This window comes from Micromonospora sp. CPCC 205739, assembly GCF_036906795.1.
Classification (GTDB): domain Bacteria; phylum Actinomycetota; class Actinomycetes; order Mycobacteriales; family Micromonosporaceae; genus Micromonospora.
On the sequence record NZ_JBAKHS010000005.1, the window covers coordinates 222970 to 279626 of the forward strand.

The window sequence follows — 56657 nt, forward strand, 5'->3', positions numbered from 1 at the left end:
AGCGGGTCGTCCCGGGCCACCAGCACCGCTAGGGCCTCGTCGCCGGAGCGGCCGGCCCGCCCGGCCTGCTGCCAGAGCGACGCCCGGGTGCCCGGCCAGCCGCAGATCAGCACGGCGTCCAGGCCGACCAGGTCGACGCCGAGTTCCAGCGCGTTGGTGGAGGCGAGGCCGAGCAGGTCGCCGTGGAGCAGGGCGCGTTCCAGCTCGCGCCGCTCCTCGCGCAGGTAGCCGGCGCGGTAGGCGGCCACCCGGTCGCCGAGCCCGGGGACGGCCTCGTCGAGCGCGCGCCGCGCGTTCGCGGCCACCACCTCGGCGCCCTTGCGGGACCGGACGAAGGCGAGGGTGCGTACCCCCTCGGCGACGGTGTCGGCGAGCAGGTCGGCGGTCTCCCGCAGCGCCGAGCGGCGGACCGGCGCGAGGTCCACGGCCTGCTCGGACGAGGGATCACGCGGCAGCAGCGGCGGTTCCCACAGCGCGAAGGTCACCCCGCCGCGCGGCGAGGTGTCCTCGGTGACGGCCGCCACCGGCAGGCCGGTGAGCCGCCCGGCCGCCGCCGCCGGGTCACCCGACGTCGCCGAGGCCAGCACGAAGACGGGGGTACGGCCGTACTTGGCGCACTGCCGCCGCAGCCGGCGCAGCACGTGCGCGACGTGCGAGCCGAACACGCCCCGGTAGGTGTGGCACTCGTCGATCACCACGTACGCCAGCCGGCGCAGGAACCCGGACCAGTGCGCGTGCCCGGGCAGGATGCCGTGGTGCAGCATGTCCGGGTTGGTCAGCACGAACCGGGAGTGCCGGCGGATCCACTCCCGCTCGGCGCGCGGGGTGTCCCCGTCGTAGGTGGCGGGGCGTACCCCGTCGAGTTCCAGGCCGGCGACGGCGCGGAGCTGGTCGGCGGCGAGCGCCTTGGTCGGAGCCAGGTAGAGCACGGTGGCCCGGGGGTCGGCGAGCAGGGTGGCCAGCGCGGGCAGCTGGTACGCCAGCGACTTGCCGGACGCGGTGCCGGTGGCCACCACCACGTGCCGCCCGGCGTACGCCAGCTCGGCGGCCTGCGCCTGGTGCCGCCACGGCGCGACCACGCCGCGCCGGGCGAACGCCGCCCGCAGGTCCTCCGGGGCCCACTGCGGCCACGGCGCGGGCTCGCCGGGACGGGCCGGGACCCGCTCGACGTGGGTGACCGGGTCGTCGCCCTGGCGGGCGCGCAGCCGGCGCAGCAGGTCGCCCGGCGCCGCCGTCGGCGGTCGCTCGGGGCCCGGACCTGCGGATACGGTGGCTGCGGGATTCACGTCCTGAACTCTCGCACTGGTGTTCGGAGGTGTTCAACTCCGGGCCTGGGTAAGAGGAAGCCTCCGCCGGTGACCAGAGGCCGTCTCGGCGGGGATGGTTAGATGCCCAGGAGAGTTTACGGCTCTCGGAGGAGGACTGATGGAGCTGTCGCTGGCGACCCGCACGGTGGGGGAGCACACGGTGCTCGAGGTCGGCGGTGAGGTGGACGTCTACACCGCCCCCCGACTGCGCGAACGGCTCCTCGAGCTGATCGACGCCGGCAACCGGCGGGTGGTCGTCGACCTCGGCCGGGTGGACTTCCTCGACTCGACCGGCCTGGGTGTGCTGGTCGGCGCCCTGAAGCGGCTCCGTTCGGCCGGTGGCTCGTTCGCCCTGGTCTGCGACAAGGAGCCGCTGCTCAAGATCTTCCGGATCACCGCGCTGGACCAGGTGTTCCCGCTGCACCCCACGGTCGAAGCGGCGATCGCGGCGGACCCCACCGGCGCCGGCGCGTGATGGCGACGGTCCGACTCTCCTTCTCGCCGGCTCCGGTGCACGTGCGCACCGCCCGTCTGGTCGGCGTCGCGGTGGCCCGCCGGGCCGGGGTGCGCGAGAACCTGCTCGACGAGGTGCGCCTGGCGATCGGTGAGGCGTGCACCCGGGCGGTCGCCCTGCACCGGCAGTACGGGCTGCCCGACCCGGTGCTGGTGGAGATGTCCGACTCCGGGGCGTACTCGGTGCGAGTGGTGGACCGGGCGCCGATCGAGGCCGGCATCGGCCTGGCCGCGTTGAACGCCGACGACCTGGCCAACGAGTCGCTGACCGACGAGGCGCTGACCACCGGTGTCGGCTTCGCCCTGCTCGCCGGTTTTGTGGAGGACCTCCAGGTCCGCCCGGTCGACGAGGGCGTCGGGACCGAGGTCCGGATGGTGTGGCCGGTCGGCCGCTGACCTTCGCATTCCGCTGTCGAGGCCGTGACCCTTCGGGGTCGCGGCCTCGACGCGTTGATGGGCCCCTATATCAGATTTTTCCTCATAACACAGTTACGAAGATCATCCGGACACGGTGTCCCCCGGATGTGACCTCTGACACTCGGCAGGGCTACAGTACCGGGGTTGTCAGCAAGTGATCCTTCCCGCAACCAGCGGGTATGTGCGTTCATCGCTGGTCCGGTGGGGTGGGTTGGGGCGCTTGCGCAACCGCATCCAGGCGTCGGGTCAGTACGTCCGCTGGCCGGCGCGACAGTGTTCGGTACAGGAGGACATAGATGTCCGGGACCTTGGCCGCCGAAGGCGGCGCGCTGTCCCTTTCCGGAGGAAACCTGACGTACGTCGTCATCGCCGCGGTCATCGCGCTGGTGGCACTCGTCTTCGCCGCCGCCTTGACCAAGGCCGTGCTGGCAGCCGGTAAGGGCACCACCAACATGCAGGAGATCTCCGGGGCGGTACAGGAGGGCGCCTCCGCGTACCTGCTCCGGCAGTTCAGGACGCTGGCGATCTTCGTCGTCGTCGCCGTCGTGCTCCTCTTCCTGCTGCCGGTGCACGACACCGACGGCAGCGAGCTGGCGGTGAAGATCGGCCGGTCGGCCTTCTTCGTGGTCGGTGCCCTGTTCAGCGCGTTCATCGGTGGCGCCGGAATGTGGCTGGCCACCCGCGCCAACCTGCGGGTCGCCGCGGCGGCCCGCGAGGCCGGCGGACGCGAGGCCGCCATGAAGATCGCCTTCCGCACCGGCGGTGTGGTCGGCTTCCTCACGGTGGGGCTCGGTCTCTTCGGCGCCGCGATGGTCGTCATCGCCTACAAGGGGGACGCGCCGACGGTGCTGGAGGGCTTCGGCTTCGGCGCCGCCCTGCTGGCCATGTTCATGCGGGTCGGCGGCGGCATCTTCACCAAGGCCGCCGACGTCGGCGCCGACCTGGTCGGCAAGGTCGAGCAGGGCATCCCGGAGGACGACCCGCGCAACGCGGCCACCATCGCCGACAACGTGGGCGACAACGTCGGCGACTGCGCCGGCATGGCCGCCGACCTGTTCGAGTCGTACGCGGTCACCCTGGTCGCGGCCCTGATCCTCGGCCGCGCCGCGTTCGGCGAGGACGGCCTGGTCTTCCCGCTGATCATCTCCACCATCGGGGTGCTCGTCGCGATCATCGGCGTCTTCATCACCCGGCTGCGCGTCTCGGACCGCAGCGGCCTGACCGCGATCAACCGGGCCTTCTATCTCTCCGCGGTGCTCTCGGCGGCGCTGGTGGCGGTCGCCGCGTACCTCTACCTCCCGGCGACCTTCGCCGAGCTGGAGGGCGGCCTCACCGACGTCGACGAGAACCCGCGGCTGGTGGCCATCGGCGCGGTGGTGATCGGTATCGTGCTGGCCGCCGCCATCCAGGCGCTGACCGGCTACTTCACCGAGACCAACCGGCGCCCGGTGCAGGACATCGGCAAGAGCTCGCAGACCGGCGCAGCCACCGTCATCCTGGCCGGCATCAGCGTCGGCCTGGAGTCGGCGGTCTACTCGGCGCTGCTGATCGCCGCCGGCGTCTTCGGGGCGTTCCTGCTGGGCGGCAGCTCCATCACGCTGTCCCTCTTCGCGGTCGCGCTGGCCGGCACCGGCCTGCTCACCACCGTCGGCGTGATCGTCGCGATGGACACCTTCGGCCCGATCTCCGACAACGCCCAGGGCGTGGCGGAGATGTCCGGCGACATCGACGAGGACGGCGCCCGGATCCTCACCGAGCTGGACGCGGTCGGCAACACCACCAAGGCGATCACCAAGGGCATCGCGATCGCGACGGCGGTGCTCGCCGCCACCGCGCTGTTCGGCTCGTACACCGACACCCTGCGCAGCGCGTACTCCGACGCCGGGGTCGGGGACGTCGGCACCGAGATCCTCAACTCGCTGAACGTCTCCAACCCGCGCAACCTGGTCGGTCTGATCATCGGCGCGGCGGTGGTGTTCCTCTTCTCCGGCCTGGCCATCAACGCGGTCTCCCGCTCGGCCGGCGCCGTGGTGATGGAGGTGCGCCGGCAGTTCCGCGAGCTGCCCGGGATCATGGACCGCACCCAGCGCCCCGAGTACGGCAAGGTCGTCGACATCTGCACCCGGGACGCGCAGCGCGAGCTGATGACTCCCGGCCTGCTCGCCATCCTCGCGCCGATCGCGGTCGGCTTCGGCCTCGGGCCCGGCGCGCTGGCGGCGTACCTGGCCGGGGCGATCGGGGCGGGCACGCTGATGGCGGTCTTCCTGGCCAACTCCGGTGGCGCCTGGGACAACGCCAAGAAGCTGGTCGAGGACGGCGCGTACGGCGGCAAGGGCTCCGAGGCGCACGCCGCGACCGTCATCGGCGACACCGTCGGCGACCCGTTCAAGGACACCGCCGGCCCGGCGATCAACCCGCTGATCAAGGTGATGAACCTGGTCTCGCTGCTGATCGCGCCGGCCGTGGTGGCGTGGAGCGTCGGCGACGACCGCAACACCCCGCTGCGGCTGACCATCGCGCTGGTGGCGACGCTGATCGTGGTGGCCGCGGTGGTGTTCAGCAAGCGCAAGGGCGTGGCGATGGACTCCTCCGACGGCGGCTCCGGGGCGGGCAGCCCGGAGCGGGCGGAGACGGTCAACGCCTGACCGGTGACACCACGGGTTCCCGGCCGGCCGACCGCCGGCCGGGAACCCGTCCGCCGCAGCCTGGGGGCGGCAAACCTGAGCGGTGGCGCATCGGCGCGGAGGCCGTACGCTGCAACGCATGCGTACGTGCCGGGCGACAGCCGCCGGAAAGCTCACGGTGGTCCTGGCCACGCTCGTGCTCGCCGTCGCCGCCTGCGGTGGCGGGCCCACTCCGCGCGCCTGGGCCGCCTCGGTCTGCGAGGCGCTCACCCCGTGGCGGGCCGAGATCAGCAAGCTGACCAGCAGCACCGACCAGCAGATGACCGCGCAGACCACCCCGGCGCAGGCGAAGGAGAACCTGGTCCGGCTCTTCGCCGGCGCGGCCGACGCCAGCGAGACGGCCCGACGCAGGGTCGCCGACGCCGGTGTGCCGGAGACCGAGCACGGCGAGGAGATCTCCCGGGGGTTCCAGACCACCCTGGAGAAGGTGCGGGACGCGTACGGGCGGGCCCGCGACACCATCGACGGGCTCGGCACCGGCGAGCCCACCACCTTCTACGACGGCGTCAAGGCCACGGTCGAGACGCTCACCAAGGAGTACGACGCGAGCGCGCTGGACACCAGCCGGCTCAACGATCAAGAGCTCAAACAGGCTTTTCACGAGGTTCCGGAGTGTCGCTGACCCCTCCTGACTCACCCCCCGAACCGGTGCGCCAGCTCTCGCTGTTCGGCACCGAGGCGGCGGACCCGTCCGTCGCCGACCTGGCCGGCCTGCTCGCCGGCCCCGGTGACGTGGGCCGGATGGGCCGGACCGCTCGGCTGTCGATCGTGGTCGACGCCGCCTGGCGGGTGCACGTGCTCGTCGCCGAGCTGGCGGCGCGCGGGCTGGCCGCCAGCTGGGAGGCGACCGAGGGCCGGCGCTACGCCGTGCGCACCTCGTACACGCGGACCCTGGCCCCGCTGGCGATGGCCTGGCTGACCGACGTCGGCCGCAAGCGCCCACCCGGGGGCTTCCACCTCAACGGTCGCCGACTGCGGCTCTGGCTGGCCGCCGCCGGCGCCGCCGACCCGGCGGGCTTCCTGCTGCGCCTCGGCGACGGCGACCAGGAGTGGTGGCCGACGGTGCGGACCGCGCTCGCCACGGTCGGGCTGCCGGGGGCCCTGCTCGACCCGGGCGAGGGCGGCCCGGCGTACCGGATCACCGGCCGGCGGCGGGTGACCCGGCTGGCGGAGCTGGTCGGTGACCGCCCCCCGGCCGCGCCCCCGGCCGACTGGCCCGCGCTCCCCGCCTGACCGCCCGCCCCGACCAGGGGCCGGCCGGATTCCCGCGCTGTAAGATCGACTTCGGTCGACCCGTCCGACGCCGCCGCCTCGGCGGGAAGGTCCGGGCCGGGCCGGGCCGGCGGGCGCGCCGCCGAGGTGTCCGATCGGGGACAGCCGGGCGGCGGCTCGTCCGGTAAAACGGCTCGGTGACCCTCGGCCGAGGGTCCGCCATCGTCACAGTGTTCCGCCTCCGGCCATACCCACGGTGTACGGTGGCGCCGTCCGGCCCGTGAAGCCCGCGCGGCGCCGTGGCGCCCGCCGCGCGGAGGCTGTTTGCCGCCCGCGAAACCCGAAACCCCGGCGGCGCGTTACGTTGGACATCCGGACCGCCGGTGGTCCGGTGGGGTGCAACACGGCCCGAATCGGGCATGGAGCAGGAGTGAGGTCGGGGAGAGACGTGCCAAGTAACGCTGGAACCACCCGTCTGGTCATCGTCGAGTCACCGGCGAAGGCCAAGACGATCTCGGGCTACCTCGGCCCGGGATACGTCGTGGAGGCCAGCTTCGGCCACGTCCGGGACCTCCCGCGCAACGCCGCCGACGTGCCGGCCAAGTACAAGGGCGAGGCCTGGGCCCGGCTCGGGGTGGACGTCGACAACGGCTTCCACGCGCTCTACGTGGTCTCCGCCGACCGTAAGCAGCAGATCAGCAAGCTGGTGAAGCTGGCCAAGGAGGTCGACGAGATCTTCCTGGCGACGGACGAGGACCGCGAGGGCGAGGCGATCGCCTGGCACCTGGTGGAGACCCTCAAGCCCAAGGTGCCGGTCAAGCGGATGGTGTTCCACGAGATCACCAAGCCGGCGATCCAGGCGGCGGTGGCCAACCCCCGCGAGATCGACCGCGACCTGGTCGACGCCCAGGAGGCGCGCCGCATCCTCGACCGGCTCTACGGCTACGAGGTCTCCCCGGTGCTGTGGAAGAAGGTCATGCCGAAGCTCTCGGCGGGCCGGGTGCAGTCCGTGGCGACCCGGATCGTGGTCGAGCGGGAGCGCCAGCGGATGGCCTTCCGCACCGCCGAGTACTGGGACATCCTCGCCACCCTGGCGGTGGCGAACGCCGGTGAGGGCCCGCGCAACTTCAACGCCACCCTGGTCGCGCTGAACGGCGACCGGATCGCCACCGGCAAGGACTTCGAGCCGACCACGGGTCGGGTGAAGCCCGGCGCCGGGGTGGTCCACCTCGACGAGGGCGGTGCCCGGGGTCTCGCGGCTCGTCTCGAGGGGCGGCCGTTCACCGTCACCCGGGTCGAGGAGAAGCCCTACCGCCGCCGCCCGTACGCGCCGTTCATCACCTCCACCCTCCAGCAGGAGGCGGCCCGCAAGCTGCGGTTCTCGTCGCAGCAGACGATGCGCACCGCGCAGCGCCTCTACGAGAACGGCTACATCACCTACATGCGTACCGACTCGGTGAACCTGTCGGAGACCGCCATCTCGGCGGCCCGCCGGCAGATCGTCGAGCTGTACGGCGAGCGCAGCGTGCCGCCGGAGCCGCGCCGCTACACCGGCAAGGTGAAGAACGCGCAGGAGGCGCACGAGGCGATCCGCCCGGCGGGGGACAACTTCCGCACCCCGGGCGAGGTGGCCAAGGAGCTGTCGGCCGAGGAGTTCAAGCTCTACGAGCTGATCTGGCGGCGCACCATCGCCTCGCAGATGACCGACGCGGTCGGCTCCAGCGTCTCGGTGCGCATCCGCGCCGTCTCCTCCGCCCAGGAGGAGGCCGACTTCGGCGCGACCGGCAAGACCATCACCGACCCGGGCTTCCTGCGGGCGTACGTGGAGTCGAGCGACGACGAGAACGCCGAGGCCGAGGACGCCGAGCGCCGGCTGCCCACCCTGGTCAAGGACCAGCCGCTGACCGCCGACGAGCTGGCCGCGCAGGGCCACCACACCCAGCCGCCGTCGCGCTACACCGAGGCGTCGCTGGTCAAGGCGCTGGAGGAGCTGGGCATCGGCCGCCCGTCGACGTACGCGTCGATCATGCAGACCATCCAGGACCGCGGGTACGTCTTCAAGCGCGGCCAGGCGATGATCCCGTCGTTCCTGGCGTTCGCGGTGATCGGGCTGATGGAGCGGCACTACCCGCGCCTGATCGACTACGACTTCACCGCCAGCATGGAGAACGAGCTGGACGAGATCGCCGGCGGCGACCACGCCTCGGTCGACTTCCTCACCTCCTTCTACTTCGGCAGCGCCAACGGCACCGGCGACCAGGCCATCGCTCACGCCGGTGGCCTGAAGAAGCTGGTCACCGAGAACATCACCGACATCGACGCGCGTAGCGTCAACTCGATCCCGCTGCACACCGACGACGAGGGCCGCGAGGTCGTCGTCCGGGTGGGCCGGTACGGGCCGTACCTGCAGCGGGCGGTGCCGGGCGAGCAGCCCGCGCCCGCCGCCGAGGGCGAGGAGGGCGGCGGCCAGGGCGACCGTGCCCCGATCCCCGAGGGGCTGGCGCCGGACGAGCTGACCCCGGAGAAGGTGCGCGAGCTGTTCCTGGGCGGCGGGGGCGAGCGCAAGCTCGGCGACGACCCGGCCACCGGCGAGCCGATCCTGCTCAAGTCCGGCCGGTTCGGCCCGTACGTGGCCAGCGGCGAGCGCAAGTCCTCGCTGCTGCGCTCGCAGACGCCGGACTCGCTCACCCTGGACGAGGCGCTCAAGCTGCTGAGCCTGCCCCGGCTGGTCGGGGTGGCCCCGGACGGCGTCGAGGTCTTCGCCAACAACGGCCGCTTCGGCCCGTACGTCAAGCAGGGTGACGAGTTCCGCTCGCTGGACTCGGAAGACAAGATGTTCACCGTCACCCTGGACGAGGCGCTGGCGCTGCTGGCCGCCCCGAAGACCCGCCAGCGTCGCGCCGCCGCGCCGCCGCTGCGGGAGATGGGCGTCGACCCGCTGACCGAGAAGCCGCTGGTGATCAAGGACGGCCGGTTCGGGCCGTACGTGACCGACGGCGAGTTCAACGCGTCGCTGCGTCGGGGTCAGACCCCGGAGGAGCTGACCATTGAGCAGGCCTCCGAGATGCTGGCCGAGAAGCGGGCGAAGGGCCCGGCGCCGAAGAAGAAGGCGGCGGCCAAGAAGGCCCCGGCGAAGAAGGCGGCCCCGGCGAAGAAGACGGCCGCCGCCGCCAAGTCGACCGCGGCCAAGAAGACCACCACCGCCAAGACGACGGCGGCCAAGAAGGCTCCGGCGAAGAAGGCGGCCCCGAAGAAGGCGGCCAGCACCACCGAGTGACGCACCCCGGGCGCCTCGGCGCCCGGGGATCACTCAGCCGAGGACGCGGTCCAGGTGCGGGTTGCTGAAGAGGCGGTCGGGGTCCAGCCGGTCGCGGACCGCCCGGAAGTCGCCGAACCGGGGGTACGCGGGGGCGAGCGACGCCGCGTCCCGGTAGTGCAGCTTGCCCCAGTGCGGCCGGCCGCCGAGCTCGGTCGCCGCCTCCTCGAAGGCCCGGAAGTACGGCTCGTACGGCATGCCGACGTACTGGTGGATCGCCACGTACGCGGACTCCCGGCCGTAGCCGTGCGACAGCCAGATGTCGTCGGCGGCGGTGAACCGCACCTCGACCGGGAAGAGCACCTTGAACGGCAGCCCGTCGACGATCCGCCGGAGGGCGTCGAGGGCGGCGGGCAGGGCGGCGCGCGGCAGGCCGTACTCCATCTCCACGAAGCGGACCCGGCGCGGCGTGCAGAAGACCGTGTCGGAGCGGCCGGTGTAGGTGCGTTCAGTGAGCGCGCGGGCGGAGACCGCGCTGATGGTCGGGGCCAGCGCCGGCGCGGCGCGGCCCAGCCGGCAGGCCCCGGCGAAGACGGTGTTGGCGAGGAGGTCGTCGTCGAGCCAGCCGCGCCACCGGGGCAGCGGCCGGTCGTCGGCGGGCACCCGGTCGTTGGTCTTGACCTGCATCCGAGCGGTGTAGGGGAACCAGTAGAACTCGACGTGGTCGTGCGCGTCGATCAGCGTCGGCAGCTCGGCGAGCACCGAGTCCAGCGGCGCCGGGCGCTCGTGGGCCCGCAGTACGAAGGCGTCGACGCAGCGCAGCGTCACCTCGACCAGCACGCCGAGCGCGCCGAGGGAGACCCGGGCGGCGGCGAAGACGTCCGGCCGCTCGTCGGCGGAGCAGCGCAGCACCTCGCCGGTGCCGGTGACCAGGGTCAGCCCCGCGACGAAGGTGGAGAGGCAGCCGTAGGCGGCTCCGGTGCCGTGGGTGCCGGTGGAGATGGCGCCGGCCACGGTCTGCGCGTCGATGTCACCGAGGTTCGGCAGCGCCAGCCCGTGCGTGGCGAGCAGCGCGTTGAGCGCCCGCAGGGTCATCCCGGCGGGCACGGTGACCAGGCGCTGTTCCCGGTCGACCCGGACGTCGGTGGCCAGGGCGGTCAGTTCCAGCCGCCGTCCGTCGGCCACCGCGATCGGGGTGAACGAGTGGCCGCTGCCGACGACCCGGATGCGTTCGCCCGCCGTGGCGGCGTCCCGGACGGCCTCGGTGACACCGTCGAGCGTGGTGGGGCGCAGGATGGCGGTGGCGATGCTCTGCTGGTTGCCGGCCCAGTTGGACCATGCGGTGGCGGTACCGGCCATCGGCGCGCTCCTCGACATGAATATGAACTGACTTCATATCAGGAACGTTGTCGCTGGTAAATACCGCAATCGAGGTCCGCTCGTTGTACCGGTAGTCACGGACTCGTGACATGCAGATATGTTCTTCCGTCGAAGGGGGGTGGCGCCGAGTGTCCACACCAGCCGCCACGACCGGGCCGCTGCGCCGCGTTCCGGTGCAGGGTCGAAGTGTCGCGCGGGTCCAGCGGATGTTGGACGCCTGTGCCGAACTCGTCGACGAAGTGGGGTACGAGGGGCTGACCACCACGCTGCTCGCCGAGCGTGCCGAGGTGGCGATCGGGTCGGTCTACCAGTTCTTTCCGGACAAGCGGGCGATCGTGCAGGCGCTGACCCTGCGCACGATGGAGTCCTACCTGCAGCGGCTCGACGAGCGGTTCGCCTCGGACGACCTGACCCACTGGTGGGACGGCGTCGACGCGGGCATCGACGAGTACATCACGATGCACCGCACGGTCCCGGGGTTCCGTACCCTGCACTTCGGCGACGTGGTCGACCTGCACCTGCTCGATGAGCAGCGGGACAACAACGGCGTGATCGCCGACCAGTTGGCCCGGGTGCTGACCGAGCGGTTCGGCATGACCGACGAGCCGCGGCTGCGGTTCTGCCTGGAGATCGCCGTCGAGGCCGCGGACGCCCTGATCAAGCTGGCGTTCCGCCGCAAGCCCGAGGGGGACGAGCGGGTCCTCGCCGAGGCCAAGGCGCTGATCCGCGAGTACCTGCACCGGCACGTCGACGCCACCGCGGCCGTCCAACCCGGCTGACGGCCCGCCCGGCCCGCCCGGGCGGCCCCGGTCAGAGGAAGGCGTGCCCCTCGCCCCGGTAGGTGGGGACGGTGCCGACCACCTCGTCGCCGGAGACCAGGTGCAGCTCGTTGACGTGCTCGCAGAGTTCGCCCGCCTTGGCGTGCCGGAACCAGACCCGGTCGCCGACCCGCAACCCGGCGGCCGCCGCACCGGCCACCGGGGTCTGCACCTCACCGGCTCCCTCCGTGCCGACCAGCGTCAGCCCGGCCGGCAGCCAGGGCCGGGGCAGGCGACTGCGCTCGGCCGGGCCGGAGGCGATCCAGCCCCCGCCGAGCACGGTGGCCAGCTGCGGCGTCGGCCGGCGGACCACCGCGCAGGCGAAGAACGCGGCAGGGCTCGGCTGCCAGGCGCGGTAGGTGTCGAAGAGCGTCGGACCGTACAGGCCCGATCCCGCGGTGACCTCGGTGACCGCGGGATCGGCGCTGGTGGCTGCCACGCTGCCGGTGCCGCCGCCGTTGACGAACTCCAGGTCGGCGTGTTCGCGTACCGCCGTCACCGCCGCAGCCCGGCGGGCCAGCAGCTCGCGGTACGACCCGCGCTGCGCCAGCCGGATCGCGGCGCCCAGAGCGGCCCGCCCCGGCGGGGCGTCGCCGAGGCCGGCGATCTGCGCCTCGTACGCCATCAGCCCGACCAGCCGGAAGCCCGGCCGGGCGGCGACGGCGGCGGCGAGCGCGCCGGCGGCCCGGGCGCTGTGCACCGGTGAGCGGCGCACCCCGACGTGCACCCGCCCGCCCAGCGGCCGCCAGGAGGCGTCCAGTTCGAGGCAGACCCGCAGTTCCGGCCGGTTGCCGGGGGCGCGGACCGCGTCGATCAGGTCGAGCTGTTCGGTGCCGTCGACCATCAGGGTGACCGCCGCGGCCAGCGCGGGGTCGGCGGCCAGCTCGGCGAGCGCCGCCCGCTCCGCTGTCGGGTATGCGACCAGGGCGTCGTCGGTCACCCCGGTGCGGACCAGCCAGATCGCCTCGGACAGGGTGAACGCCATCACCCCAGCCCAGCCCGGCCGGCCCAGCACCCGGCTGGTCAGCTCCCGGCAGCGGATCGACTTGCTGGCGGCGCGCAGCGGTTTGCCGCGGGCCCGGTCGACCAGCGCGGCGGCGTTGGCATCGAAGGCCGTGAGGTCGACCACGGCGTAGGGCGGGTCGAGGTGGGCGGTCGCCGATTCGAGGCGCTCGCGCAGGGTGTCGCTGTCGATGGCCACGGGTGCACGCTAACTGTCCGGGATAGTAATGCGAAATACCCTCATGTACCGCCGGGCTGCGGTCGCTGGTCCCGGCGGCCTACGCTCGGCGAGCAGGAGAATGTCGCCGGTGGGGAGGCCCCCCACCGGGACTAGAGTGTTCCACCGAGACTGCCCAGCGTTGGGCCGGCACGTGGAGGTACGGCCATCGAAAGCCAGAAGAACGGCGAGTCGCCCGGCGTGTCGGCGTCCGGGGCGCAGTCCGGAGCCCAGACCGACCGGTCCGGCGCGGCCGCGATCCGTTCGGTGCTGCGCATCCGGCCGTTCCGCCGGCTCTGGATCGTGCTCGGCGCGGCGTCCTTCGGTGACTGGCTCGGCCTGCTCGCCACCTCCGTCTTCGCCGCCGCCCAGGTCTCCGGCAGCACCGCCAAGGGTGCCGCCTTCGGCACGCTGATCGCGGTCCGGCTGCTGCCGGCGCTGGTGCTCGGCCCGGTGGCCGGCGTGCTCGCCGACCGCTTCGACCGGCGCTGGACGATGGTCATCTGCGACCTGCTGCGCTTCGTGCTCTTCGCCTCGATCCCGCTGCTCGCGCTCACCGGGGCCAGCGGTGGCGTGGTGGTCACCTGGGCGGCGATCGCCACCTTCCTGATCGAGACGATCACGCTGCTCTGGATCCCGGCCAAGGAGGCCGCGGTCCCCAACCTGATTCCGCGCGCCCGGCTGGAGACCGCCAACCAGCTCACGCTGATCACCACGTACGGCCTGACCCCGGTGGCCGCCGCGATCGCCCTGGCGGTGCTCGACCGCAGCGTCCGCGCGGTGACCGGCGGCGAGATGCCGGGCTGGGCCGAGCCGGCCCAGCTCGCCCTCTGGTTCAACTCCTTCTCCCGGCTGGCCACCGCGCTGGTGGTCGCCTTCGGCATCAAGGAGATCAGCCAGGCGCAGACCAGTGAGCGGGAGCGCACCGAGCAGAGCATGATGCGCCAGTTCACCGAGGGCTGGAAGTTCATCAAGCAGACCCCGCTGGTACGCGGCCTGGTGCTCGGCATCTTCGGCGCGTTCGCCGGCGGCGGCATCGTGATCGGCACGGCCAAGTTCTTCGCGGCCTCGCTCGGCGCCGGCGACGCCGCCTTCTACATGCTCTTCGGGGCGATCTTCATCGGCCTCTCCATCGGCATCGGGCTCGGCCCGATGGTGGTGCGGGACATGTCCCGCCGCCGCTGGTTCGGCATGAGCATCGTGCTGGCCAGCGCCTCCGTGCTGGTGCTCGCCTTCGCCATCCACCTGTCGATGGCCATGCTCGGCGCGATCCTGGTCGGCGCCGGGGCCGGGATGGCCTTCCTCGCCGGCACCACGCTGCTCGGCGGCGAGGTCGCCGACGAGGTGCGCGGCCGGGTCTTCGCGGTGGTGCAGATCGGCACCCGGCTGGTGCTGATCCTGGCCATCGCGCTGAGCAGCCTCCTGGTCGGCGTCGGCGGTTCCCACAAGCTGACCATCGCCGACCTCGGCGTCTCCGTCTCCTCCACCCGGCTGCTGCTGCTCGCGGCCGGCGCCGCCGGCATCTTCGCCGGGATCAGCGCCTTCGGGCAGATGGACGACAAGAAGGGCGTGCCGGTCCTCGCCGACCTCTGGGGCTCGATCCGGGGGCGTCCGCTGATGCCCGCCGAGCCCTTCGTCTCCACCGGCCTGTTCGTCGTCTTCGAGGGCGGCGAGGGCGCCGGCAAGTCCACCCAGCTCGACCGGCTCGCCGAGCGGCTGCGCGAGCAGGGCCGGGACGTGGTGGTCACCCGCGAGCCGGGCGCCACCGGCGTGGGCGAGCGGATCCGCTCCCTGGTGCTCGACAACGCCGGCGCCGAGGCCCCCTCGCCGCGCGCCGAGGCGCTGCTCTACGCCGCCGACCGGGCGCACCACGTCGCCACCGTGGTCCGTCCGGCGCTGGTCCGGGGTGCCGTGGTGATCAGCGACCGGTACGTCGACTCTTCCCTGGCCTACCAGGGCGCCGGCCGTACGCTGCCGGTCGAGGAGGTCTCCTGGCTCTCCTCGTGGGCCACCGGCGGGCTCAAGCCCGACCTGGTGGTGCTGCTCGACGTCGACCCGCACACCGGCCTGTCCCGGGTGGCCTCCCGCAACCAGGGCACCGACCGGCTGGAGGCCGAGTCGCTCGCCTTCCACGAGCGGGTCCGGTACGCCTTCCTCGACCTCGCCGCCAACGACCCGAAGCGCTACCTCGTGCTGGACGCCTCCCGCCCGGCCGACGAGATCACCGCCCTGGTCGCCCGCCGGGTCGACGAGTTCCTGGTGGACCCGTCCGCCATCGTGCACCCGCGCCCCGCCCAGGGGCCGGACACCTCGGTGCAGCCCGAGTTATCCGACGCGGAGCTGGTGACGATGGAGCATCGGACCTGATGCCGGACGTCTTCGCCGATCTGGTCGGCCAGGACGAGGCGGTCGCGACCCTGCGCCACGCCGCCGCGGCGGCCGCTGCGGTGCTGCGCGCCGCCCACCCGGCCGGTGTCGGAGCGGGTCGGACCGCCGTCGACGCGTTCGCCGAGGAGGCCGAGGGGCAGTCGGCGGTCGACCCGAGCGCGGGGATGACCCACGCCTGGATCTTCACCGGTCCGCCCGGCTCCGGCCGGTCGGTGGCCGCGCGCGCCTTCGCCGCCGCGCTCCAGTGCGCGTACGGCACCGGCTGCGGCGAGTGCCCCGGCTGCCACACCACGATGACCGGCACCCACGCCGACGTGCGCCTGGTGGTGCCTGAGGGGCTCTCCATCGGCGTCGGTGAGATGCGCGCGCTGGTGCTCCGCGCAGCCAGCACTCCGTCCGGCGGGCGCTGGCAGATCGTGATCATCGAGGACGCCGACCGGCTCACCGAGGCCGCCGGCAACGCCCTGCTCAAGGCGATCGAGGAACCGCCGCCGCGGACCGTCTTCCTGCTCTGCGCCCCGTCCACCCACCCGGACGACGTGTCGGTGACCATCCGGTCGCGCTGCCGGGTCGTACCGTTGCGGCAGCCGCCGGCCGCCGCGGTGGCCGAGGTGCTGGTGCGCCGGGACGGCATCGCGCCCGACGTGGCGCAGTGGGCGGCGGCGGCCGCGCAGGGGCACGTCGGGCGGGCCCGGCGGCTGGCCCGCGACCCCGAGGCGCGGCAGCGGCGGGACGCGGTGCTGGCGGTGCCGCGCCGGCTGACCGGCGTCGGCGCCGCGCTCGACGCGGCGTCGGCCCTGATCGAGGCGGCCGAGGCGGAGGCCGAGGCGTCCGTGGCCGAGGCCGACGCAGCCGAGCGGGCCGCGTTGCAGACCGCGCTCGGCGCGGGCGGCACCGGCCGGGGCGCGGCCGGGGCCATGCGCGGGGCCGCCGGGCAGCTCAAGGACCTGGAGAAGCGGCAGAAGTCGCGGGCCACCCGCGCCCAGCGGGACGCGCTGGACCGCGCCCTGGTCGACCTGGCCGGCTTCTACCGGGACGCGCTCACCATGGCGCTGCGCGCCCCGGTGGCCCCGGTACACACCGACACCGCCGCCCTGGCCGAGGCCGGCGCGCAGAAGTGGGACGCCGAGGGCGCGCTGCGGCGGCTGGAGGCCGTACTGGAGTGCCGGGCGGCGATCGAGGCGAACGTCAAGCCCCGGATCGCGGTCGAGGCGATGATGCTCTCCCTCTGGAAGGGATAGTTCCCCCTGTCCACAGGCATCGACAGGTGTCGTGGACGTGCGGTACGGTCCGGTGTGCCGTGGTGACGGTTGCGGCACGCAGAGTGATGACCGGTCGGGGGGAGAACCGATGCCGCGCGAGATCGACGAGGCGTGGATCGAGGAGGCGGTGCGGCGCTACCGCCGCATCGAGTCCCTGCAGGCCGAGTTCGACCAGGCGGTCGACACCGTCGAGGTGACCGTCCGCTCGCCGGACGGGCTGGTCGAGGTGGTGGTGACGGCCGGCGGGCGGATCACCGACGTCCGCTTCCTCGGGCCGCTGCACTCCCGCCACCCGCGCGACGTCGCCGGCTCGGTGCAGGCCGCCGTCGCCGCCGCGGCGGACGCCGCGCAGTGGGCCCGGGAGAAGCTGCACAACGAGACCTTCGCGGCGTACCGGCCGCTGGCGGGGGCCTGATGGACGCGCTGCGCGCCCTCGCCGCCCGGCTGGAGGAGGCGAGCGACACGCTGACCGTGCTCGCCCGCACGGTGACCGCCGCCGACCCGGCCCACGCCGCCTTCGGCGCGGACGCCCCGGGCCGCCCCGGGGAGGTCGGCCGGGCGCTGCACCGGCAGTGGACCGCCGCCACCGGCGACCGGTCCCGGGAGGCCGCCGCCGCCGCCGTCCGGCTCGCCGCCGCGGCCGCCGCCGTACGCAGCGCCGCGGACCGCTACGCGGACGTCGACGACACCGCCGGTCGGCGGCTGTCCGGGGAGCGCTGATGGACGCCCTGGACCGGCTCGCCGAGCCCGGCCTGGACCTGCTGCGCCGGGTCGACCACCTGCTCGCCACCGGCGCCCCCGAGGGGCACCGGCTCTGGCCGCTGCTGCGCCGCATGCAGGTGCTCCCCGGCGACGCGCTGCGCGCCTTCCTCGACCTGCACCCGGCGCCGCTGGCGACCGCCGGGCACGCCGTGCGCCGGCTCGTCCGGGGGTACGACGACGCGTGCGCCGCCCTCAGCGATCCGGGCCTGTGGACGGGGCCGGCCGCGTCCGCGTACGACGAGGCGCGCGCGGCGCTGCTGCGCCACCTCGACGAGGGGCCGGAGAGCCTGGTCGGGCGGATCGAGTCGACCGCCGGGTACGCCGACGCGCTCGCCCACTGGGTGGAGGGCAGCCGGCTGGCGGTGGCCCGGGTGCTCGCCGAGGTGCTCGGCTCCGCCGAGGCGGTACGCGTACTCGCCGCGACCGCGCCGGGCGGGAACTCGGCCACCGGCACCGGCGCGGCGGCCGAGATCGCCACCAGGGTGCTCTCGGTGCTCGGGGTGGCGTACGACGGGGCCGAGACGCTGCTGCGCCAGTGGTCGCCGAGCCTGGCCGAGTCGACCTGGCGGGCGTCGAGCGGCGGCGCGGTCCGCTACGACGGCACCACCCGGGTCGGCCGCTGACGGTGGATGGCCCACGGCGCCGCGCGCGGCGCCCGGCCTGGACCGGGGCCCGGCGGCGGCGCCGTGGCCATTCCCTGCACCCCCCGCAGGTATGCCTCCACTCAACGCTCTGCGCCCAGCGTTTGTCCCGCCGCGGGGCCCGATTCAACCGTCCGGGCGAGGCCCAAGGGAACGAGTCGACGAACGTGGATGACTGCACGGCGTAACCGCACGGCGACGGGTGGCCGGGCCGACGCCGGCCGTCCGTCGTAGGGTGGACCGCATGGGCATGCTCTGCGCGGTCAGCTTCAACCGGTACGGGCGCCTCTACTACCTCGACCCCGGCGAGCTGCGACCGCAGGTCGGCGACCGGGTGCTGGTCCCGACCGACGACGGGCCCGAGGTGGCCGAGTGCGTCTGGGCGGCGCAGTGGGTGGCGGAGGAGACCGACGGCTTCCCGAAGCTGGCCGGCCTGGCCCAGGACGAGGACCTGCGCCGCGACGAGTTGCTGCGCCGGCGCAAGGCCGAGGCGAAGGTGGCCGCCAAGCGGCTGATCCGCGAGCACGGGCTGCCGATGAAGGTGGTCGCCGTCGATCACGTCCTCGGCGAGGGCGACGCCGGGGGAGACCGCAGCACCGTCTACTTCACCGCCCCGCACCGGGTGGACTTCCGCTCACTGGTCCGCGACCTGGGCGCGACCCTGCGCTGCCGGGTCGAGCTGCGTCAGCTCTCTGCCCGGGACTCGGCGCGGGTGCAGGGCGGCATCGGCTCCTGCGGTCGCGACCTGTGCTGCGCGACCTTCCTCAACGACTTCGAGCCGGTGACCATCCGGATGGCGAAGGACCAGGACCTGCCGCTCAACCCACTGCGGATCTCCGGCGCCTGCGGTCGGCTCATGTGTTGCCTGAAGTACGAACATCCGCTGTATCAAAAGTTCCAGGAGTCCGCCCCGCCGATCGGCAGCCGGGTCTCCACCGCCGAGGGCGACGGCAAGGTGGTCGGGCACAGCGTCCCCCGCGACGCCGTCACGGTACGCCTGGACGCCGACGGCTCCCGCTGCTCTTGCTCCCGCGCCTCCGTCTGTGCCCCCCGCCAAGCCCACGACCAGCACTACCCCGCCTAACCCCTCCTCTGCCCCACCCCTCCCCGCCCCTCCGCCCTCTGCTCGTTGATCATGAAGTTAGCGGCGGACTCGATCTCTCCAACTGCCGCCAACTTCATGATCACGCGAGGCGAGGGTCAGGTGAGGGTGACCGGGGGTTCGGCCAGGCGGGGGGTGAGGGGGGCTCTGGGGGTCAGCCAGGAGGCGGTGGGGGACTGGTCGGGGTTCAACTGCCAGTCGCGGGAGACTCGGTCGACGGCGATCGGGTAGAGGGTCAGGGTGCCGTCGGGGTCGATCCGCATTCGGAGGAAGGACTTGGCGTCCTCGATGCCCTGGCCGGCGAAGAGCTCGTTGAGGTTCACTCCGAACGATCCCGCCACCAGCAGGTAAACCGCCACCACCTGGCTCGACACCAGCCCGATGACCGGGGCGTAGACGACCGCCGCGGCGACCGCCGGCAGCGGCCACGGCCAGTCGTAGAAGGGCAGCGCCAGCCAGGCCCAGGTGCCGGCGGCGGCCAGTCCGACGTGCGCCACCCCGTGGGTGATCCCTAGGATCCAGTGCCGGACGTGGCGTTTACCGCCGGCAGTGGGCGGCTTGGCGAAGAAGGCCGCGCCGAGCAGCGTCACCCCCAGCATGATCACCAGCGGGACGCTGAACAGCCGCTGCTCGGGGCTGTCCGTCCGGTTTGCCGCCACCCCGGCCATGGCCAGCATCAGCAGCGTGTGCAGGGCGCCGAGCAGCGTGGTGAAGCCCGGGTTGCGGAACGGCAGCCGGGGGAAGATCCCCCAGCCGTACCGCCGGGAGCGGGCCGCCTCCGGGTAGCGGGCCGCCAGCTCGTACGGGCGGGTGGCGCTGGCCCGGCGGGACAGGGTGTCCTTCGGCGGCACCTCGATCCGCTCCGGCAGCTTGTGCGTCGGGTACAGGTACGCCCCGCCGCCCCCGCAGGTGATCAGTTGCCGCTCCGGACCGGCGTACCGGGCGTAGTGGTGCAGGTCGCCGGAGACGAGCAGGCGTACGCGGGCGCCGGTGGGGGCGATGATCGTCCGCACGAAGTAGTCGATCGAGTCGTACGCGGTGGGATGGTCCACGGACTTCACCCAGGTGGGCGCGGGCACCGCGAGGATGATCCTGCTCTGCGGCCCCAGCCGGCGGGCCACCTCGTCGAAGTAGGCCAGCTGCGGGTCGTCGAGGTACGACCCGGACTGGTCGTCGAGGCCGAGCAGCCACCAGTCGGCGGGCAGCTCCACCGCGAAGTACGAGCGGGACTGCCCGGTGCCCCAGCCCCCGAAGTGCCGGTCCCGGGACCGGACGAACAGGCGCAGGAACGCGGTCAGGCCGTCGTACCAGTCGTGGTTGCCGGGCACCGCGAAGAGCGTCGGCCGCTCGGGCGGCGCCACCGGCAGCGCCGCCTGGTACGGCCCCTTGCACCGGTCCTCGTACGCCTCGTACGCCGCCGACGGGTAGACCTGGTCGCCCCCCATCACCAGGGTCTGCGCCCGGGGCAGCCGGTGGCCGTCCACCTCCAGCTCCGGCTTGGCGAGCAGGTACGCCACCGAGTACGTGGCGTTGAAGCCGTCGCCCAGGTCGGCCACGTAGTCCAGCCAGAGCCCGCCGTCCGGCCCGACCTGCCGCGCGATCTTCGAATCCAGCGCGTTCTGCAGCTCCCGCTTGTCCAGGTACGCCCCGAACAGCATCGCCAGCAGCGTCCGGATGCCGGTACTGATCAGCAGGAACGGCGCCAGCCAGGGCACCGGCTTGCGCGGGGTGAAGCCCAGCTCCACCGGGTCGAGGCTGCGCGGTCGCCGGGCGGCTCGCTCGCCGGGGGCGTACTCGGCGGGAACGTCGGACCCGGACGTGGGGTGATCGTCGGTCACCCGCCGGAGCGTAGCGCCGACGCGCCGCTACCGCTGTCCGGCGAACGACCAATCGTGCCCCGATGTCCGGGTCTCCGGTGGGGGAACCCCCTCGGCCGGTGGGTGGACCGTGCCGTACACTTGACGATCGTTGCCGCCTTAGCTCAGTCGGCTAGAGCGACGCACTCGTAATGCGTAGGTCGACGGTTCGATTCCGTCAGGCGGCTCCACAGAAAGGCCCAGGTCACCGGCTTGATTGCCGATCATGACCTGGGCCTTTTGCTTGCCGCGGCAGAGCCGAGCAGCCAAGCGAGCAGCCAACCTACTCACCGGACCAAAGCGCCCCCTCCAGTCGTGAGGCCGCTTCCCGTGCGATCTCCGGGGCCACGTGTGCGTAAATGTTGAGGGTGACGCTGATCTGGGAGTGGCCGAGGATCTCCATGACCACGCGGGCGGGTACGCCCTGGGCGAGGAGGACGCTGGCCGCCGTGTGCCGCAGGTCGTGGAGACGAACCTGCCGAAGGCCAGCCCGTCGGATGATCTCCCGGAAGGACCGGTAGTCGTTGCGCGGGTGGATGGGCGTGCCGACGGTGGTGGCAAAGACCAGACCTGGATCCGCCCAGTTGTCAGCGTCGAACCGCTCCGCTACCTGGTGCTCCCGATGGCGGCGGAGTACGGCTAGCACTGTGGGTGGCAGCGGGAGAGTTCGACGAGATCGGGCGGTCTTCGTCTCGACGAACACCAGGCCACCCGTCTCGGGATCCCGCTGCAACTGCCCCCGCACGCGCAGCGTCCCAGCGGCCAGGTCGACGTCGTCCCACCGCAGCCCGAGTACCTCGCCTTGACGGAGCCCGAGCGCGATCCCGATGAGCCACCGAGCCTCCAGCCGGAGGCCTTCGACAGCCTTGAGGAAGCGTCGCGCTTCAGCCAGCGAGTAGGGCCGCACCTCAACGTGAGGCAGCGAGGGCGGCTCCACGAGAGCAGCCGGGTTGCCGGCCGCCGGGTTGTCTAGTCACACCACATGCTTGAGAATCCGTCCCAGCACATGCACGACGTCGCCTTGATTGCTCTTGCTCAGCCGGCTGGACTGTTCGGCGACCTGCCTGCTGTAGCGGCCGTCAACCAGCTTTTTCGACGGCGAGCTGGTCGTCTGGGAGCAGCAGCGCACTGCCTCGCCGGGGCCGCATCAAAGCGGGAACGAGGAAGCCCCGGCTTCTCCGGCTGGGGCTTCGTCATGTCGGTGTCACTCGCAAGCGATGCCGTCGCCGTCGCGGTCCAGCTTGCGAGAGTAGCCGGGGTCGCCGCGGTGTAGCGGCGCCGCGCCGGCCGCACGGACGGCAGAACAGTTCGCGTAGTAGACGTCGCCGGAGTTCCCGCCGGAGGAGTCGTCGGCGTAGTCCCAGTTCTCGAACTGGTCGCAGGCGGTGCCGTCGCCGTTGCGGTCCAGGGCCTTGCGGTACCCGGGTTCGCCCTTCTCGATCGCAGAGATGCCGGCGTTCGCGACGGCGTCGCAGTCGGCGTAGTAGACGCTCGGCGACGGCTTCGGCGAGGCGGTGCGCGTGGGGGAGGGCGAGGGGGAAGGGGAGAGCGAGACGAGCTGCTGCGGGGCGGCGCTCGTCGAGGCTGGGGCGCTCGTCGACGTGGCCGAGGCGTTGCCCTTCTCGTCATCGTCTTCGAAGATCGCGCCGCAGGTGATGATGACAGCCAGGACGCCAAGGGCCAGCAGGAGTTGGGCATCCTTGGACTTGAGAAGCTTTTGGGGGCGGGAGATTTTCACCCCCGGCAGTGTGCACTACCCATGCGACAACCGCCCTGCGTGTCCGCACTCTGCGATCAGTAGCCGCGCTGCGCGCGTCCCTGTCACGGACCGATGAGGGCCTCCGCGCCGTGCCTTGAGGATCATGTCAACCATCTGGTGGGACGCGAGTGTCAAGCGTGTCCCGTGACACGACAGGCCGGCCGCCCGCCGGCAGTGTCGGGCTCCACTTGATGCGTGACGGATCGATGTCAGATGTTGCGTGACACCCTAGGCTAGGTCTTGGCGCGCGTCCTCGATCATTGAGGCTATGCGCCACGTCCTGGACGATCCTTCGGGGTTGTCGCCGAGAGCCACCCACTTCCTCCGACATGCCGCGGAGCGAACGTCGTTCGACCTGTCGGGTGGGCCTACGACGGACGAGCTCCGGTCGCTGCTGAGCCGGCTGCCAGGCGTGGACGTCCAGGCAACGCTGACCCTGTTTCGGCGAGCTGCGGCCCGATACGGGGGGCTGCGTTATCGCAGCCTCGCCTGGTCATTCGAAGAGACCGTCACGTTCGTACCAGTCCCGTGGGCAGCAGACGACTACAGCCCCGAGGACCAGGACGCGATGGCCGACCTCATTGAGCACGACGTCGCGCACCCGTACGCGGTCTGGCTACGCGGCGACGGCACCGTGGTCTACTGCTTCACAGGCCCCAACTCGCCGCCGGTGGTGCCGGTCTTCCCTAACGTCGACGCGCTGCTCGAAGCCGAGGCGCTCTACCAGGAATGCGCCACATGGGTCCCGGTGTCATTCGACGATGCGCCAGGCTTGGCGACAGTCGAGGCACACGCGGCACGCCTGACCCTGATACGGGAGGCGTGCGGGTACACCGAGCGCTGGTGGGAGCAAGACGGTTTCCGGCTACACGTCTGGAAAACGTTCGCCGCCGTGTTCCCCGGCTCTGGCGCCAGATGGGCAGTGTGGGCCCGTAACCGTCCCGGCGAGCTGGCCGCCCGATCCTTCCTATCTCAGGCAAGGGCGTAGCTACTCTTCCTGATCTTGTAACCCATCACCTGGAGCCAATGTGTAACCCGTCATCCGGAGTCGGACAGGCCGACTGCCGGCGAGTTGTTCAAAGTTTCTGTACGTCTTCAAGGCGGCCCTTGACGGGCCGCACGCGCCGCCGCCTGGGCGCGCGCCGGCCGCTGCCGCTGTCGCTCTGCGGCCGTCACGCCGAACGCGCGGCGGCTGGCGCGGACAGCGGAAAGCTCAGCGGGCCGCCACAGAACGACAGACCGTAGACCGTGAGGTGGTGGGCCGGCAACCGGCCGGGCCGCGCGGCCACGAAGCCCGCGCGGCGTAGGGGAACGCACGCCGGCCGCGTCGGCGAGCTGGCGGCAGTCGCGGGGTTGCGGTTAGAGCGCCTCCGGCGGGGGCGCTCCGGCTCCAGGATGGCCGGGGCTGCGCCGGCGGGTCGCGGTCTTTGGGTGGTTGCGGAAGGCCATCCCGCCTGCCCTCGACCCGGGCAAAGCCGAGCAGACCACCGCCCGACCCGCCAGCGTCCGAACGTGCGTCAAGGTCCGCTTGACGTGGCGGGCCGGCCGGCGGCCCGCTCCCCAGGAGGGCGGGTCGATGGCAGACGGGATGGCGAGTTCGACGGCGTCTGCTGCGCCGCCTGCTGTCCGGCGGTGGCGGCCGGTGCCTACCGGTCGGCCGTTGCGCGAGCGATCAGGGGAGGTCCGTGGTCGGGCAGGACGACGATGAACTGCCACGGTCCATGCTCGACCCTGGCAAGCCCGACGGATCCGTTGACGCTAAGCGCCGCGATCAGGGCGGGGCTGCCTTCGACGATTCGGTCCAGCTGGGCGTAGTGCTTGGCCAGGCTGGCAGCGGGGCCGTTGATCCACAGCTTGATCTCGGCACCTTGGCGCATAGCGTCGAGCAGGTCCTCGCGCATCGGTCCCGCCGCAGCCGCCAGGAGCCGGTCGTGCAGGCGTTCCTGTCCGCAGGGCCGGGTCGGCGCGGCGGCGGCCTGCTGCCGGCAGGTCGGGCAGGCCGAGGCGTCCTCATGGTCGAAGAGGTGCCGGTACAACTCGATCTGGTCCTCGACGAGGCCGCACAGGGTTTCCTCGTCGCCCCAAGCGTGCTGCACAGCGGGTGTGAGCGGGTGGATCGCAGCGCCGAACTGGGCCGGGACCCGTGCTGTGGCGAACGACCAGCCTTCTTGATCAGCAGACGTCACGGCGCGAGGTTACCGACCTAAGGCTTGAGGCGTTGCACCTCTGCCGCCAGGATCCATGGCCAGACGCGGGCAAAGAGCCTCCCGGCAGTGCCGGGGCCACAAGATGGCGTGAAACGTCGTCAAGCAGCGATCAACGCTGGCAACCCGGAATGCCGTGTGAGCAAGTGTTGAGCGTCGTCTCCGCTGGTGGCGGAGTAGTGGCTCTGAGTTCCGCTTCAACTCACCTGGGTCGAACCGTTGCCGGGCGTCTGTGGCCGTGTCGGGTTCGCCAGGTGGGGAGTGGTTAGCTTCTAAGTCGTGAAGACGACGGGTTGGCTGCGGGCGTTGCTGGATAGGGGTACGAGGAATCGTCCCGAGGCGTCCTCTGACGCCGAGCCCTACGCCCCGGAGTGCATGTCGCTGCTTGAGTTGGCCCGGCTGCTCGCTGGTCGACGGTACAGCGAGCGCGTTGCCAGTGCATATGTTGAGGTGGTGACCTTCGCATCGGCTGACGAGATCGTGGCGATGCTGAAGGTGCTGCTGGAGGAGGACTGGATAGGTCTTCCGGTCTGGGCGCGAAACCTCGCGTTCCGGCTGGCCTGCCTCCAACGGCCGGAGGATGTCGAGCTGTTGCGTGTGGCGGCCAACGACCTACATGCCTTCGGTCCCGACTGGGACACCATCGCTGCGGAACTTCACCGTCGAGCAGACCGATTGGAGGCCGGGCAGGAAGAGAGCCTTCCCTGACTTCCTCTGCTCCTGAGCGGTTGTCCTGGTGCTGTCGACAGCAACGGCGACAGCAACGGAGACAGGCGGGGATGGCTACGGGTGGACAGCCGCGGATTGCCGCCCGAGGTCAGATGCAGACGCGGACCGGCCTGAACGGAGCGCCCAGAACTTGTAAGCGAGGCGTCAGGGGTCCCCCTCGCGCGGCCAGCGAGCAGCCAAACTGGCGGCACCGACGGACGATCTCGCCGGGCCCCATCGCCACGCGATCGTCACGATCTCTGCGACCCCACCATCATCGGCAAGAAGGAGAGGATGAGCGGGTGACCGACACCCCCGAAGTCGAAGAACCCGACATTGAGCCCGCCGGCGACGGCCGTTTCGCCGACCTGATCGACGCCCGGCTACAGGACCCCGCGTTCACAGCCATGCTGCGCAATGTCTTCACCGACGTCGCGGCGATGTCCAACGCCTTCGCCCGCGTCGGCTCGGCTTCCAATGCCTTAGCGAACGCCGCGGTGGCCTCCAACGCCTTCGCCCGCGTCGGCTCGGCGGCCAAGGCGCTCGCCGGTGCCAACCGGTCGGCGATGCTCACGCAACTCCCGAACTACCAGCGGATCCTCGCCAACCTCACCCCGAAAATCGCCTTCCCCGACTTCGCGGAGCTGTTCCGCCAACATCAGCCAACCAACTGGCACGACGCGACCGGCGACGGCATCAAGACCCTGGACCTGATCGAGCTGGCCCGCGCTGGCTGGCCCAGCGCGTGGGTTCCTGGACCGAAGGTGCTGCGGGCCCTCGTGCTCGCCGCGCCAGCGGAGCGCGGGCGGGTGCTGTGCGACCACGAGGACCAGGTCCTCGACGACTGCGACACCGTACTGGCGGAGGTGGTCGGCGGCCCAAACGAGGTACAGGCGGGCCTACTGCGTCAGGCAGTCGCCGCGGCCCGGCAGTGCTACCACGCCCCGGCTCAGGCCCTAGCCGCCTCCGTCATTGACACCGTGATCCGCGAGTCCGTCTCTCCATGGCAGGGGTACAACGAGTGGCTGCGGCGGCACCCGGACGATGATGACTTCACCATCGGACAGATGCGGTACGTGACCACGATGGCGCCGGTGCGGCCAGCACTTGAGCGTTTCTACCCTGAGAAGGGTGACCCGGTGCCCGAGGCGTTCAACCGGCACGCGAGCACGCACGCGGTGGGGGATGTGCAGTACACGCGGACAAACGCGTTGGTTGGCGTGCTGCTGGCCGTGTCGATCGTGCGGGAGCTCCACGCCGAGTATGCCGAGAAGACCGAGGACGGGCCGCCGGAGGTGGAGGGCGCGTAGAAGGGGTGGCATCTACCGGCCGTTGGTTGCGCCTGCGGAAGGCTCAGCTGGCTGAACCGCGTTCGTTGAGGAAGTCGCAGTCGATGGGCACCATGATCACATGGCACAAATCCGGCACAACCGAGCGCGAGTGACGACGGAAGGTGCCGGAAACCGACGGAAGGCGTTTCAGCAGGTCGGAAGCCGTGTCAGGGACCGCGCGGGAGGTCGGGAGGCTAGGGCTCTTACTTCCAGGGGAAATGCACGAACCGGCCCTCAGCCAGCCGAGCGCCGGCCGCAGAGGCAACTTGACATCAGTGGTTGACATCATCGGTGGCGGCCGAGGCCGGACCGGGACGATGTCGCCTCGGGTTCGAACCCCACGGACGTCAGCGGACGCTGCGACTCTTGCCGCAAGCGCCTTGTAAGCGAGGCGTCAGACAGCGAGGCAGCAAGAAGGCAGCATGAGCATCGGTGCGGTCAACCCCGAGCACGAACCGACGGGCGACGCAAGGTTGGCACGACAGTGATCACTCCTTGCCTCTAAGCCTGTAGAGCGATGGAATGAGCACCAGGCTTCGGGCGCTCGGTAGTTGCGGACATGGGCCGTCCCTGCGGCCGGCATCGGCGTGCTCGCAGAGCACCGCGAGCAGGGGCCCGTTCCGAGATGGTGAGGGAGCATCCAGTGACCATGGCCGACCGCGTTGAGGGCCAGCGCCAGCTCAGTGATCTGTTTGAAGAGATCTTGCAACTTCAAGCCAGCTGGTCAAGTGCGAACACTCCTGAGATGCAGCGCCGGGGCGTGCTCGTGCGGCAGGAGGGACCAGCACTGGTCCGAGCGCAGCTCGAAGCCTATTTCAGCGAACCTCCCTTCGATGTAGAGGTAGAGGGCCGAGACGGTACAGGGCTGAAGACGCGTGTGCCCTGGATGCGGGTGTTCTCGAAGTCACGCTCGCCAAGAGCGACGGATGGCTGGTACGTCGTCTTCCTGTTCGCGTTTGACGGTTCGGCCGTCTACCTCTCCCTCAACCAAGGCACGACGGTGCCGCGCCAGTTCACGCAGCGGCCGACCGAGCAGCTCCAGGCCCGTGTTGCGTGGGCGCGTGCAGCCCTTGCCGCCGCCGGCCAATACGACCTGTCGGCGCTGCTTCCGAAGATCGATCTCGCCGACGATGGCCTGGGCCGCGGGTATGAGCGGGGGAATGTCTTCGCGATTCGTTACGACCGCAACAGCCTGCCAAATGGTGCGAGGCTGGGTACCGACCTGGGGCGGATGGTCGAGCTCCTGGGGGTCCTGTACGCGGCATCGGGAGAGCCGACTTGGTCGGACGCAGTTGCGGAGGTAGCTGCGACGAAACCGCGACCTCCGCTTAGCGACGTGCCAGCCTTCATCGCATGGGTCCGGCAGACCTACGGCCCAACGTTGGTCGACTCTCGAGAGACAGCGGAGCAGCGGGCTCGTGCGCTTTTGAACGAGTTCAGCGGCAAGATGAGCGTCGAGCAGGCCGTGGCTCTCGGTGAACTGTTCAACACAGGAGAGTGGGGCGGCGTCCTCCGCCATAACCGGTTCAGCCCGGCCTTCGCTGGGGCCGCCATGCAGCGGCTCGTCGAGCCCTTAGACAAGTTCAACGACTCGACCGATCGCATCTGGCGGCGGCCGGAGGACGAGGCCCTGCAGTACGTAGACGAGATTCTCAGGGACACCCAAGCTTTCCCGGGCGCCGGACGCTCCTACCCGACCATGTTGATGTATCTGCGCGACCCAGCGCGCTACGCGATCTGGCTCCAAATCACGCATCGCGGACTCATCGCACTGCACCGCCTGAGCGAGCCCAACAACAGGGGTGGCGGCTCTGAACGGTATCTCCGGTACTGCGAGGCGGCGCTGAACTTCGCCAAGGAGTTCGACCTGCAGCCTCAGGAGATCGACGCCGTCTTGGCGGAGGCGGCTCGCGCCGCGGTCGAGGAGTCGACCAGCCCGGCTGAGGAGATGGCAGCACTCGTTGCCGACGTCGAGGACGAACCTGCGCCGGCGGACCAGGCAGAAAAGCACGAGTACCCGCTGGCCGACGTCGCAGCCGCAACACACCTACCTCAAGAGCAGCTCGAGGAGTGGGTCGCCCTGCTCCGAGGAAAGAAGCGGCAAGCGCTCTTCTACGGCCCACCGGGCACCGGTAAGACTTTCGTCGCCGAACAACTCGCACGGCACCTCGCAGGAGCCATGGGCGAGGTAGAGACGGTCCAGTTCCACCCCTCCTTCTCATACGAAGACTTCCTTGAGGGGCTACGACCTGACGCCACCGCGAACGGTGGAGGCGTTAGCTACGCACCTCGGCCAGGCGTTTTCAAGCTCTTCTGTGACCGAGCCCGCGACAAGGAGGGCACCTACGTCTTCATCATCGATGAGATCAACCGAGCGGAGTTGGGTGCCGTCCTCGGCGAGCTAATGCTCCTCCTGGAGTACCGCGGCAAGCGATTGGTGCTGCCCTACTCCCAGAAGAAGTTCTATGTCCCGGACAACGTCATCGTGTTGGCGACGATGAACACCGCCGACAGGAGCCTCGCACTCGTCGACTTCGCTCTCCGACGGCGCTTCCACGCCTTCGAGATGCGCCCCAGCAGGCCGGTGCTGGAGAGCCACCTCGCAGTCGCGGGCCCCGGGGGCGAGCAGGCAGACCTCGTTCTGAAGTTCTTTGACATCGTTCAGGACGGAGTGAACAACGACGACTTTTCGCCAGGCCACTCTTACTGGATGGGCGAGGATGGGACCGCACAAGGCCTCGATCGCGTATGGCGCTACGAGCTACTTCCCTACCTGGCGGAGTACTGGTTCGAGCACCGTTCGTACCTCGACGAGCTCGACGCGCGGGTCACAAAGCTCCTGTCCGAGGAGGCATAGCAGGTGGAGGTAACTGAGTATCGCCCAACGCAGCTAACCCTCGACCAGGGCGACCTCGACTACCTGCTCACCCTGGTTCGGTCCGCTTCGGGCGACCGGAACGACGCCCGTGTGTTTCAGGCACTCACCCCCACCCACAAGGCCGGCGTTTATGAAGTCACACCGGGTCCGTACGTCGGACGTCTGGGGCTGCCGTCGGGCCGCTGGATCGACTTCCGGAGCCGGTTCCCATTTGAGGACGTGATTGAACTCATCCGGCGGTCAGCAAGGCATCCGATCCGAGCAGACAAATTGCGGGTCGACGCACACGCTGAGACCTTCCTGACCGAGGCAATCGCCCTCGCCTTCGCCCGCGAACTGGAATCCCTCGTCGGGCAAGGCCTCGCCAAGGGCTACGAGCAGATCCGACACCACCGGCCCCCCTACCCAGGACGCCTTGACGTCGCGTACCACGTTGGGCGTCTCGCCGCTCGACCAGACCGGCTTGTCACCATCGGCCGGCACTTGACCACCAACGTTCCCGTCAACCAGGCCGTCGCGGTCGCACTGGACGTACTCTCTCGGGTTCCCCTGGCCCGAGAAGTCAGCACCCGCCTTGCGCGATTGGCACCCGCTTTCGTCCGTGTTAGACGGGCACCGATACGCGCCGAGGATGTCGGGCGCTTAACGCTCACCAACCTCACGCGCCGCTACCGGCAGGCACTTGCGCTCGCGGAGGCCATCCTGCGGTCCCAATCTCTGGCACCACGCTCGGCCGGCCTCGCCGGCGGCTCCCTGCTGTTCTTCATGCCGAAGGTATGGGAGGCATACGTCAATCAATGGCTTGCCGAACAATGGCCCGAGCACCGGATCGTCGCCCCCCACCGGTTCCGGCTGACGAAGGACGGCCAAACGGCAGAAGCTGATGCCACTGTCTGGGCCGGCAAAGATCTTGTCGCCCTGTACGACGCCAAGTACAAGTGGCCCGGCTCGACTCCCGATCGCAGCGACCTCTATCAGATGATCACCTACTGCGAGCGACTTGGCCTCGAACACAGCACACTTGTCTATCCCGTTGTCACCCCTAGGCGCTCGGTGACTGTAGGCAACAAGACCGTTCACATGATCGGCGTAGCGCCCAGCTTCGCGCCCCTTCCGCCCATAAAGGACGTGGTCGATATGGCTGGAATCTGAGAGCCCAGATTCCGGTGTCCATGGCGAGGAGCGCAAGGGAGTTCGAAGGCGGGCTGCGAGCTGTCATGGCCGCAGGCTTCTCACATGGTCGTGTGCTGGCGAGCAGCCAAGCAAGCAGCCAAACCGGCGAGCCGTAGCGAACGATCGCGGACGCGGACATCAACTTGAGCAGAAGGACCAGGCGGCCGACCAGCGCTGTGGTACCGACTCGTAATGCGTAGGGCGACGGTTCGATTCCGTCAGGCGGCTCGGTACAGAAGCCCAGGTCATCGGCCTGGGCTTCGCCGTTTCCCGAGATCGATTACGCCGCCGCTGGCGGGCCGAGTCCTTAGATAGTCCTTGTCCCGTGCGGCGACCGCTTCGTCCAGGCGGTTGGCGACGGCGTCCAGGTCGTCACCGAACAGCCCCGCATACACGTCAAGGCGTCCGCCGGTCCGTTCCACTCGCGCGAGGACTCCCGGAGCCGAAAACATCTTGCCGCTGATCCCTGGCCTCGCCGCCGTCTCAGCTGGTCTCGGCATCTATCGGGTGAGGGGGAGGAATGGCGAGTCACACCTCATCGCAGCGAACAGCTCGACCTTGCTCCGGGGCATGCTGCCGCTCCCTCAGACAAGGCCCTCGTGAAGGAATCGCGCTCAGCGCCTCGTCTCGTACCTGGTCAGGATCACGCCGCCGGGGAACGTCCGCGTCTCCACCAGGTTCAGGTTCACCCAGCTTTCCAGCGCGGTGAAGAACGGTGTGCCGCCGCCCACGAGGACCGGATGGGTGACGATCTCGTACTCGTCGATCAGCCCGGCCCGCATGACCGCCCCGGCGAGTGTTGCGCCACCGACCCTCATCGGCCCGCCGTCCTCGGCCTTGAGCCGGGTGATCTCGGCGATCGCGTCGCCGGTGACCAGGCGAGTGTTCCAGTCGACCTTGTCGATCGTTGAGGAGAACACCACCTTCGGCGTGTCCCGCCAATTCCGCGCGAACTCGATCTGCGCCGGGGTGGCGCCCGGCTGCTGGTCGCCGGTCGGCCAGTAGGCGCTCATGGTCTCCCACAGTCGGCGCCCATACAGAAACAGGCTGATCACCCGCTCCTGATCGAGCCACCACTGGAACAGCTCATCGCTCGGCCCGCTCCAGCCGAGGTCGTCGCCGGGCGCGGAAATGTAGCCGTCCAGGCTCAGGTTCATGCCGTAGATCAGTTTCCGCATAGCGCCATGCCTTCCGTCAGTCGGTCTCGGAAGACTAGACCAGTCGAGCGGAGGAAACTGATCGGTGCGCAATCTGTTCATACGGAACGGCTCCTGACCCTCGCTCAAGACTTCCAAGCCGCTCGTCCCGTACACCTTGGTTCGTGCCATTAGGGCGGGTAAACCACGGTCACTCGCGGGCATTGGTCGAGGCACTTACACGCGGCGGAGATGCCTTCATGATGGCTTCGCTCGATTTCCCAAGCCGACAGTCTGGGAGCCACGCGTGGGAGCCACCGGGGCGAACGGCGCCGGACGAGGCCGGACCGATCCAGTTGCCGCAAGCGTGGCGACTAGGGCGACGCGGACGTTGCCGAACGGCTGTGGAGTGGTCTTGGGGATCTACGGATCAGGCGGTCGGTCGCGCGACAGGCGGCAGTCCTCATCCAGTCCTCAAGAGGTCGTACCGCGCCCACCGACGCTGTGAGATGCCGAGAGGCTTTTCCGCTGCTAGACCCCCATAGACCCAGGTCGGCGGGACGGGAAGTTTGATCTCGTAATGCGTAGGTCGACGGTTCGATTCCGTCAGGCGGCTCGGTACAGAAGCCCAGGCCAACGACCTGGGCTTCGCCGTTTCCTCAGGTCGATCACGCCGCGTCAGGAATGCGAAGGAGACGGCGAGGGCGTCGGCGAGGCCACTACCTGCAGAACTCGTTGCCGAAGCTCGTCACGCATCGAGCGGTGGGGAGGGGAGAAGGCGGCGTCTTCCAGCGATTTGGGAAAGATGCGCCGGATGCTGTCCCCGTTTTCTGCGCCGTCCTTGGGGGCCTGGTATGTGACGGGCGGACCCAGGTGCAAGGCGATTGGCATCCCCAGCCCGGAGAGCTGGCTGAGGTCGAGACCAGCCGGCCCCTGGGCGACATCGGCCGGCCCCAACCACAGGCAGTCGACCCACGTGTAGATGGTGCGCACGTCTTCCACGGTGTCAGCCCAATCCGGCTCCACCCCGAACACCGACGCCACGCAGACCGGGTGCGGCCCTGGTTCCTCAGTGACTTCGGTCCGAAAGGTCGGGTCGTGTTCAACCACCTCCACGACCCGCGCGGCGAGCTGGTCGCGCAGCGGCTCCGGGGGAAGCTTCCGCGGGCTTGGCGCGGACATCCACTTCACGACGAAGACACCACACGCCGCGACGACCAGCAGCGCCACCGTCAGCACCCACCATCGCCGCATGTGCGCGCCTCCCTGTTCGATTCACGCGATACCAGAGCGACGTGGCCAGCGGTTCCCGCTGAGGGACCACTCCGGCCCTGCCAGCGCGGACGTTCAGATCCGCGCAGTCAGGTGCTGCCCTGATCGGCGAGGGCGACGTCTGTGGGCACGTTCTCGGTTCACAGGCGTGACGGTAGCCGACCGCGCGAGGCCACTGTGCCCCCTGACCGCGCGATCACCACGACACCCGGTCATGCCGGTGCGCAAATGCCGAGCAGACGCCAGACCGCTTCGCGCCCGTAGCCGGAGTAGAGAGCCCGACTGAAGCAGTGGCGATCGGTGCCATGCGCCACCGATGCCAAGTCAGCCGGCCGTTCGGGCGCCGAGCAACAGCAGTGACTTGCCCACCGTCGTGCGCGCGGCAAGTGCCCGGTGGGCATCACTGGCCTGCTCCAGCGGGTAGGTGGCGCCGATCGCCGGCCGCAGCCGTCCCTCCGCGGCCCGTTCCAGTGCAAGGCCCAGCAGTTCGCGCACGGTCTCCTGGTTCGGTGGGCCGTCCAACAGCGGAGCGAGCACCCGTACGCGGCGGCGCGAGGCCGACTCAGGGTCCGGTGCGGCGAAGCCGTCGGCGGTGCCGTAGGTGACGAACCGGCCGCCGTCGGCCACCGCGTCCAAGGCGGCCGTGCCGAGCGGGCCACCCGCCCCGTCGTAGACCAGCGCGGCGCCGCCACCGGTCACCTCCCGCACCCGCCGGATCCAGTCCGACCGCGTGTAATCGACGGTAACCTTCGCGCCCAGCTCGCGGGCCAGTGCCAGTTTGGCGTCGCTGGACGCGGCGGCGACCACCCGGGCGCCGGCGTCGACGGCCAGCTGCACCAGCAGCGATCCGGCTCCACCGGCAGCCGCTGCGACCAGCACCCATTCGCCCTTCTCCGGCGTGCCCAGCCGGTCCAGTCTGAGCGCGGTCACGCCGTCGTGCACCAGCGCGGCCGCTGCCTCGATGCCCAGTCCGTCGGGCACCGGCATGATCTCCTCGACGTCCGCAACGACCCGTTCGGCGTAACCGGTGCTGGACCGTACGACCACACGCCGACCGATCCATGCCGAGTCCACCCCCTCGCCGGTCTCGACCACGGTGCCCGCTCCTCCGCCACCCGGCACGTACGGCAACGTCCGCGGGAAGAAGTCCTGACCCCAGCCGCTGCGCAGCAGGGTGTCGAGGAGGATGACGTCCGCCGCAGCCATGCCGACGACGACCTGGCCGGATCCGGGCACCGGGTCGGGCAGTTCCGCGGGGGACAGCACCTCCGGACCGCCGAACACAGCCACCTGGATTGCGCGCATGTGCAGCACCCCTTCACATGAGACAGCGTCATGGCCAGTGTTCAAGCTGAAGCTTGGTTGAGGTCAAGGTGCACTGAGGCAGGGAGACCTGGCGACTGCCCGACGAGGAGATCTCGATCCCTCCGGTTGGTACGCTGCGCGCCCACAAGAGGTGGGAGAGACGTTGTGGGCAGATTCCTTGACCGGTGCCGTAAGCGCGCTGACCCGGTTGAGGCCGAACCCGCAGATGGGATGCGGCAGGCCGCCGAGCTGTGTTTCTGCTGCGGGCAGCCGACCGATATCCGTGACCGGCAGGCGCGGTTCCGGCTGCCTGATCCTGTCCTCGACACACGCAGGCAGCATCGGGCACGAGGTGCCTGGCTGAGTCATGCGACCCCGGACGCTTCGGTGATGATGCAGGTTCCCGGGGTGGGCGCCTTCGTGCGGGCGCTGCTTCCCGTGAAGCTGACCGGTGGCTTCAGCGCTACGTTCGGGGTCTGGGTCGCCCTCGATCCCGCTGACCTCCAGCGCGCGTCCGCAGTGTGGTGGGGTCCGGAGTATCAGAACCTACGGCTCCAGGGTTGGCTCGCGAACGCCCTCCCGGTCTGGGGCCTGCAGGCTGCCCCGGTCGAGTTGGAGGTGCGTGACCCGGAGCAGACGCCCTATTGCGCACACAGTTCTGATCCCGGTCTGGCCAAGGTACTCGCTGAAATCTGGCCGCATGAGGATGTGCTGCCCAAGCTGCCATGAGCTGCCGCCGCCGGCAGGAAGCTGGCGAGCGCGACCCACGGTACGGCCAACCATCGACCTCGGTGCAGGTTCCGGACCGGTGGCCGGGTGTTGATCACCATCTGGCCATCGGCTAACGTGCGCGCCCGTGAAGCGTATTCGTGTTGGCTCCGCTGTGTTCGCCTGTGCCGCCCTGATGACTCTCACCGCGTGTGCAGGGGAGGACACCACGGCCGGGTCCACGCCGCCTGCCTCCGTGGCGCCCTCCTCGGCAGCCGCCTCCGCCTCCTCGGCGCCGTCCTCGCCCGCTGCGGCGGCCATGAGCGACAAGAAGCTGTGCGAGTCGGCGAAGAAGGCTGGGGACGAGATGAAGGCGGAACTCGTCGCCGCCGTGTCGTCCGGCCAGGAACCGTCGCCGGCCGTGTTCAAGCAGATCCTGACCGATCTGGACAAGAAGGTGACCACGGTGGCCGCCGCCGGGGGCGACAGCAAGGTGGCCACCGCCCTGAAGGACTTCGGCGTGGAGGCATCCAAGGCGGCAGCGTCGGCGAACCCGGCGGAAGCGGCCGACAACCCCGCCTTCGAGAAGGCCGGCGCGGACATCACCACCGCCTGCAAGGTGGCCGGAGTCAGCGTCATCTTCTGACGGCACCGCATCGAGCGCTGAGCCGTAGGCATCGCCGCGGTCACCGGGAGCCACGCAGCCGGCTTCCGGTGACGGCGGCGATTCGATCTTCGCCACGGTGGCGGCCTGCCGACCGCCGGGGAGTTTTCCGAGGTACGGCGCATGCCGACGGAATCATCCGAAGCTTCGCGCTACGACGGTGACCACGACGAAGAACGCGATCAGCACCGCCGAGCCGACTCGAACCGGGCCTGACCGACCGATCAGGCCCACCACCAGCGCCGCGGCCAGGCCCAGCAGCCAATTGGCCGCCTTCGGGATGCCGATCGGGCTCGAAGCCCACCTGGCCGAGGGCCGCCCGGCCGTAGCCCACGAGGGCGGCACCCCCGACCCAGACGAGCAGGACCCAGCCGCACCGGCTGCCGGGACGCTCAGTGAGCCGCGACCCGTGGCGGGTGAGCGTGCCGAGCAGGTAGGTCACCGTCAGCAGCGCCATCGCGCCGACGAGCAGCACGACGTCCAGGCCGACGAAGAGGGCGAGCAGCACCCACGGGCCGCTGTCGGTCCCGCGTAGGAAGAGGGCGGCCGCCACCCCGACCACGACCGCCTGCCCCACCGCCAGGCGGTTCGGATTCGCCAATGGTCGGGCCGGACGCTCGACCACGATCAGAACCCCGAGGCCGTACGCGCGGCCGGCCGATTGCAGTGGCGCCGCAGCGGCCGGGCGGCACCTTCGCCAGCGGTTGGCGTCGACGCACCCGGGTGCGGCAGCCGCTCGGGTCGGCGATCGGGTCGGTACTCGAAGTGCCACCACTCGTTGTCGTACACCCGGTGCAGATGGTGGCGGGCGCCGTGCTGCTCCAACCAGCGCGCCCCCTCGACGGGCCGTACGTCGAGCGCGGTTCCCGCGACATGCCGCGACTCCTGCGGTGGCAGTACCCGCCGTCGCGCCGACTCCGGTGAGCCGGTGCGTCGGATCGCCTCGGCGAAGAGGCGGGCCTGCTCCTCGGCGGACCGGTGTCCCGAGGTGAGTCCGATCAGCTCACGATCGCGCCACAGGGCCTGCGTGCGGGCCGCCTCGAAGGCCGCACGAGTCCCGGGCGTCAGGCCGGCCAGATCCTCGGCGGGGAAACGCATCGCCAGCGCCCACTGGCAGGCCACGTGCCGCGCTCGGCCGCGGGCGACGACGAGCGCCAGGGGCAGCAGCAGCACCGCGAGCAGCAACGTGACGACCTTGTACGCACGGTCCCGGCGCCGAGCGGACCGAGCCGCGGTCATGATGTGCGCCCGCCGGGCGAGATGGACGACGGTCAACCTGATCCCGGTCGTCCTGGCCGGTCGCCGTCGACGCCGATGGCGCTCTGATGTCGCTGTCGAGCGCCCGGAAGGCTCCTCACCATCGATGGAATCCATGAGGGCAGGCTTCCGTAAGTCCTACCTGCACGCCTGGGTACCGCTACTCATCGCACAGCGCAGCTCACAATCTGATCAGCCTGCGGCTTGCTGACCTGAGTCCCGATCAGGCGGGCCACTGCTCGGCGAGCAGTCCGTAGATCAGGGTGTCCGTCCATTCGCCCTTGGTCCAGTGGTCCCGGCGCAGGTGCGCCTCCCTGACCATGCCCACCCGTTCGCACAGCCGCGCCGACGCCTCGTTGCGGGCATCGACGTGAGCGAAGACGCGGTGCATGCCGCAGTGCGCGAACGCCACGTCGATGAACGCGCGCACCGCCTCGGTGGCGAACCCGCGACCCGACACCGACGGGTGGAAGGCCCAGCCCATCTCGCCGCGGGACAGCGTCTCATCAGCCGGCCACAGGATCACGTCCCCGACGACCTCGCCCTCGTGCTCCGCCACGAGCGCCAGACGGGACTCCGGGCCGGTGATGCCCAAGCTGCTCAGCCGCCTGGTGACCACCGTCGTCGCGAACTCGCGCGTCCACGGCTCCCACGGGATGTAGCGGGCGACGAGCGGGTCGCTGTAGTACGCGAGCAGGGCATCCACGTCGTCGGCCCGGTACCGGCGCAGGAGCAGTCGTTCGGTACGGATCGGCAGTGCCAGCTCAGACATGCCGCCCAGTATCAGCTCTGCCGACCGACGGCGCGGGCCCGGGCACGGACGCCCGAGCGGCCGTCGCGCCGGTACAGTCTCCGCCCATGATCGACACCGATGACGTCGCTCCCGGCTGGGCCGCCATCGACGCCGCACTGGACCGGCTGTACCCGGGCGTCGAGCCGAAGCACTACGGCACTCTGATCAAGTGGACGCTGGGCGGGCCCGATCCGTTGGACGGCCTGAGCGTCTACCCGCGCGCCGACCACTGGCACTTCATCAGCTACGGGATGTCGGAGCTGTACTCCAAGGAGTCCGACCACGCCGACGAGTCGGGCTGGGGCTTCGAGTTCACCTTCCGCGTCGCCAGGACGGCCGCCGAGAGCGACCCGCCGATGTGGGCGGCGAACCTCCTGCAGAACCTCGCCCGGTACGTCTTCAACTCCGGCAACTCGTTCGCGCCCGGTCACCACCTCGACCTCAACGGTCCGATCTCCCTGGCCGAGCCCGACACCGGCATTCGGGCGATCGCCTTCACCGACGACCCCGAACTCGGGGTCATCGACACTCCGCACGGCCGGCTCCGGTTCCTGCAGGTCGTCGGGCTCACCCTCGACGAGTACGCGGCGATCGAACGCTGGGACGCCCGGCCGCCTGCTCGCGGCGATGTCGCCGAGCCTGCCCCTGCTCGTCACCGACCTCCGGCGCGGCAACCTGACCGACCAGCCGGGCATCGCCGCCGCGGTGGAGGAGGGCGTACGACGGGACGGCTCTTCCACCGGCTCCCTCTTCGTCGAGGAGGCCGGCTGGCGTACGGAGAAGAGCGGCTGGGCCCGCCGGACGTCGACGACCACGGTGCGGGTCGGCGCGAACGCGGCGGCGCGGATCGGCCGGGTACTGCAGGGGCGCCTGCCATTCGGTCGCGGCCTGCTCGTCGAGGCGCAGGACGGTGGCGTCGGGTTCCGGCCGGGCGAGCGGTTCAGCGTCAGCGAAGCCGGCAACGGGCTCCTGGAGATCGAGGTTCCGCCGGCCGTACTGACGGAACTGATCCAGGTCCTGCGGCCGATGGCCGGGACCTACCGGCTGGCGAGCGCACCGGAACTCCTCGTCGAGATCGTCAGGTCGCAGATCCGCGACCAGGAGGGTGCCGTCGTCGCCGAGATCGGCTGATCCGTTCACGACATCAGCTCGAAAGGGGCCGCACGAGACACCGTGCGGGAGCCGGTGGGCGCCCCTACCCCCGGTACAACGACTTGAGGTACTCAGGGCCGTAGCGGCGCTCCAGGTCGGCGAGGCTCTCCGTGGTGTTCTCGACCTCCTTGATCAGCCGGGCCCGGGTCGGCAGCACGTCCGGCTGCCAGGTCTCCGGCTGCCACAGCTCGGAGCGGAGGAACGCCTTCGAACAGTGGTAGAAGATCTGCTCGACCTGGACCTCGATCGCGAGGATCGGCCGGTGCCCCTTGACCACCATGTCGTCGAAGTACGGTGCGTCCCGCAGCAGCCGCGCGCGGCCGTTGATCCGCAGGGTGTCGGTGCGCCCGGGGATCAGGAAGAGCAGCCCGACGTGCGGGTTGTCCAGGATGTTGCGGTAGCCGTCGGCGCGCCGGTTGCCCGGCCGCTCCGGGATCGCCAGGGTCGTCTCGTCCAGCACCATGGCGAAGCCGGCCGGGTCGCCCTTGGGTGAGACGTCGCAGCTGCCGTCCGCTCCCGCCGTCGCGATCAGGCAGAACGGCGAGGCCGCCAGCCACTGCCGGTCCCGCTCGTGCAGCACGACCCGTTCCTTGGCGACCGCCCGGGGCATCGGTGCCCCCAGCAGGTCGCGCAGCTCCTCGTGCGAGGTGATCTCCACCGTCACGTCCGCCTCCCCCGTGCGTTGACCTCGGTGGCGGTCCGGCGAAGACACCGACCGCCGTCCGTCAGCCTAGGCGGGCGTGGCGAGCGCGAGGTTTGCCCATGGCGGCGGCGGGTACCGCCTCACACAGCGCCCCCGATCCGAGCAGTGGAGGCCCGCCATGGAGAGCCGTCTGAAGGTGCTCGGTCACCCCGTGCACCCGATGCTGGTGATGTTCCCGGTGGCGCTCCTGGTCGTCGGCACCCTCTTCGACATCGTCGACACCGTCGGCGGTCCCGACTTCCTCGGCGAGGCGGCGTACTGGAACATCACCGTCGGTCTGGTCGGCGGCCTGCTGGCCGCGGCGGCCGGGGCGTTCGACCTGCTCGCCATCCCGGCCGGCACCCGCGCCAAGCGGGTGGCGCTCACCCACGCCGCCGCGAACGTGGCGGTCATCCTGCTCTTCGCCGCCGTCTGGGTGGTCCGGCTCAACGCCGAGTCCCGGGCGGCCGGCGGCGCGCTGATCGCCATCGAGGTGGTCGGCGTGGCCATTCTCGGTGTCAGCGCCTGGCTCGGTGGCGAACTGGTGGACCGGCTCGCCGTCGGGGTGGACCGCGAGGCCGGCCTCGACGCCCCCAGCTCACTGCGGCCCCCGGCGGCCACCCAGCGGATCGGAGACGTGCGATGACGGAACGGCCCGGTGGATTCGGTCGCGGATGGCGAGGCCGGCAGCAGGGCTGGGACCCGATGGGGGAGCTCCAGTCGCTGCGGTCGGAGCTGAGCCGCCTGGTCGGCGGCCGGGGCGGCTCGTCGGACGTCGACCTGAGCGAGACCGCCGACGGCTGGGAGGTGGTCGTCCGGCTGCCCGGGGTGGCGCCGGAGGAGGTCGCCGTCGAGCTCGATGACCGGGAGCTGTGCGTGCGCGCCCGTTCCGAGGCGGAGGTCAACGCCGACCACGGCATCCCGGGCGGCTTCGAGACCCGCGGCTTCGAGTACCGGATCGACCTGCCGTCCCGAGTGGACCCGGACGCCATCGACGCGGTGATGGACCACGGCCTGCTGCGGGTCCGCCTGCCCCGGGCCAAGCGGCCCGCGCCGCGCACCATCACCGTCGGCCGCGCCGGCCTGCACGGCGGTCCGGCCGCCGGGGGTACGAGCAGGCTGGCCGATCCGGCGGCGGACCGGGAGATGCACCACCCGGACACCACCGCCGACGAGATCGACCGGCCGTAGCACCCAGGTGGCCACCGCGTCCCTGCTCGGCCCGGTCGGCGAGCGCGTGCCCGACGTGCGGCGCATCGCCGTGCTGCGTGCCAACGCACTCGGCGACTTCATCTTCGCGCTGCCCGCGCTGGAGTCGCTGCGGGCCGCGTACCCGGAGGCGGAGATCGTGCTGCTCGGCGCGCCGTGGCACGCGAAGCTCTGGCGCGACCGGCCCGGCCCGGTGGACCGGGTCCTGGTGATCCCGCCGGCTCCCGGCATCCGCGACCCCGGCCCCGACGAGCCGCCCGCGTCCATGGACGACTTCCTGGAGCGGACCGCCAAGGAGGGCATCGACCTGGCGTTGCAGATCCACGGCGGCGGTGGGAACTCCAACCCGCTGATCAACCGGCTCGGGGCCCGGGTCACCGCCGGGCTGCGGGCCGAGGACGCGCCGCCGCTGGACCGGTGGATGCGGTACGTCTACTACCAGCACGAGGTGATCCGCTACCTGGAGGTGGTCGCCCTGGTCGGCGCCCCGGCCACCACCGTCATCCCGACGCTGGCGGTCACCGACGCCGACCGGGCCGAGGCGCGGGCGGTGCTCGGGGAGCCGGAGCGGCCGCGGGTGGCGCTGCACCCCGGGGCCACGGACAGCCGCCGGCGCTGGCCCGCCGCCCGCTTCGGTGAGGTCGCCCGGTCGCTGCACCACGACGGGTACGAGGTGCTGGTCACCGGCACCCCCGCCGAGCGGGAGCTGGTCGACGAGGTGGTGGTGGCGGCCGGTGTGCCGGTACGCCCGCAGGTCGGCACGCTCAGCCTCGGCGGCCTGGCCGCCGCGTACGCCGAGTGTGCGCTGGTGGTCTCCAACGACACCGGCCCGCTGCACCTGGCCGGCGCGGTCGGCACCTCGACGGTGGGCATCTACTGGCTGGGCAACCTGATCAACGGGGCGACGCCGCTGCGCGCCCGGCACCGGCCGATCGCCTCCTGGACCACGCACTGCCCGGTCTGCGGGGTGGACTGCACCCCGGGGATCTACCCGCACCGGCCCGGCGACGGCGACTGCCCGCACCGGGACTCGTTCGTCACCGACGTGCCGGTGGTGGAGGTGCTGGAGGCCGCCGCCGAACTGCTCCACCCGGAGCCGGGCGCGCCGCGCTGACCGCCCGCGCTCAGGCCGGCTGCGGGGTGTCGGACTCGGCGAGGACGACCTCCCAGGCCTCCACCTCGCGTTCGGTGACCGTGGTCGGCGACTCCAGGTGGTACGCCCCGCTGGGCAGCACGCCGGCGCCGCCGTGGCGCGCCATCACGGCGAGTTGCGCGGCGACGTCCTCGCCCTGGTGCTTCTCGGGCAGCCGCCGCCAGAAATCGAAGCCCCCGGAGTCGACCAGCGCCGCCCGGTCGTAGAGCACGCAACCGCCGACCCAGGAGATCTTGTACGCCCGCCAGGCGCCCGGCGGCAGCCCCAGCTTGCGCGTCACGTGCAGCAGGTTCGCCGCCGGGTGGATCGACGCCCGCTGCCACTGCGGGGTGTCCGGGCGGATCCGCTCCGGCACCACGGGCCCGTCCCATTCCTCGTAGTGGCCGTGGGTCTCCGGGCGCACGTCGTCGGCGTACGACAGGCCGTGCACCGCGTTGCCGACGAAGCCGCAGCCCAGCTCGCCGATCGCGGTCACCAGCCGGTGCAGGGTGCCCGGCTCCAGCCAGACATCGTCGTCGAGGCAGAGCACGTACCGCGCCGCCGACCGTCCGAGCAGGTACGCGCGGTGTTCGGCCAGCCCGCGCCGGGGCAGCCGGCGGGTCAGCAGCACCGGGTGCGCCCGGTGGCGCAGCGTCCGGACCATGGTGGCCGCCGCCGGGTGCGCGTACGCGGGCTCGCCGTCGGACTGGTCGCTGACCACAACCCCGAACCCCGGTACGCCCTGCTGGGCGGCGAGCCCGGAGAGGGTGACCGCCAGCTCGGCGGGGCGGTTACGGGTCGGGATCAGCACGTCGAGCTGCCGGGGCCGGCGGAACTCCTCGGCGCTGCCGAGGTCGAGCGGTCGGTTCACGCCGGCCTGCCCATGCGCTGCGGGGCCTCGGACTGCGCCGACCGGGCCGGCTCCGCCGGCTGCGCCGACGGGGTCCCCTGGGCGCGGATCCGGTCGATGATCGCCGAGGTGGAACGGTCCGGCACGTACCCGAGGGTGCGGACCTGGCCACCGAGCCGGCGGACCAGCGGCGCCTCCGGCACCATCTCCGGCGGGTAGTCGCCGCCCTTGACGTACACGTCGGGCCGGACGGTCTCGATCAGCTTGGCGGGCGAGTCCTCCTCGAAGACCACCACGTGGTCCACGCAGGACAGCGCGGCGAGCAGGGTGATCCGGTCCTCGACCGGGTTGACCGGCCGGTCGGGGCCCTTGAGCCGGCGGACGCTGCCGTCGGAGTTGACCGCCACCACCAGCAGGTCGCCCAGGGCGCGGGCCTGCTCCAGGTAGCGCACGTGCCCCGGGTGCAGCACGTCGAAGCAGCCGTTGGTGAAGACAATGGAGCGCCCGGCGCGCCGGTGGTCGGCGACGATCGCGTCCAGCTCGGCCGTGCCGACCAGCGTCGGGTGGGCCGTACCGTCTCCACTGGTGCCGAGCGCGGCGAGCAGGTCCTCGCGGCGGCACACGCAGGTGCCGGTGTCCGACACGGTGATGGTCGCGGCGAGCTGGGCCAGCTGGGCGGCGGTCGGCAGCGGCGCGTCGGCCGCCAGGGCCAGCGTCATCGCCGCCAGGTACGCGTCGCCGGCGCCGACGGCGTGGCTGGCCGGTACGGGAGTGCTGTGGCTGCGCCGGGGCTCACCGTCGGCGCCGCCGACCACCGCCCCCTCGGTGTCCAGGGTGACCGCCACCACGTCGGCGCCGGTGTGCGCGCGCAGCTCGGCCAGCCGCGACTCGGCCAGCTCGGCCCGGTCGACGCCCTCCCCGGCGGCGGTGTTCACGGTGACCCCGGTGCCGGTGACGCTCATCCCGTCGCCGGTCATCGCCACCCGGTCCTCGCCGGGCGTGGGCTCCCCGGTCGGGCCGGTGCCGACGGTGCCCGACGGCCCGCCGGTGCCGGCGAACCGGGCGCCGCCCGGGGCCGCGCCGACGCTCAGCTCGGACGGGCCGTCGGCCGGGTCGACCGGCGGGTGGTCCAGGTGCAGGTCCGGGCCGGCGGCGGGCCGGCCGGCGGGGCGGGGTGCGGCGCCGAAGCCGGCGGCGGCGCGGGCCAGCAGCCGGGCCGCCTCGGCGAAGCTCGGGGTCACCACGGTCGGGGCGAGACCCCGCCAGTCGGCCAGGTCGTGCGCGTCCAGGGCGACGGTGGTGTAGCGCTCCCGGTTGGCCACCAGCCAGGCGCGGACCGGCGCGGGCAGCCCGCCCAGGCCGTAGTCGCAGACCACCAGGGTGGGCGTCGCACCGCCGGCGGCCGCCTTCAACTCCTCGGTGGCGCAGTCCAGCGCGGTGAGCAGCCGCCCCACCCCGTCGGCGTCGAGCGGGTCCTCCGGGTCACCGGAGTCCTCCCGGAGCAGGATCTGGTTGCCGGCGAGCATCCGCCGCTTGACCGGTGTGGGCCGGTGGGGCTGGCTGACCGTACGGTCCCAGACCCCGGCCCGGTCCAGGCAGTCGTGCAGTTCGTCGCCGGCCACGTCGGCGCCGACCGGGGCGACCAGCAGCGCCCGGCCACCGAGGGTGGCGATGTTGACCGCCGTGTTGGCGGCGCCGCCGGCGGCGGAGATGCGTCGGCGCAGGGTGAGGACCGGGGCGGGCGCCTCGCGGCAGAGCCGGTCGGACTCGGCGAACCGCCACTCGTCGAGCATGGCGTCCCCGATGACCAGGACGGGGCGCCCGAGCCAGCTCTCCACGACGGTCGCGAGCCGGCGCTGTTCCGCTGCTGCTCCTGCCATGCCTTCCCGACTCCCCCGACACCCCCGGACCAAACCTCCCCCTCTCCCCTCGCCCGGAAGCGGTGATCATGAAGTTGGCGGCAGTGCAGGAGATCCACACCGCTGCCAACTTCATGATCAGCGGGGCGGGGCGGGGCGGGGCGGGGTGGGGGTGGTGAGGGGTTTTCCCGACCGCAACGCATGTTCCGCGCGGTCCGGGATAGAAGGCGGGATGACCACGGAAGCCCAGGGCAGCCCGGTGCTCAACGCCCGCCAGATCCGCCTGCTGATGTTCGGCCTGATGACCGGGATGCTGCTGGCCGCGCTCGACCAGACCATCGTCGGTACGGCGCTGCCCACCATCGTCGGCGAGCTGGGCGGCATCAACCACTACTCGTGGGTGGTGACCGCGTACCTGCTCGCCTCCACCGCCTCCACCCCGCTGTACGGCAAGATGGCCGACCTGTACGGGCGCCGACCGGTCTTCCTCTTCTCGATCGGCACGTTCCTGCTCGGCTCGCTGCTGGCCGGCCTGTCGCAGGACATGACCCAGCTGATCGTCACCCGGGGCATCCAGGGCGTCGGCGCGGGCGGGCTGCTTACGCTGGCGTTCACCATCATCTCGGACGTGGTCTCACCCCGGGAGCGGGGCCGCTACCAGGGGCTCTTCGGCGCGGTCTTCGGGCTGTCGTCGGTGGCCGGGCCGCTGGTCGGCGGTTACTTCGCCGAGACGAACTGGCGGTGGATCTTCTACATCAACGTGCCGCTGGCGATCCTGGCGATCGTGGTCTGCTACCACGTGATGCGGCTGATCCCGTTCGAACGGCGGGAGCACGCGATCGACTGGCTCGGCGCGGGGCTGCTGGTGGCCGGGGTGAGCGCGCTGCTGCTGGCGCTGAGCTGGGGCGGCAACGAGTACGCCTGGGGCTCCGGGGTGATCGTCGGGCTCTTTGTCGCCGGGGCGGGGCTGGCGGTGGCGTTCGTGGTCCAGGAGGCCCGGGTCGCCGAGCCGATCCTGCCGCTGCGGCTGTTCCGCAGTGCCACCTTCGCGCTGGCCAACTCGGCCGGCTTCGTGCTCGGTCTGGTGATGTTCGGGTCGATCATCTTCATTCCGCTCTACCTGCAGATCGTCAAGGGCGCCTCGCCGACCCGCAGCGGTCTGCTGATGCTGCCGATGATGGCCGGGATCATCGTCACCTCGGTCCTCACCGGCCGGGCGATGAGCCGGATGGGCCGGTACAAGTGGTTCCCGGTGACCGGCTCGGTGGTGCTGCTGGTCGGCACGCTGCTCTTCACCCGGCTGGAGGTGGACACCTCGCTCTGGGTGGCGTTCGGCTTCATGGTGGTGATCGGCGTCGGGCTGGGCCTGTGCATGCAGTCGCTGATCCTCGCGGTGCAGAACGCGGTCGACGTCCGGGACCTGGGCGCCGGCACCTCCGCGGCGACGTTCTTCCGGTCGCTGGGGGGCTCGTTCGGGGTGGCGATCCTCGGCGCGGTGCTCTCCTCCCGGCTCACCGGGCAGCTCGCCGACCGGCTGCCGGGCGCGATCGCCCAGCTTCCGCCGGAGCAGCGTGCCGCCGTTGCGGCCGCTGGTGGGGCCGACATCTCGATCAACGACCCGGCCACCATCCTGGCCCTGCCGGGGCCGGTGCGGGCCGCCATCCAGGCCGCCTTCGTCGAATCGCTGGACATGGTCTTCCTGACCGCCGGACTGATCGCCATCCTGGCGGTGCTGGTCACCCTCGCCCTGCCGAACGACGAGCTGCGCGGGGCCGGCCCGCAGGGCGCGACCGGCGGCGCCGACCCGCTCGGCGGGAAGGCTGCCGCCCCCGGTGGCAAGCCACTGACGAGGGAGTCGAAGGAGGAGGCCGCCGCCGAGATGGAGGCGAAGTCGCAGACCATGCTCTGACGCCGGCGGCTATGCAGGTACGGCCGCGAGGAGGTCGAGGATCAGGGCCAGCGGGGGCCAGGCGGCCCGGCCCCGGCGGGTGACCGCGTACGAGCGCAGCCGGGCCTCCGGGCCGGTGAGCGGGAGCAGGCGTACGCCGGGAACGGTCGGCTGGTCGGCGGGGAGCAGCCCGACCCCGAGCCCGGCGACGATCAGGTCCTGGACGAGTTCCAGGCTGTCCGCGCGGTGCTCGATGCGGGGTTCGAAGTCCGCCATCGAGGCGATGGTCCGGACGACCACCTCGTCGGCGGTGTAGCGGGAGTTGACGATCCAGCTGCGGTCCCGGAAGCGGTCGAAGACGGCTGCGGCGTTGTCCGGGACGTCTCCGACGGCGTCGGCCGGTACGCCGAGGCTCCACGGCGCCGACCAGAGTGGCGTCGCCTCCAGGGTCCGGTCGACGGGCGCCGGCGCGAGGTTGTAGTCGTAGGTCAGGGCGAGGTCGACGTCGTCGGCCGCCAGCAGCGCGAAGGCTTCGGCCGGTTCGTGTTCGTGGATGCGCAGCCGGACCTGCGGGTGGCGGGTGGCGAGGTGGGCGGTGATCGGCAGCAGCGACCGGCGGACGGCGGTGGCGAAGCCGGCGACGCGGACGGTGCCGGCCGGCTCGGCGCTCGGGTCGAGGTCGAGCCGGGCCGCGTCGACGGCGGCGAGGATGGTCACCGCGTGCTCGGCCAGCCGCCGGCCGGCGGGGGTGAGCCGGACCCGGCGGCCCTGCGGCTCGATCAGGGTCGCGCCGACCTCGCGGGCGAGCGTGGCGAGCTGCTGCGAAACGGTGGACGTGGTGACGCCCAGCTCGTCGGCGACCTCGCGCATCGACCCGAGCCGGGCCAGCTCGCGCAGCAGGTGCAGGCGGCGGAGGTCCACGCCGTCGATTGTTCACGATTGCCGAACGGTTCGTCCAGCATTGACACGTGGACGTGAACGGTGGGCAGCGGCTCTACTTGGGGGCATGGCTACCACCCGTACCGGCGCCTCGATGGCCGTCGCGTCGATGCTTCTCGTCCAGCTCGGCCTGGCCGCCTCGGTCTCCCTCTTCGACGAGGTGGGGCCCGACGGGGCCGCCTGGCTGCGGCTGGCCTGGGCCGGCGTGCTGCTGCTCGCGGTGGTCCGCCCCCGCCCCTCCGGCTTCACCCGGCGCGCCCTGCTGGCCTGCGTCGCGCTCGGCGTGGTGACCGCCGGGGTCACCATCCTGTTCATGGCCGCGGTGGCCCGCCTGCCACTGGGTACGGCGAGCGCGCTGGAGTTCCTCGGCCCGCTCGGCGTGGCGGTCGCCCGGGGTCGGGGCGGGACGAAGCTCTGGCCGGCGCTGGCTGCCGTGGGCGTGCTGCTGCTCACCGAGCCGTGGCGGGGCGGCGTGGACCCGGTGGGCGTTGCTCTCGCCCTGGCCGCGGGTGCCTGCTGGGCGGCGTACATCCTGCTCACCCAGCGGGTGGGCGACGAGGTCTCCGGTATCCGGGGCCTGGCCGTGTCGATGCCGGTGGCCGCCGTGGTCGCCACCGTGGTGGTCGGGCCGGGCGTCCTCGGCGACCTCACCTGGCAGGTGCTGCTGGCCGGGCTGGGGCTGGCCCTGCTCCTGCCGGTGGTGCCGTTCGTGCTGGAACTGCTCGCCCTGCGCCGGCTCACCACCGCCGCGTTCGGCACGCTGATGAGCCTGGAGCCGGCGATCGCGCTGGTCATCGGCCTGGTCGCGCTGCACCAGGTGCCGGGCGTTCCGGCGGTGGTCGGGATCGCCTTCGTGGTGGCCGCCGGCGTCGGCGCGGAACGCACCGGTGCGCGCCGCCGACGGTCGCGGCGGGCCGGCCCGAGCCGGTCGGGGCCGGGACTACTTCAGGATGAGCCGGTTGGTCTGCTCGAAGACGTCGAGGTCGGCGAGGGTCTCCGGCACCGAGGCCGACAGCGGTGAGGGGAACGCGTCGCGCGCGAAGAAGCCGGCGTCGTTGGTCTCGTCGGTGATCCGGGCCAGGTCGCCGTCCCAGTCCTCGACCCGGAACGCGGTGGTGAAGATCTGGTACGTGTGCCCGTACATGTTGGTGTGGGTACGGTCCGGCCCGGTGTAGAGGGCGAACGCGCTGACCCGCAGCGCACGCAGCCCGGTCTCCTCGCGGACCTCGCGTACCGCGCAGTCGGCGATGGACTCGCCCAGCTCCATCGCGCCCGCCGGCAGCGCCCAGTGGCCGTTGTCGGAGCGCTGGATCAGCAGCACCCGGCCCGCGTTGTCCCGGACCACGGCGCGGGCCCCGACGAACATCAGCGTCCGGTCACCGGCCAGGGCGCGCAACTGCCCCACGTACGAGTCGGCCCACGAGATGCTCACTCTCGACAATCTACGCAGCTTCCGCGGGGCTGCTCGGGAGTTCCGGGGGTTCCCAAGCTGTGACCGGCGACACTAGCTTCTTACCCATGCGTAGCACGATGATGGACGCCCCTCTCCAGGTCTCCCGGATCCTCGAACACGGCGCTACCGTGCACGGCACGGCCGAGGTCGTCACGTGGACCGGTGCCGAGCCCCGCCGGATGTCGTACGCCGAGGTCGGCCGCGCCGCCGCCCGGCTGGCCCACGCGCTGCGCGACGAGTGCGGGGTCACCGGCGACGAACGGGTCGCCACCTTCATGTGGAACAACAACGAGCACCTGGTGGCGTACTTCGCGGTGCCGAGCATGGGCGCCGTGCTGCACACCCTGAACATCCGGCTCTTCCCGGACCAGGTCGCCTACATCGCCAACCACGCCGAGGACCGGGTCGTGCTGGTCGACTCGACGCTGATCCCGCTGCTGGCCCGGGTGATCGGCGAGATGACCACGGTGCGGCACGTGGTGGTGGTCGGCGGCGGCGACCCGGCCCCGCTGGTCGCGGCGGCCGGCGACCGGATCACCCTGCACCACTGGGACGAGCTGCTGGCCGGCCGTCCTGACAGCTACCAGTGGCCGGAGGTGGACGAGCGGGACGCCGCCGCCCTCTGCTACACCTCCGGGACCACCGGCAACCCCAAGGGCGTGGCCTACTCGCACCGCTCGATCTACCTGCACTCGATGCAGGTCTGCATGCCGGAGGGCTTCGGGTTGGGGCCGGTCGACCGGGAGTTGGCCATCGTGCCGATGTTCCACGCGATGTCGTGGGGCCTGCCGTACGCGGCCTTCCTCTCCGGCGCGTCGCTGATCATGCCGGACCGGTTCCTCCAGGCCGCGCCGATCGCCGAGATGATCGCCGCCGAGCGGCCCACCCTGGCCGGCGCGGTGCCGACCATCTGGAACGACCTGCTGACCTACCTGGACAGCCACGACGTGGACACCTCCTCGCTGACGGAGGTGATCGTCGGCGGTTCGGCCTGCCCGCCCGCGCTGATGCACGCGTTCGCCGAGCGGCACGGCATCGAGGTCATCCACGCCTGGGGGATGACCGAGATGTCGCCGCTCGGCTCGGTCTCCCGGCCGCCGGCCGGCGCCACCGGCGACGACGCCTGGCGCTACCGCTATACGCAGGGCCGGGTGCCGGCCGGCGTCGAGGCGCGGATCGTCGGCCCGCTGGGCGAGCCGCTGCCCGCCGACGGGACGTCCGTCGGCGAGCTGGAGGTCCGTGGGCCGTGGGTGACCGCCCGGTACGTCGGCGACGAGGCCCCGGACGAGGAGAAGTTCCGCGACGGCTGGCTGCGTACCGGTGACGTGGGCACCCTCTCGCCGGACGGCTACATCACCCTCACCGACCGGGCCAAGGACGTGATCAAGTCGGGCGGGGAGTGGATCTCCTCGGTGGAGCTGGAGAACGCGCTGATGGCCCACCCGGACGTGCAGGAGGCCTGCGTGGTGGGGGTGCCCGATCCGCGCTGGGACGAGCGTCCGCTGGCCACGGTGGTGATCCGCGAGGGCGCCACGGTCACCGCGGAGGAGCTGCGGGCGTTCCTGGCGAAGTCGGTGGCGCACTGGCAGCTGCCGGAGCGGTGGGCCTTCATCGACGCGGTGCCGAAGACCAGCGTGGGCAAGTTCGACAAGAAGGTGGTCCGCTCCCGGTACGCCGACGGCGGGCTCGAGGTCCGGGAGCTCACCGGGCCGTAACGTTTTCCGGCGCACCGTCGCCGTATGGGGCAGGGACGTACTCCTGAAGCATCCCTCCCCAGGGGCGGCCCCGGCGTTCGCACCGCGCCGGGGCCGCCCGCTCTCTGCGGGGCGACCCGCACAGTCATTCTTGCGAAACATGTTCGCCTCTGTCCCGATGACGAGGAAATCCGCCCAGCTCAACGGCCCTTCTGTCGGTGGCGGCTCATACCATCGGCAGCGATCCGGCCGCCCCGGGACCGGTCCCGCCGTCGATCTCGGAGACGTCATGGCAACCCTCAAGACCGCCCCGACCAGCGCCAGCGTGGACGATTTCCTCGCCGCCGTGCCGGACGAGACCCGCCGCCGCGACGCCGTCGTCGTCCGCGACCTGATGCGGCAGGTCACCGGCGAGCCGCCGACCATGTGGGGCGACGCCATCGTCGGCTTCGGGCAGCGGCACCTGCGCTACGCCAGCGGGCGCGAGCTGGACTGGTTCCTGGTCGGGTTCTCGCCGCGCAAGGCGGCCACCACCCTCTACCTCGGCGAGGAATTCCCGGAGAAGGAGCAGTTGGTGGCCCGGCTGGGCCGGCACACCGCCGGCAAGGGCTGCCTCTACATCAAGCGGCTCGCCGACGTCGATCTCGACGTGCTGACCGAGCTGGTGCGGGCCTCGGTCGCCCAGGCCCGCGCCGAGTGACCGTCACTGCTCGCTGGTGGTGATCAGCACCTTGCCGACCACCGAGCGCTCCACCGCCTCGTGCGCGGCGGCCGTGTCGGCCAGCGCGTAGTGGTGCAGCGGCAGCCCGGCCTCCTCGCCGACGCGTACCGCTCCCTGCGCGACCGCCGCCGCCACGTCGGCGAGCGCCCGCGCCTTGGCCGCCTTGGGCTCGGTGTAGACCAGCACGAACTGCCAGCGGGCGTTCGGCACCATCAGCGGCCGGATCGGCAGGGTGACCTCGTCCCCACCGTCGTCGGCGTAGACGCAGACCGCGCCGCCGGGGCGGAGCAGCTGGACGTCGGTGGCGGCGTTGCGGGCGGCGGACACCTCGACGATGGTGTGCACCCCGTCGGGGGCATACTTGCGGACCTCCTCGACGACGTCCTGATCCCGATAGTTGATCACGAAGGACGCGCCGGCCGCCGCCGCGAGCTGCGCCTTCTCCGGGCTGCTCACCGTGGCGATGACGCAGGCGTCGGCCCAGCGGGCCAGCTGGATCGCCGCGTTGCCGACCGCGCCCGCCCCGCCCTGTACCAGCACCACGTGATCGCTGAGCGCACCGGCGTGCAGCTTGGTCGGCATGTACTCGCCGGCGGTCAGGCACCGGTGCGCGGTGAGGAACGGGATGCCCAGGCAGGCACCCAGGTCGAAGGAGGCGGAGCCGAGGCGTACCGCATGGCGGACCGGGACCACGGTGTACTCGGCGGCGGTGCCCCAGGGGCGCTGCCAGGCGGCCTCCCAGACCCAGACCCGCTCGCCGATCAGGATCTGGTCGACGCCCTCGCCGACCGCCTCGACCACCCCGGCGCCGTCCTGCCCGGGGGTCTGCCAGCCGGCCGGCAGCGGCCAGGAGCGGCGCCCCTTCCAGTCGGTCGGGTTCACTCCGGCGACCGCCAGCCGGACCAGCACCTCGCCCGGCCCCGGCTCCGGCACCGGCCGGTCCACCAGCTTCAGCACCGAGGGGTCGCCGGTCTGCTCGTACACGATCGCCTTCATCCCCGTCTCCCTCCGACAGTCGCGTTCCCCATCTTCGCCGATCCCGACGGGGTCGGGGTGGCGTCGCCGGCCGTGATCACTTCCGGTGGTGGTCCGAGCACCTCGGGTCAACCGAACGGCCGATCCACCACGATCGATGAGGCAAATAAGATCGTCGATCAGGTGTGCCAACTGCCACGGGGGACGGTGCGGTCATGGAGTTCCGCCTGCTCGGGCCCGTCGAGGCCACCATCGGCGACCATCCGGTCCAGCTCGGAGGCGTCAAGCCGCGCACGCTGCTGGCCGCGCTCCTGGTCGAGCACGGGCACGTGGTGCCGGCGGAGCGCCTGGTCGACGTCATCTGGGGCGACGGGCCGCCGGGCACCGCCCGCGCTGTCCTCCAGACGTACGTCTCCACCCTGCGCCGGTCGTTGGGCGGCGGCGTCGGCACGGCGATCGTCACCCGGTCGCCCGGCTACCTGATCCGCATCGGTGCGGCCACTCTCGACCGTGACCTCTTCGAGGAGCTGCTCGCCCAGGGGCGCCGGGCCGGTGTTGCCGGCCGCCACGAGGAGGCTGTCGAGCTGCTCCACCGCGCCGCGGGACATTGGCGGGGCGCGGCCCTCGGCGGTGTGGAGAGTGAGCTGCTCGCGGGCGAGGCCGCCCGCCTGGAGGAGCTGCGCCTGACCGCGGTGGAGGAGCGCACCGGGATCGAGCTGCTGCTGGGCCGGACCGAGCGGGTGGCCGCCGAGCTGACCGACCTGGTCCGCCGCCACCCGTTCCGGGAGCGGATGCGGGGGCAGCTGATGCGGGCGCTGAGCGGGCTGGGACGGCGCCCGGAGGCGCTCGCCGTCTACCGGGACGGCCGCGAGGCGATGGTCGAGGAGCTGGGCATCGAACCGGGTCCGGAGATCCAGGCGATCCACGAGGCGATCCTCCGTGACGAACTCGACCGGGATCGGCCGCCGCCCCCGCTCACCGTCCCGGCCGACCGGGGCGCGCCGGCCCTCACGGCGGCTCCGGTGTCACCGGCCCCGGCGACCCGTCCGGCCCGGGCGGTGCCGGCGCAGCTCCCGCCGGTGCCGGCCGACTTCACCGGCCGACGCGCCGAGCGGACCCGGCTGGCGCAGGCGCTCACCGCCGCCACCGCCGGCCGGCCCGCCCCGATCCAGGTGGTCGTCGGGCCGGGCGGGGTGGGCAAGTCGACGCTCGCCGCGCAGGTGGCGCACGACGTCACCGCCAGCTTCCCCGACGGCCAGCTCTACGCGGAACTGCGCGGGATGAGCGGCACCCCGGTCGAGCCGCGGGAGGTGCTCGGGCGGTTTCTCCTGGCCCTCGGCACGGCGGTCGACCGACTCCCCGACGGCACCGAGGAGCGGGTGGAGCTCTACCGCACCCGACTGGCTGGGCAGCGCACCCTGATCCTGCTCGACGACGCCGCCACCGAGCAGCAGATCCGGCCGCTGCTGCCCGGCACGGTCGGCTGCGTCGTGGTGGTCACCTCGCGCAGCCCGCTCGGCGGGCTGGCCGGCACGGTCCTCACCGAGCTGGGGGTGCTGCCCGAGCAGGAGTCCGTCGAGCTGCTCGCCCGGCTGGTCGGCGCGGACCGGGCCGCCGCCGAGGACGTCTCGACCGGCCGCATCGTCCGGCAGTGCGGGGCGCTGCCGCTCGCCATCCGGGTGGCCGGGGCGCGGCTGGCCAGCCGCCAGCGGTGGCCGCTCAAGCTGCTGGCCGACCGCCTCGCCGACGAGCGGCGGCGGCTGGACGAGCTGGCCATCGGCGACCAGGAGGTACGCGCCAGCATCGGGCTGAGCTACCGCGGCCTGGAGGCCGGGGACGCGGCCGTGCTGCGGGTGCTGGGCCTGCTGGGCCTGCCCGACTTCCCGGCCTGGGTGGCGGCGATCGCCCTCGACCTGGGCGAGGAGGAGGCCGAGCAGGCCATCGAGCGGTTGATGGACGCCCAGCTCGCGGAGTTCGTCCAGGTCGACGGCACCGGTCACCTCCGCTACCGGCTGCACGACCTGGTCCGGTTGTACGCCCGCGAGCGCGCCGAGGCCGAGCACCCGGAGCCGGAGCTGCGGGAGCTGGTGAGCCGGGTGACCACCACCTGGCTCTGGCTGATCGACGCGGTACGCCGGGGCGCGTCGACCGGCCCACCGCCCGCCGGGGCCGGCCGGGCCCTGGGCGACCTCGGGGAGCGGGTGCTCGACCAGCCGCGCAGCTGGTTCGCCACGGAACACGACTCGTTGGTCCGGGCGGTGGAGGTCGCCGCCGAGCGGGGACTGGACCAGCAGGCCTGCGACCTGGCCTCGCTGCTGTCCACCTTCCCGTACGCGACCGCGAGCCGGTTCGAGAGCTGGACCCGTACCCACGACGTGGCGCTGGCCGCGGCCCGGCGCAACGGCAATCGGCACGGCGAGGCCGTCCTGCTCTCCGGTTTCGGTCAGCTCCGCTGCGCCCAGGACCGGTACGCCGAGTCGGCGCAGTACCTGACCCAGGCGCTGGAGGCGTTCCGGGAGGGCGGGCACCGGCACGAGGAGGCGCTCACCCTGACCGCGCTCGGGGCGACGTGCCGGGAGCAGTGCCGGTTCGCCGAGGCGCTGTACTTCCTCGGCTGCGCCGAGCCGATCGCCCGGGACCTCGGCGACGACGCGGTGCTGGCGGACGTGCGGCGGCTGGCCGGGGCGGTCCGGCTGGAACAGGGCGACCTCGCCGCCGCCCGGACCGACCTGGAAATGGCGCTGCGCGTCTACGAGGGACTCGCCGACCGGCGGGGCGTGGCGCTGACCTGGCGGATGCTGTCGCTGCACCACCGGGCCCGCGACGAGCTGCGGGAGGCGCTGGCGCTCGCCGTGCGCGCCCGGGACACCTTCCGGGAGCTGGACGAGAGCCTGCTGGAGGCGTACGGGGACCGCGCGGTCGGCAAGGCCCTGGTCCGGCTGGGCCGCAGCACCGAGGCTGCCGGCCTGCTGCAACGGTCGCTCGCGACCAGCCGCCGCGCCGGTGACCGCTGGGGGGAGGCCGCCACCCTGCGGGTCCTCGGTCAGTTGCACCTGTCCCGGCGGGAGCTGGCCGACGCCGAGCGGCACCTGCGGGCCTCGCTGCGGCTCTGGGACGAGTTGGAACTCGCGCTGCCCCGCGCCCGGGTGCTGCGGGACCTGGCCCGGCTGGCCGCGATCCGGGGGCACGACGATGCGGGCCGGCTGGCCCGGGAGGCGCTGCGGGTCTTCGAGGACCACGGCGCCCGGGAGCGCGGCGAACTGGCGGCGGAGCTGGCCGAGGCGCGCCCGCCAATTCTGTAGTCCGTCCTGTAATCCGCTGTAGGCCGCGTTGCAGCGGCCCTGGCGTGATCCTCCAGACCGCCCGCCGAACCTCCTTGCATCAGCGGCGACAACCGCCGCACGGAGGAGGAGTTCGACGATGCGGAAGTTGAGGATGCGCGACCGGCTGCTGCGAATGATGGCCGCCGGCCTGGTGCTCGTGGCGACCACCACGGGCACGGTCGCCGTCGGCCTGACCACCACGGCGGCGCCGGCGCAGGCGTCCGTGGTGGGCGGCTCGATCACGCGGACGGAGGTGCTGGCCCGGGCGAAGTGGTGGATGAACACCTACGGCGTCGTCTACAGCCAGAGCCAGTCCAACCAGAAATCCGACGGGGACGGGCACTCCTACCGGCCGGACTGCTCGGGCTTCGTCTCGATGGCCTGGCACCTGCCGAAGAAGGGCGACGGATGGGACCGGAACACCGGTGACCTGGCGGACTTCGGCGACACCACGAGGATCAGCCTCGGCTCCCTGCGACCCGGCGACGCGATCCTCGGCGAGAGCTACGGGCACGTCGCGCTCTTCGACAAGTGGGCCAACGCCGACCGGACCCAGATGTGGATCTACGACGAGTACGGCACCGGCAAGGAGGGGCGGCACATCGTCCAGGACCGCTCCTGGTACGCGAGCAACGGCTTCGTCGGGCTGCACTACAACCGCATCCGCGACGGAGCGGTGGTGAACAACGACTTCGACGGTGACGGGGACGCGGACGTGCTGGCCCGCAACGCCACGACGAAGGATCTGCACCTGTACAAGGGCAACGGCTCGGGT

48 protein-coding genes, 1 tRNA gene and 2 pseudogenes (1 of these 51 running past the window's edge) are annotated in these 56657 nt (G+C 71.7%); 32 read left to right on the forward strand and 19 right to left on the reverse strand.

Features of this window, described 5'->3' with window-relative positions; translation table 11 throughout:
- Positions 1-1286, reverse strand: partial view of a DEAD/DEAH box helicase gene (locus V6U88_RS11365; RefSeq protein ID WP_334452266.1) — the 5' portion only. It extends 1189 nt beyond the left edge of the window; 1286 of the gene's 2475 nt are visible here — the first part of the coding sequence; it begins with the start codon at positions 1284-1286; its stop codon lies off the left edge, out of view.
- Positions 1287-1425: 139 nt separating this feature from the next.
- On the opposite strand from V6U88_RS11365, the gene V6U88_RS11370 reads away from it, so the two are divergent.
- The 6 genes from V6U88_RS11370 (at position 1426) to topA (ending at position 9410) form a co-directional block, all read left to right on the forward strand.
- Complete coding sequence (locus tag V6U88_RS11370; RefSeq protein ID WP_334452268.1) at positions 1426-1782, forward strand: STAS domain-containing protein; 357 nt, start codon at positions 1426-1428, stop codon at positions 1780-1782.
- Positions 1779-2216, forward strand: a complete 438-nt coding sequence (locus V6U88_RS11375; protein ID WP_334452270.1) for an ATP-binding protein — start codon at positions 1779-1781, stop codon at positions 2214-2216. The genes V6U88_RS11370 and V6U88_RS11375 overlap by 4 nt, the downstream gene beginning before the upstream one ends.
- 317 nt (positions 2217-2533) lie before the next feature.
- Positions 2534-4882, forward strand: coding sequence for a sodium-translocating pyrophosphatase (locus V6U88_RS11380; protein WP_334452273.1), 2349 nt, complete (start codon positions 2534-2536; stop codon positions 4880-4882).
- A 118-nt stretch (positions 4883-5000) separates the two neighbouring features.
- Positions 5001-5543 carry a hypothetical protein gene (locus V6U88_RS11385; protein ID WP_334452275.1) on the forward strand — a complete coding sequence of 181 codons (543 nt, stop codon included), beginning with the start codon at positions 5001-5003 and terminating at the stop codon, positions 5541-5543.
- Between the two features lie 26 nt (positions 5544-5569).
- On the forward strand, positions 5570-6154 hold the full coding sequence (locus tag V6U88_RS11390; RefSeq protein ID WP_442934615.1) for a hypothetical protein: 585 nt from the start codon (positions 5570-5572) through the stop codon (positions 6152-6154).
- Between the two features lie 427 nt (positions 6155-6581).
- Positions 6582-9410, forward strand: a complete 2829-nt coding sequence (gene topA / locus V6U88_RS11395) for a type I DNA topoisomerase (RefSeq protein ID WP_334452279.1) — start codon at positions 6582-6584, stop codon at positions 9408-9410.
- A gap of 33 nt (positions 9411-9443) precedes the next feature.
- Here the strand turns inward: topA and V6U88_RS11400 are convergent, their stop codons facing one another.
- Positions 9444-10748 carry a D-arabinono-1,4-lactone oxidase gene (locus tag V6U88_RS11400; protein WP_334452281.1) on the reverse strand — a complete coding sequence of 435 codons (1305 nt, stop codon included), beginning with the start codon at positions 10746-10748 and terminating at the stop codon, positions 9444-9446.
- A 227-nt stretch (positions 10749-10975) separates the two neighbouring features.
- On the opposite strand from V6U88_RS11400, the gene V6U88_RS11405 reads away from it, so the two are divergent.
- Positions 10976-11548, forward strand: a complete 573-nt coding sequence (locus V6U88_RS11405; protein WP_334452283.1) for a TetR family transcriptional regulator — start codon at positions 10976-10978, stop codon at positions 11546-11548.
- Between the two features lie 31 nt (positions 11549-11579).
- On the opposite strand, the gene V6U88_RS11410 is transcribed toward V6U88_RS11405, so the two are convergent.
- On the reverse strand, positions 11580-12788 hold the full coding sequence (locus V6U88_RS11410; protein ID WP_334452285.1) for an amino acid deaminase/aldolase: 1209 nt from the start codon (positions 12786-12788) through the stop codon (positions 11580-11582).
- Positions 12789-13073: 285 nt separating this feature from the next.
- On the opposite strand from V6U88_RS11410, the gene tmk reads away from it, so the two are divergent.
- The 6 genes from tmk to V6U88_RS11440 all read left to right on the forward strand — a co-directional run bounded on the left by tmk (position 13074) and on the right by V6U88_RS11440 (position 18943).
- Positions 13074-15173 (forward strand): dTMP kinase, encoded by a 2100-nt coding sequence (tmk, locus tag V6U88_RS11415; RefSeq protein ID WP_334452371.1) that lies wholly within the window; start codon positions 13074-13076, stop codon positions 15171-15173.
- Positions 15173-16435: a DNA polymerase III subunit delta' gene (locus tag V6U88_RS11420; RefSeq protein WP_334452287.1), complete on the forward strand. Its 1263-nt coding sequence runs from the start codon at positions 15173-15175 to the stop codon at positions 16433-16435. The genes tmk and V6U88_RS11420 overlap by 1 nt, the downstream gene beginning before the upstream one ends.
- Before the next feature lie 109 nt (positions 16436-16544).
- A complete protein-coding gene (locus V6U88_RS11425) occupies positions 16545-16871 on the forward strand; it encodes a YbaB/EbfC family nucleoid-associated protein (RefSeq protein WP_334452289.1) in 327 nt (108 codons plus the stop codon).
- A complete protein-coding gene (locus tag V6U88_RS11430; RefSeq protein ID WP_334452291.1) occupies positions 16871-17176 on the forward strand; it encodes a type VII secretion target in 306 nt (101 codons plus the stop codon). Before V6U88_RS11425 ends, V6U88_RS11430 begins: the two co-directional genes overlap by 1 nt.
- Positions 17176-17841 (forward strand): hypothetical protein, encoded by a 666-nt coding sequence (locus V6U88_RS11435; RefSeq protein ID WP_334452293.1) that lies wholly within the window; start codon positions 17176-17178, stop codon positions 17839-17841. The genes V6U88_RS11430 and V6U88_RS11435 overlap by 1 nt, the downstream gene beginning before the upstream one ends.
- 262 nt (positions 17842-18103) lie before the next feature.
- On the forward strand, positions 18104-18943 hold the full coding sequence (locus tag V6U88_RS11440) for a PSP1 domain-containing protein (RefSeq protein WP_334452295.1): 840 nt from the start codon (positions 18104-18106) through the stop codon (positions 18941-18943).
- A gap of 116 nt (positions 18944-19059) precedes the next feature.
- On the opposite strand, the gene V6U88_RS11445 is transcribed toward V6U88_RS11440, so the two are convergent.
- A complete protein-coding gene (locus V6U88_RS11445; RefSeq protein ID WP_334452298.1) occupies positions 19060-20799 on the reverse strand; it encodes a metallophosphoesterase family protein in 1740 nt (579 codons plus the stop codon).
- A 132-nt stretch (positions 20800-20931) separates the two neighbouring features.
- On the opposite strand from V6U88_RS11445, the gene V6U88_RS11450 reads away from it, so the two are divergent.
- Positions 20932-21008: transfer RNA gene (locus tag V6U88_RS11450), tRNA-Thr, on the forward strand.
- Positions 21009-21100: 92 nt separating this feature from the next.
- Here the strand turns inward: V6U88_RS11450 and V6U88_RS11455 are convergent.
- Both V6U88_RS11455 and V6U88_RS11460 read right to left on the reverse strand, forming a co-directional pair.
- Positions 21101-21754, reverse strand: coding sequence for a site-specific integrase (locus V6U88_RS11455; protein ID WP_334452300.1), 654 nt, complete (start codon positions 21752-21754; stop codon positions 21101-21103).
- 267 nt (positions 21755-22021) lie between these two features.
- A complete protein-coding gene (locus tag V6U88_RS11460) occupies positions 22022-22555 on the reverse strand; it encodes an excalibur calcium-binding domain-containing protein (protein ID WP_334452302.1) in 534 nt (177 codons plus the stop codon).
- A gap of 289 nt (positions 22556-22844) precedes the next feature.
- Between V6U88_RS11460 and V6U88_RS11465 the strand changes: the two genes are divergently transcribed.
- On the forward strand, positions 22845-23564 hold the full coding sequence (locus V6U88_RS11465) for a hypothetical protein (protein WP_334452304.1): 720 nt from the start codon (positions 22845-22847) through the stop codon (positions 23562-23564).
- Positions 23565-24222: 658 nt separating this feature from the next.
- Here V6U88_RS11465 and V6U88_RS11470 read toward each other — a convergent pair.
- Positions 24223-24762 carry a hypothetical protein gene (locus V6U88_RS11470; RefSeq protein ID WP_334452306.1) on the reverse strand — a complete coding sequence of 180 codons (540 nt, stop codon included), beginning with the start codon at positions 24760-24762 and terminating at the stop codon, positions 24223-24225.
- 297 nt (positions 24763-25059) lie between these two features.
- Between V6U88_RS11470 and V6U88_RS11475 the strand changes: the two genes are divergently transcribed.
- The 4 genes from V6U88_RS11475 to V6U88_RS11490 all read left to right on the forward strand — a co-directional run bounded on the left by V6U88_RS11475 (position 25060) and on the right by V6U88_RS11490 (position 30849).
- The gene (locus V6U88_RS11475; protein ID WP_334452308.1) at positions 25060-25488 is read left to right on the forward strand and encodes a hypothetical protein; all 429 of its coding nucleotides are present in this window, start codon (positions 25060-25062) and stop codon (positions 25486-25488) included.
- A gap of 302 nt (positions 25489-25790) precedes the next feature.
- On the forward strand, positions 25791-26798 hold the full coding sequence (locus V6U88_RS11480) for a hypothetical protein (protein WP_334452310.1): 1008 nt from the start codon (positions 25791-25793) through the stop codon (positions 26796-26798).
- A gap of 670 nt (positions 26799-27468) precedes the next feature.
- Positions 27469-29676 (forward strand): MrcB family domain-containing protein, encoded by a 2208-nt coding sequence (locus tag V6U88_RS11485; RefSeq protein ID WP_334452373.1) that lies wholly within the window; start codon positions 27469-27471, stop codon positions 29674-29676.
- A gap of 3 nt (positions 29677-29679) precedes the next feature.
- Positions 29680-30849 carry an McrC family protein gene (locus tag V6U88_RS11490; RefSeq protein WP_334452312.1) on the forward strand — a complete coding sequence of 390 codons (1170 nt, stop codon included), beginning with the start codon at positions 29680-29682 and terminating at the stop codon, positions 30847-30849.
- Between the two features lie 635 nt (positions 30850-31484).
- Here the strand turns inward: V6U88_RS11490 and V6U88_RS11495 are convergent.
- From V6U88_RS11495 to V6U88_RS11505, 3 genes are all read right to left on the reverse strand, one after another.
- A complete protein-coding gene (locus V6U88_RS11495; protein WP_334452314.1) occupies positions 31485-32048 on the reverse strand; it encodes a dihydrofolate reductase family protein in 564 nt (187 codons plus the stop codon).
- A gap of 636 nt (positions 32049-32684) precedes the next feature.
- Positions 32685-33236, reverse strand: coding sequence for a hypothetical protein (locus tag V6U88_RS11500; RefSeq protein WP_334452316.1), 552 nt, complete (start codon positions 33234-33236; stop codon positions 32685-32687).
- 366 nt (positions 33237-33602) lie between these two features.
- On the reverse strand, positions 33603-34583 hold the full coding sequence (locus V6U88_RS11505) for a zinc-binding dehydrogenase (protein WP_334452317.1): 981 nt from the start codon (positions 34581-34583) through the stop codon (positions 33603-33605).
- 231 nt (positions 34584-34814) lie between these two features.
- On the opposite strand from V6U88_RS11505, the gene V6U88_RS11510 reads away from it, so the two are divergent.
- Positions 34815-35312 (forward strand): DUF2199 domain-containing protein, encoded by a 498-nt coding sequence (locus V6U88_RS11510; RefSeq protein WP_334452318.1) that lies wholly within the window; start codon positions 34815-34817, stop codon positions 35310-35312.
- A gap of 298 nt (positions 35313-35610) precedes the next feature.
- A complete protein-coding gene (locus V6U88_RS11515) occupies positions 35611-35937 on the forward strand; it encodes a hypothetical protein (RefSeq protein ID WP_334452319.1) in 327 nt (108 codons plus the stop codon).
- A 40-nt stretch (positions 35938-35977) separates the two neighbouring features.
- Here the strand turns inward: V6U88_RS11515 and V6U88_RS11520 are convergent, their stop codons facing one another.
- From V6U88_RS11520 to V6U88_RS11530, 3 genes are all read right to left on the reverse strand, one after another.
- The gene (locus V6U88_RS11520; protein ID WP_334452320.1) at positions 35978-36580 is read right to left on the reverse strand and encodes a hypothetical protein; all 603 of its coding nucleotides are present in this window, start codon (positions 36578-36580) and stop codon (positions 35978-35980) included.
- A gap of 2 nt (positions 36581-36582) precedes the next feature.
- Positions 36583-37140 (reverse strand): D-alanyl-D-alanine carboxypeptidase family protein, encoded by a 558-nt coding sequence (locus V6U88_RS11525; protein WP_334452321.1) that lies wholly within the window; start codon positions 37138-37140, stop codon positions 36583-36585.
- Between the two features lie 295 nt (positions 37141-37435).
- Positions 37436-37984 carry a GNAT family N-acetyltransferase gene (locus V6U88_RS11530; protein WP_334452322.1) on the reverse strand — a complete coding sequence of 183 codons (549 nt, stop codon included), beginning with the start codon at positions 37982-37984 and terminating at the stop codon, positions 37436-37438.
- An 86-nt stretch (positions 37985-38070) separates the two neighbouring features.
- Between V6U88_RS11530 and V6U88_RS30260 the strand changes: the two are divergent.
- Positions 38071-38601, forward strand: a pseudogene (locus V6U88_RS30260) (suppressor of fused domain protein); the annotation flags it as partial.
- 31 nt (positions 38602-38632) lie between these two features.
- The gene (locus V6U88_RS11535; RefSeq protein WP_334452324.1) at positions 38633-39136 is read left to right on the forward strand and encodes a hypothetical protein; all 504 of its coding nucleotides are present in this window, start codon (positions 38633-38635) and stop codon (positions 39134-39136) included.
- Positions 39137-39200: 64 nt separating this feature from the next.
- On the opposite strand, the gene V6U88_RS11540 is transcribed toward V6U88_RS11535, so the two are convergent.
- Positions 39201-39821 (reverse strand): pyridoxamine 5'-phosphate oxidase family protein, encoded by a 621-nt coding sequence (locus tag V6U88_RS11540; protein WP_334452326.1) that lies wholly within the window; start codon positions 39819-39821, stop codon positions 39201-39203.
- Positions 39822-39978: 157 nt separating this feature from the next.
- Here V6U88_RS11540 and V6U88_RS11545 point away from each other — a divergent pair, with 157 nt between their 5' ends.
- From V6U88_RS11545 to V6U88_RS11555, 3 genes are read left to right on the forward strand one after another with little or no spacing between them, the layout of a single operon-like run.
- The gene (locus V6U88_RS11545) at positions 39979-40485 is read left to right on the forward strand and encodes a DUF2231 domain-containing protein (RefSeq protein ID WP_334452328.1); all 507 of its coding nucleotides are present in this window, start codon (positions 39979-39981) and stop codon (positions 40483-40485) included.
- Positions 40482-41030, forward strand: a complete 549-nt coding sequence (locus tag V6U88_RS11550; protein ID WP_334452330.1) for an Hsp20/alpha crystallin family protein — start codon at positions 40482-40484, stop codon at positions 41028-41030. The genes V6U88_RS11545 and V6U88_RS11550 overlap by 4 nt, the downstream gene beginning before the upstream one ends.
- 7 nt (positions 41031-41037) lie before the next feature.
- Complete coding sequence (locus V6U88_RS11555; protein WP_334452332.1) at positions 41038-42162, forward strand: glycosyltransferase family 9 protein; 1125 nt, start codon at positions 41038-41040, stop codon at positions 42160-42162.
- Between the two features lie 10 nt (positions 42163-42172).
- On the opposite strand, the gene V6U88_RS11560 is transcribed toward V6U88_RS11555, so the two are convergent.
- Both V6U88_RS11560 and rfaE2 read right to left on the reverse strand, forming a co-directional pair.
- The gene (locus V6U88_RS11560; protein ID WP_334452334.1) at positions 42173-43051 is read right to left on the reverse strand and encodes a glycosyltransferase family 2 protein; all 879 of its coding nucleotides are present in this window, start codon (positions 43049-43051) and stop codon (positions 42173-42175) included.
- A complete protein-coding gene (gene rfaE2, locus V6U88_RS11565) occupies positions 43048-44910 on the reverse strand; it encodes a D-glycero-beta-D-manno-heptose 1-phosphate adenylyltransferase (RefSeq protein WP_334452336.1) in 1863 nt (620 codons plus the stop codon). The genes V6U88_RS11560 and rfaE2 overlap by 4 nt, the downstream gene beginning before the upstream one ends.
- A gap of 211 nt (positions 44911-45121) precedes the next feature.
- Here rfaE2 and V6U88_RS11570 point away from each other — a divergent pair, with 211 nt between their 5' ends.
- Complete coding sequence (locus tag V6U88_RS11570; protein ID WP_334452338.1) at positions 45122-46798, forward strand: MDR family MFS transporter; 1677 nt, start codon at positions 45122-45124, stop codon at positions 46796-46798.
- Positions 46799-46807: 9 nt separating this feature from the next.
- Here the strand turns inward: V6U88_RS11570 and V6U88_RS11575 are convergent, their stop codons facing one another.
- On the reverse strand, positions 46808-47698 hold the full coding sequence (locus V6U88_RS11575; protein ID WP_334452340.1) for a LysR family transcriptional regulator: 891 nt from the start codon (positions 47696-47698) through the stop codon (positions 46808-46810).
- Positions 47699-47783: 85 nt separating this feature from the next.
- Between V6U88_RS11575 and V6U88_RS11580 the strand changes: the two genes are divergently transcribed.
- Entirely contained in the window at positions 47784-48737 is a 954-nt protein-coding gene (locus V6U88_RS11580) for an EamA family transporter (protein WP_334452342.1), read from the forward strand.
- Here the strand turns inward: V6U88_RS11580 and V6U88_RS11585 are convergent.
- Positions 48657-49148 carry an NUDIX domain-containing protein gene (locus tag V6U88_RS11585; protein WP_334452344.1) on the reverse strand — a complete coding sequence of 164 codons (492 nt, stop codon included), beginning with the start codon at positions 49146-49148 and terminating at the stop codon, positions 48657-48659. The genes V6U88_RS11580 and V6U88_RS11585 overlap by 81 nt on opposite strands.
- A 101-nt stretch (positions 49149-49249) precedes the next feature.
- Here V6U88_RS11585 and V6U88_RS11590 point away from each other — a divergent pair, with 101 nt between their 5' ends.
- Together V6U88_RS11590 and V6U88_RS11595 are read left to right on the forward strand one after the other, a co-directional pair.
- Positions 49250-50884, forward strand: a complete 1635-nt coding sequence (locus V6U88_RS11590) for a fatty acid--CoA ligase (protein WP_334452375.1) — start codon at positions 49250-49252, stop codon at positions 50882-50884.
- Positions 50885-51152: 268 nt separating this feature from the next.
- Positions 51153-51563 carry a DUF1801 domain-containing protein gene (locus V6U88_RS11595; RefSeq protein ID WP_334452347.1) on the forward strand — a complete coding sequence of 137 codons (411 nt, stop codon included), beginning with the start codon at positions 51153-51155 and terminating at the stop codon, positions 51561-51563.
- A gap of 3 nt (positions 51564-51566) precedes the next feature.
- On the opposite strand, the gene V6U88_RS11600 is transcribed toward V6U88_RS11595, so the two are convergent.
- Positions 51567-52580 carry an NADPH:quinone reductase gene (locus V6U88_RS11600; RefSeq protein ID WP_334452349.1) on the reverse strand — a complete coding sequence of 338 codons (1014 nt, stop codon included), beginning with the start codon at positions 52578-52580 and terminating at the stop codon, positions 51567-51569.
- A gap of 194 nt (positions 52581-52774) precedes the next feature.
- Between V6U88_RS11600 and V6U88_RS11605 the strand changes: the two genes are divergently transcribed.
- Both V6U88_RS11605 and V6U88_RS11610 read left to right on the forward strand, forming a co-directional pair.
- Positions 52775-55861, forward strand: coding sequence for an AfsR/SARP family transcriptional regulator (locus V6U88_RS11605; protein ID WP_334452351.1), 3087 nt, complete (start codon positions 52775-52777; stop codon positions 55859-55861).
- Between the two features lie 118 nt (positions 55862-55979).
- Positions 55980-56657: pseudogene (locus V6U88_RS11610) on the forward strand (hypothetical protein); the annotation flags it as partial.

Bases quoted from the DNA above. Each gene is read 5' to 3' on its own strand.
- V6U88_RS11425 (WP_334452289.1), top strand. From the start codon at position 16,545: ATGCCGCGCGAGATCGACGAGGCGTGGATCGAGGAGGCGGTGCGGCGC.
- V6U88_RS11485 (WP_334452373.1), top strand. From the start codon at position 27,469: ATGGCCGACCGCGTTGAGGGCCAGCGCCAGCTCAGTGATCTGTTTGAA.
- V6U88_RS11385 (WP_334452275.1), top strand. From the start codon at position 5,001: ATGCGTACGTGCCGGGCGACAGCCGCCGGAAAGCTCACGGTGGTCCTG.
- V6U88_RS11380 (WP_334452273.1), top strand. From the start codon at position 2,534: ATGTCCGGGACCTTGGCCGCCGAAGGCGGCGCGCTGTCCCTTTCCGGA.
- V6U88_RS11545 (WP_334452328.1), top strand. From the start codon at position 39,979: ATGGAGAGCCGTCTGAAGGTGCTCGGTCACCCCGTGCACCCGATGCTG.
- V6U88_RS11465 (WP_334452304.1), top strand. From the start codon at position 22,845: ATGCGCCACGTCCTGGACGATCCTTCGGGGTTGTCGCCGAGAGCCACC.
- V6U88_RS11515 (WP_334452319.1), top strand. From the start codon at position 35,611: ATGAGCGACAAGAAGCTGTGCGAGTCGGCGAAGAAGGCTGGGGACGAG.
- V6U88_RS11570 (WP_334452338.1), top strand. From the start codon at position 45,122: ATGACCACGGAAGCCCAGGGCAGCCCGGTGCTCAACGCCCGCCAGATC.
- V6U88_RS11435 (WP_334452293.1), top strand. From the start codon at position 17,176: ATGGACGCCCTGGACCGGCTCGCCGAGCCCGGCCTGGACCTGCTGCGC.
- V6U88_RS11605 (WP_334452351.1), top strand. From the start codon at position 52,775: ATGGAGTTCCGCCTGCTCGGGCCCGTCGAGGCCACCATCGGCGACCAT.
- V6U88_RS11440 (WP_334452295.1), top strand. From the start codon at position 18,104: ATGGGCATGCTCTGCGCGGTCAGCTTCAACCGGTACGGGCGCCTCTAC.
- V6U88_RS11595 (WP_334452347.1), top strand. From the start codon at position 51,153: ATGGCAACCCTCAAGACCGCCCCGACCAGCGCCAGCGTGGACGATTTC.
- V6U88_RS11550 (WP_334452330.1), top strand. From the start codon at position 40,482: ATGACGGAACGGCCCGGTGGATTCGGTCGCGGATGGCGAGGCCGGCAG.
- V6U88_RS11505 (WP_334452317.1), bottom strand. From the start codon at position 34,583: ATGCGCGCAATCCAGGTGGCTGTGTTCGGCGGTCCGGAGGTGCTGTCC.
- V6U88_RS11530 (WP_334452322.1), bottom strand. From the start codon at position 37,984: ATGTCTGAGCTGGCACTGCCGATCCGTACCGAACGACTGCTCCTGCGC.
- V6U88_RS11600 (WP_334452349.1), bottom strand. From the start codon at position 52,580: ATGAAGGCGATCGTGTACGAGCAGACCGGCGACCCCTCGGTGCTGAAG.
- rfaE2 (WP_334452336.1), bottom strand. From the start codon at position 44,910: ATGGCAGGAGCAGCAGCGGAACAGCGCCGGCTCGCGACCGTCGTGGAG.
- V6U88_RS11580 (WP_334452342.1), top strand. From the start codon at position 47,784: ATGGCTACCACCCGTACCGGCGCCTCGATGGCCGTCGCGTCGATGCTT.
- V6U88_RS11535 (WP_334452324.1), top strand. From the start codon at position 38,633: ATGTCGCCGAGCCTGCCCCTGCTCGTCACCGACCTCCGGCGCGGCAAC.
- V6U88_RS11430 (WP_334452291.1), top strand. From the start codon at position 16,871: ATGGACGCGCTGCGCGCCCTCGCCGCCCGGCTGGAGGAGGCGAGCGAC.
- V6U88_RS11420 (WP_334452287.1), top strand. From the start codon at position 15,173: ATGCCGGACGTCTTCGCCGATCTGGTCGGCCAGGACGAGGCGGTCGCG.
- V6U88_RS11400 (WP_334452281.1), bottom strand. From the start codon at position 10,748: ATGGCCGGTACCGCCACCGCATGGTCCAACTGGGCCGGCAACCAGCAG.
- V6U88_RS11370 (WP_334452268.1), top strand. From the start codon at position 1,426: ATGGAGCTGTCGCTGGCGACCCGCACGGTGGGGGAGCACACGGTGCTC.
- V6U88_RS11510 (WP_334452318.1), top strand. From the start codon at position 34,815: ATGCGGCAGGCCGCCGAGCTGTGTTTCTGCTGCGGGCAGCCGACCGAT.
- V6U88_RS11590 (WP_334452375.1), top strand. From the start codon at position 49,250: ATGGACGCCCCTCTCCAGGTCTCCCGGATCCTCGAACACGGCGCTACC.
- V6U88_RS11405 (WP_334452283.1), top strand. From the start codon at position 10,976: ATGTTGGACGCCTGTGCCGAACTCGTCGACGAAGTGGGGTACGAGGGG.
- V6U88_RS11495 (WP_334452314.1), bottom strand. From the start codon at position 32,048: ATGCGGAAACTGATCTACGGCATGAACCTGAGCCTGGACGGCTACATT.